Below are 57,671 nucleotides of genomic sequence, written 5' to 3' on the forward strand. Positions count from 1 at the left end.
GTGACTCATGAAGCGATTCGTTGAAGGCGATGACCGCAAGCAGGTCGCACTACTTCCCGAATGCGTCGATGATTACATTGGCCAGGACAACCCGGTAAGGGTGATGGATGCCTTCGTCGACGAACTGAACCTGGCCGAACTCGGCTTCAACGGTACCACGCCGGCGCTCACAGGTCGCCCGTCCTATCATCCGGGCGTGCGCTCTGCGAGCGTCAATGCCTGTGGCGCACGATGCCTTTGCGGCGGCTGGATGCCACCGTTCTCCGATAGTATTCGCTGAATCGAAGAATGGCCCCGATCAAACAGTTTGGCAATCTGATGAATCGTATCGCCCTTGCGCCATCGGTCCCACATCAGCGCTTTCTGGGTCTCGGAGTAATAGATTCTCGGTCGCTGTTTCACTTGCAACACCTCCGCTGCTCACGCAGATTCTAGGTGTTGCATCGACCGGTTGAATCCGCCGTTCTATTATGGCCAGCTGGTGGAACAAGCATCGACAGGCCGAAGTGGGTCGGGAGTGTGAGTTCATTGATTGAGAAAACGGTCAGGCTGCCAGACCGGACCACCGACTGCAGTAGACCACATTGCTGACGTAGCAGCCGGCCCGTCCCAATGTCGGCAAAGGCCGACCAGCGGTCCTTTGCATTTTCATTTTCCATGGCCTGCATGGTTGTCAGATCGCACCATCGACGCTTAACGCCCCTTGTTCCACAGAACCTCGTCGAAGTTTGCTGTTATAACGCGGTATACCCCACCACTGGTCGCACACCGTCCACGCCAAACCCAAGCTTTCTCCTAGAAGATCAATTCCGACTCAGCGACCCCTGCTTTGCTGGGTCGACCCTCACGTAGCAGGCAGTTCTGCAACGAGGAACCCACCTTCGGCGGCTACGCCTCTGGCAGCATCAATCCCGAGCGAGATAGTAGCTACACAGCCCTTCATCCTCGCTCATTCCTATCATTTGACGTGCCAAAAGCCTGACGCCGCAGTCGTGCCTTTTCGAAAGAAGCCGGGCAAAAAATAAAGCGCTGGCGGCGACCCAGTTTTAGGATTTGTCCTGATGGCAATGACGAATCAATCTCGATGTGACCGCAGCCATCGAGACGCAGGCGACTAGCTCCATGGCAGGAAAGCACGTCACGTGAACCGAAACGGGTCGTCGGCAAGCATTATCAACGTATAGATGTTCAGTCGCATCGCAGATAACTCAGAGGAGTCACGGAATATGCGTAAGCAGGATTCGATCGACGACGCTTTGAACAGTTGCGCCGAAGCATGTGAGATATGTGCATCGGCCTGCATCGCAGAAGGCATGTTACCGGAAATGGAAAGGTGCATTCGAGTGGATCTGGACTGCGCTGCGATCTGTCGCCTCACTTCGACGGCCTTGTCACGGAGTAGCCCTTTCACGCCCGAATTCCGCGATTTATGTGCGCGCCTTTGCGATGCATGCGCGGATGAATGTAGTCGACATTCGGCACAGCATTGCCAGGTGTGCGGTGAAGCTTGTCGCGCCTGTGCTGAAGCTTGTCGCGCGGATTGGCTATGCAATGTCTTATAGCAACTTCGCAAAGTTTGAAGAAACAGCGCCGGACTTTGCGGACGAACGTGAACATACCCCGAAACCAGATTTCGTCAGCCATACCGGCTGTCGGGTCCAACGAAGGAGAGCACTGCAATGAATACAGTTACAACAAAAGATGGAGTTGATATTTTTTATAAAGACTGGGGTCCCAAGGACGCTCAGCCAATCTTCTTCCATCATGGCTGGCCCTTGAGTTCGGACGACTGGGACACGCAGATGCTCTACTTCCTGAGCAAAGGCTTTCGGGTAATCGCCAGTGACCGTCGCGGTCACGGACGCTCAAGCCAGGTGAGCGACGGTCACGATATGGATCACTACGCTGCCGACGCATCGGCAGTTGTCGAGCACCTCGACCTGAAAAATGTGATTCACATCGGCCACTCCACTGGCGGCGGTCAGGTCGCGCGTTACGTCGCGAAATATGGCCAACCGCAGGGCCGGGTAGCTAAAGCCGTGTTGGTCAGTTCGGTTCCGCCACTGATGCTCAAGACCGAGAGCAATCCGCAGGGCACGCCAATGGAAGTTTTCGACAACTTCCGCAGCGCCCTCGCCGCCAATCGCGCGCAGTTTTATGTCGATGTGGCGAGCGGCCCATTCTACGGTTTCAACCGTCCCGGCGCGAAGATCTCACAGGGAGTAATCGATAACTGGTGGCGTCAAGGCATGATGGGGAGCGCCAAGGCGCATTACGAAGGTATCAAGGCGTTTTCCGAAACCGACCAGACCGAAGATCTGAAGTCCATCACTGTCTCCACTCTGGTAATTCAGGGCGACGACGATCAGGTCGTTCCTTATGCGGATGCCAGTCTTCTCCAGGTAAAACTGTTGCAGAACGGGACTCTGAAGATTTACGAGGGTTATCCGCATGGCATGCTCACGACTCATGCCGACGTGATCAACCCTGACCTGCTCGCCTTCATCCAAGGCTGACGGACAGATCGCTCCCGCAGACCATGTAGCGCGTTTGTCACACGCGACGCTCCAAATACACAGTATTTGTCCAGCGGCTGCGTGGCCTGCGCATCGACTCGAACACCAGCTTGAGTGAAGATAGGCCGACTGGAAAATCGTCGGCCTTCAAAATTTCTTACATCTGGAATTTGTGGCCAAGATGGGCGATCGCGGCAAACGCCCCCATCGACTCATAGAATATAAAAAGCTGGACATTTGTCTGTCTGAAACGTCCCCCGACCTACATGGGCTCAGATGCTCGCCGAGCGTCGAGACGACGTTGCGCGCGGGCATCACGTCAATTGCTGACCGCGCCATCGAGCCAGTCGAACCGGGCAAGATATCTTTACGACCTACACTGCGCATCGTCGAATAGCTGGACGATCCGTACGCGTACCACAAACCAGTCCTAGCCGCCTTTCTGCCCGATGGCCAGTTCGATCGAATCAAGCAACAGTTCTTCTTCGAAGGGTTTGCGGAGAAAACCAACCGCGCCATGTTGCATAGCACGTTCGACTGTATCTTCGTCCCCGTGTGCCGACATGAATACGACGGGGATATTCTTGTGTTCCGCGTTGAGTTGACGCTGCACCTCAAGCCCCTGCATCCCTTGCATCCTGACATCGAGCAATACGCATAGCGCCTCGTCGACCACCGGGGACGCAAGAAACTCCTCTCCTGACGAAAACGACACAGTCGTATATCCCACCGCCTTCAGCAGGTTTCCAACGCCACTTCGTACCGAGGCGTCATCGTCGACGATGCAAACAAAGCTCATAGCTGCCAATACTCCAATTGCGCCGACGTAGTAACAGAGAAAAATATCCGGCGCGATATTTACCGCTTCAGAATGCTCATCGCGTCCGACGTATCACTTCCCACATCTGGGCAAGATCGATAAGTGTCTTCGCCCCCATCTTGCTCATCACCCGCCCTTTGTGAACTTTGACCGTCACGTCCTGCGTGCCTAGTTCATGCGCCATGTGTTTGATCATCCTGCCTTTCGCCGCGAGTTCGAAAACATCCATTTCTCGTGGCGTGAGCGACGCGGCCCGCTGCAACACATCGGCATTGAACGCGCGCTCGGTGAGGTTTGCCTCGTCCTGAGCCAACGCTCGCCGGACGGCCTCGATCAGATCCTCGTCGTCTACCGGCTTGGTCAGAAATTCATGAGCCCCAGCCTTGATTGCACGCACCGACATCGGGATCGAGCCGTAGCCGGTCAGGAAAACTACCGGCACCTCGACGCCTTTTTGCGCGAGCTGACTTTGTACGTCGAAGCCGTTCGTGGTTTTCAGGTTCATGTCCAGCAAAATGCACATCGGTACATTCGGCCAGTCTTGCGACCACACCTCCGCAGGCGACGCAAAACTTCTGGCGTTGAAGCCCGCTGAGCGCAACAGCCGGACTAGCGCATGACGCACCATTTCCTCGTCGTCAATTACATACACCAACGGTTCGAGTTCCGAAGGAACAGGCATTACAGATTCCAGAAAAGATTGGGTTTTGAGTGCCACTATCGTACCTGAGACCCAATGCCGGAAGCACCTCTCCAGACTACGAACGCCGATTTCAGCGCGACGCGGCGGATTCCATTGAATATTTCCCAACAGGTGTGTCGGCGCCGAAAATCCGACCATAGGGCTGCTCGTAAGCGGGCGCCATATAGTTCGCTTTTCTCGCCAGAACTTCGTCTGCTTCGTCCGATCCGTACAGCTTGAGCAACGCGTATTCCCGCATTGACTCCAATAAGAAATATTCCTTGGTCCGACTATCGAAAGTTGTCATCAGAAAACACTTTGAGGCGAGGCCGACGATCGCCTCCGTAATATCGTTGTGCGTCATCCGTCCGCACGCGGCAATTTCACAGGCTGCGTCGAGTGAGAACCGGGCCTGAAACACGCCGAGCCGGTGAAGCACTACCCGCTCCGTGTCGCTCAGAAGCCGATAGCTCCAGTCGAGTGCCGCCTCAAGCGTTTGCTGCCGCGGCGGCGCCGTTCGGCGACCGCCCGTCAGTGACTGGAAACGATCGTCGAGTTCGGCAACCAGTTTGCGAATGCCGAAAATCGCCGCGCGGGAAGCAGCCAGTTCAAGCGCAAGCGGCAGACCATCCAACCGCCGGCAGATCGTGGCGACCATCTCGAGACTACCCCGGTCGTTCTGGACCGGAGTGTTGAGTGCATTCATCTGGGCAACGAACATACGAACCGAGCCGCAGGCAAGTATCGCCTGCGAGCTTGCGCCTTCATCGGGCGTTTCTAGCGGTGTCACCCAGTAGAACCTTTCGTCGTACGTCCGCAGTGGCTCGCGGCTTGTCGCCAAAATTCGAAGTTCAGCACTGGCTTGCACGAGCAATTCGCAAATGGTAGCGGCCGATTCGATCACATGCTCGCAATTGTCCAGCAGCACCAGCAGCTTACGGCCGCGAACCGCATCGAATAGGCAATCCAGTGGAACGACGCTGCCGGTATGCGAAACCCCCAGCGCCTGCGCGACGGTTTCGACGACGCTCTGCGCGTCATTCACGGAGGCCAGCGTGATAAAACATACCTCCCAGTCTGAAGCCGCTGCAATCGACTTCGCCACCGCAATACCGAGTTGCGTTTTGCCGATCCCGCCTGGGCCGAGCAAGGTGACAATCGGTGTGGCTTTCAGCGCCCCGCTGAGGTCGGCGATCGCATCGTCACGACCAATCAGCGGCGTGTAACACAGCGGCAAACCACTTGACCGCGACGGACGCGCACGCGCTGTCGTGGCCATGTCCCGCGCGCCGACGGAGTCGTCTACTTCGACCACCGGCATCATCAAACGGTAGCCGCGGCCGGAAATCGTACGGATCACCTGGCTGCCGGCGCCGAAAATCCTTCTCAGCGCCGATAGCTGCACGTGAATATTATTTTCCTCCACTACCGAGTTTGGCCAGACGTGCCGAAGAATCTCATCCTTCGTAACCGTTTTTCCCGCTGCACGAATCAGCAGTTCAAGGATATCGAACGCGCGCGAGCCAAGCTGAAGCAGTTGGCCCTCCAGATACACCTCGCGCATTTCCAGCGACACTAAGATTCGACCGATCTTGATCATGCTGCACTCACGCCTGGTTGATTCTCGGGACGGGCAGGTTCTGGTGCTTAACCCGTTGCGCCGACGAAGCCTAAGCGTGGCTTGCGTCGTGAGAACCATAGTAATTGGGAAAATCCTCCGGAACCATTATCCATTGGGATACGATCGGCGCCGCCACTGCGCATCTTGCGTCCCTCTCGAATCAAGCGCGGCCGCGCTGGTAGCCGCTTCCAGTGCTTACCAGACGGCAAGTGCGCAGGTTCGCATCACACCAAAGTATGACTCCGTCATGCGCGCGGCCTGGCCGCCTACCCCAACGCGATTCCGGTTCGCCGGAGCGAGATTGCGGCGAGTTCGCCAGTCACGTGCAAATCGACAAGCGATCGTGCCGCAGTGAAAGATTCGTCCCGCTCAGACCACGATACTGGCTTCGTCAACCCTCCCCATCAGTCTAGTTGCGCAACCCTTCGCGGTCCGCGTCCGGAGAACACAACATGTGCACCGTGAAAGCCCACTGGTACCGACCCGCCTATGGTTATGCCGCTGCCGCATTCTGCGCGGCGATCACGGCGTGGGGAGCAGCGAGTGCCCCGCCCACTCTCGGCATCATGCAGGCGCTCTCCCAGACCGACCGCGACACGCAATTGCCACTCGAGCGGTTTGCGATCGACGCCGACCATATGGGTGCCTCATCGTCGTTAGCGCAGGTTTCCAGGCCGCCGCGCCCGGCGATCTCGCGTCAGTCGTTGCAGCCACTGCCACGGCAGGCCGCGCAACCGTCGGCACCGAGTCGGCGCATCAGTTCCTATCCGCAGAGTTTGGCTGCACAGCCGGACCACGACACTGTCAGATCAATCACCTCTCACCGCAACCGCGGATCACATGGCTATTTCCATAAAATCGACGACTGGAAGTACTGGACGTAGCGCCTCTTCTTCCTGATCCAGCCGATAAAAAACGAATCATCGGAGGTAACTCATGACCGACACATCGCATCAATTTGCCGCGATCGAAAAAGTCACGCCCGCAATAGCGCTCGCGGACGCCAGGATCTCGCGCTGGTCGGCCGGTCTGATGGCCGAGCGGCGGCTCGTCTGCGAATTCGACGGGACACAATGGGTGATCGCCGTGGACAAAAGGTACGTTGCCCGCGAGTCCACGTTCGAAGCCGCCCTCCACAGCGCCTATGCGATGACGCGAGCGTTGCGGGCGCTGGACCAAGTTCGGGCCGCCTGAACCGCCCGGGACGGCATCCGGGAAGAAAGGGGGAAGCGGAGAACGGCACTCAGCGCCGCCAGGGCGCCCCTCCCGGGTTCATTCCTCGGCGGGATACACGCCGGCCGACACGAGGCAAACAAAGGCGGTAGCCTTCAACATGCACTCCACCGAAGACAGAACGAATCCCAGCGGAAACACCCGATACTCGAGCGGCAGGCTGAAGGCCACCGCCATCAGACCGATCGTGCAGAGAAATGCGTATGCGACCCGCGCCACGCGGCTGCCGGCCAGCACAAAGCCGACCAGCGCAACCCACAACAGCTTCGCCGCAACGCAGGTGATCGCGTCTCGCGTGGACGTGCTAATCCACATTTCGAACGGTAACTCGAATACTGACCAGACTGCAGTTGCGATGACGATCCGGCGCGTCCAGCGACCGAGCGATCCCGCACCGATCAGCTCGGCCGGTTGGTCCAGCAGCGCCGTCCGAGGCGGCCGATCGACTGCGTCGGTTTGCCCAATGACCTGCACGGGACGCGCATTACCGGCGTCGATGTCGTGGTGCGATTGGTCCAGATATCCCATGATGATGCTCCGGTCGTGCTCAATTGACGGTGTGCGGTGACTTGCGAGAAACACGGCTCGGCGGCGCTAACTTCGCGTGGCGTCGCCAGCTGAAAGCCATTATTCGTCGAGGGATTGCACCGTTCTTTTCAGAACGCCTGCAGGGTTTCAAAAATGCACTGAGTGAGTTGCTGTGCCGCAACCCGAACGTCAGAGGGTGACATCCAGCGTGCGAATCTGAAATCGACGGGCATTTGGACAAGCGCCGTACGCGACATCAGTTCACTCTTCGGCCATGGGTTCCTCAACGAGACACCAGGATACGGTCATGGCTGACGAGAAGACGATACGCATCTACAGCGAGCCAGCCGGCGGCTGGGGCGCACTGAAAGCGACCGGAGACGCACTCGCGATACAGGGCGTGGCCGTTTCGGGGGCGAAGACACTACTGCGGATGAATCAGCCGGAGGGCTTCGACTGCCCAGGTTGCGCCTGGCCCGATGCAAAACACACCTCGTCGTTCGAGTTCTGCGAAAACGGTGCCAAAGCCGTGGCATGGGAAGCAACCGCTTTCCGCTGTACGCCCGATTTCTTCGCGACGCACAGCGTTTCCGAACTGACTGCCTGGGATGACTACGATCTTGAAATGGCCGGTCGCCTGACTCATCCGATGGCCTATGACCAGGCCACCGATCGCTATTTGCCGATCGAGTGGGACGATGCCTTCGCCCTGATCGCAAGACATCTGAAAGGGCTTGATAGCCCGAACCAGGCGGACTTCTATACCTCCGGACGCGCCTCCAACGAGGCTGCGTTTCTCTACCAGATCTTCGTGCGCGAATTCGGTTCGAACAACTTTCCCGATTGCTCGAACATGTGTCACGAAGCGACCAGCGTCGGCCTGCCCGAATCGATCGGTGTTGGCAAAGGCACCGTGTTACTGGAAGATTTCGAAGAAGCCGATGCGCTTTTCATCTTCGGCCAGAATCCGGGCACAAACAGTCCGCGCATGATGAGCGATCTGCATAGCGCTTCGCGACGTGGCGCGAAGATCGTGTCATTCAACCCGTTCCGCGAACGCGCACTGGAACGCTTCGCGTCTCCGCAGAATCCGCTGGAAATGGCCACGCTGGGCTTCACGAAGATCAGTACGTTTTTCTACCAGGTCCGCGTGGGCGGCGACGTCGCGGTTCTCAAAGGCATGATGAAAGCGGTGATCGAAGCCGACGACGCGGCCCTGAGCGCAGATCAACCCCGCGTGCTCGACATCGAGTTTATCGACGGACACACGCACGGGATCGATGACCTGCTTGCCGATTTGCGCGCCACCAGTTGGGATGCAATCGTGCAGCAAAGTGGCCTGTCGCGCGACGACATCCAGAACGCCGCCAACATCTACATGAACGCCAGGAACGTGATACTCGTGTACGGCATGGGACTGACTCAACACCATCGCGGCACCGAGACTGTCCAGCAGGTCGCCAATCTGGCACTGTTGCGCGGCAACATCGGCCGTCCCGGCGCGGGCGTGTGCCCGGTACGCGGACATTCGAACGTGCAAGGCAACCGCACGGTCGGCATCACGGAAAAGCCATCGCCGGCATTGCTCGACGGGATCGAGCGCGCCTTCGGATTCCGGGCGCCCGCAGAGCACGGTCACGACGTGATCGCCGCAATCGATTCCATGATGAACGGCCACGCCAAAGTGTTTGTCGCGTTGGGAGGTAATTTCGCCGCTGCGGTGCCGGATTGGGTCCGCGTGCAGGCGGCGATGCGTCAGCTCGAGCTGACCGTCCACATTGCCACCAAACTTAATCGCAGCCACCTGGTGCACGGGAAGGAGGCGCTAATTCTGCCGTGTCTCGGTCGCACCGAAATCGACATCCAGGCAGACGGACCGCAGTCGATCACCGTCGAGGATTCGATGTCGATGGTGCATGCTTCGGGCGGTCGCAACGAGCCCGCCTCGCCACATCTGAAGAGCGAACCGGCAATTGTCGCGGGGATAGCTCGTGCGACGCTGGGCTCCGGGTCGCACGTCGAGTGGGAGCATCTGGTCGCGAGCTACGACCGCATACGCGACAAGATCGAAATGGTCTACCCGATTTTCCAGGCGTACAACGAACGCATTCGTGTGCCGGGCGGATTCCACCTGGCCTCGAGCGCGCGGGAACGTGTGTGGGCCACGAAAACGGGCCGCGCCAATTTCCTCGTTTTCAAAGGGCTCGACGAAGATCCCGTTCAAAGCGATCCTCAGGCACTCTGGCTCACGACTATGCGCAGCCACGATCAATACAACACGACGCTCTACTCCCATTCGGATCGCTACCGCGGCGTGTTCGGCCAACGTGACGTCATCTTTCTGAATTCGCATGAATTGCAGAAGCGGAACTTGCATGCGGGCGATCGCGTGGACGTGTATGCGTTGTCGACCGACGGCATCGAACGGGTGATTCGCAATTTCAAGCTAATCGAATATGTGCTGCCGGACGGTTGCTGTGGCGCGTATTACCCGGAAGTGAATCCGCTCGTTCCGCTCTATGCGTTCGATCAAAAAAGTCGTACACCCTCCTACAAATCCGTGCCGGTCAAGATTGTGTCTGCTGCGTCGGCGGGCGACGAGTCGAGTCACCAGGCTGCTATTGCCGCGACATCTGGAGCACAGCATGCATCTCAGTGACATCCTGGATCTATCTCGTGCACAGTTCGCGATGACGGCCATCTTTCACATCATGTGGCCGATTCTGACCATCAGTCTGTCCGCGTTTCTTGTGCTGATCGAAGTACTGTGGCTGCGAACCGGCAATGTCGGCTATTACCGGCACGCGCGTTTCTGGAGCAGGCTACTGGTCCTGAATTTTGCCGTGGGCGTGGTCAGCGGCATTCCCATGGAGTTTCAGTTCGGCACCAACTGGGCCGGCTTTTCGCGCTACAGCGGACAGTTCTTCGGCAACATTCTTGGCTTCGAAGGCGCGATGGCCTTCATGCTCGAAGCAGGCTTTATCGGTATCATGGTTCTCGGCTGGGGTCGCGTGCCGCGCGGCGTGCATCTGTTTGCGACCTCAATGGTCGCGTTGGGTTCGAGCATCTCCGCATTCTGGATCATGGTCGCCAATTCATGGATGCAAACCCCGGCTGGGGTGACGGTGAAGAACGGCCGGATCGTAGTGACAGACTATGTTGCGGCGATCTTCAACCCGGACATGGTATGGGGCGTCACGCACATGTGGGTAGCGGCGATCGAGACCGGTATGTTCGTGATCGCCGGCATTTCCGCATGGAATCTGTTCCGGCGACGCAACCCGGAATTCTTCGTACAGTCATTCAAGATTGCATTCGTGGTGCTTGCCTTCGCCGCTCCGATTCAGATCTGGCTAGGCGATTCGAGCGGCGGCAGCGTGTTCGCGATGCAGCCCGCCAAAGGCGCCGCGATCGAAGGACATTGGACCACCAATAAGCCGGGCACCGCCGCCTCGTGGTCGCTGCTCGCGTGGCCGAACCAGAAGGAACAGCGCAACGACTGGTCGCTTGAAGTGCCTGGCATGTTGAGCATTCTCGCCACCCATACGCTCGACGGCGAAGTGAAAGGCCTCAAGGATTTCGCCCCCGCCGACCAACCTCCCGCACTGCCCGTGCTCTATTACGCGTTCCGCCTGATGGCAGGCATTGGATTAGCATTCGTGGCGTTGGTCATCTGGACCGCTTACGTCCTGCGCAAAACTCGAGGCAAACTCGACCGACTGCTCGCGCAACGCAAGCTGCTTGTTGCATGGGTGCTGTGTATTCCGCTGCCCTATGTGGCGGTCGAAGCTGGCTGGATTGTTCGCGAGGTGGGGCGTCAGCCGTGGGTAGTTTACGGCCTGCTGCGCACGAAAGACGCGGTGTCGGCCGTGGACGCTTCATCGGTCACGCTGAGCATGGCGATGTTCTTCTGCTTCTATCTTGTGCTGTTGGGCACCTTCTTCGTACTTGCGCGTAACTGGCTACGCGCCGGGCCCGACCTCACGTTGAATCCGCCCACGGCCGTTGCGGCAGAAGCCAACACCAAAGTCACCAACTATTGAATTGTCCCCGATGGAGGGAACGCTCATGGACAACTCCACTCACACGATGCTCGCCATTACCTGGTTCGGCCTGATTGGCCTGATGCTGGTGTTCTACGTGGTCACCGACGGTTTCGATCTCGGCATCGGCATACTCAGCCTGTTGCGCAAACGGCGCGAAGATCACGACGTCATGGTGCAGACAATCGGGCACGTCTGGGACGCCAACGAAACCTGGCTCGTCGTACTCGGCGGCGCTTTATTTGGGGCTTTCCCTGCCGCCTACGCGATGCTTCTGGAGGATCTGTATTTACCGGTCATGTTATTAATTGCCGGGTTGATCATGCGTGGCGCCTCCATTGAATTCCGTCATAGCGCGTCGCGTGGCCCTCTGTGGGACAAAGTGTTCGGCATCGGTAGCCTCGTCGCCGCCGGTGCTCAGGGTGTGATACTCGGCAAGGTGATCACGGGTTTGATTCCCGGCGCTCTCAGCGGTGTGTTCATTGCAGTTTCCGCAGTCGGTGTCGTGGCGGGCTATTCGCTGCTCGGTTCGACCTATCTCGTCAAGAAGACGGTCGGAACAATCGAACAATGGGCACGGCGGCTTGCCCTGCTGAGCGGTTTTGTCACTGTGGCCGCGGCCGTGGCGCTGACTGCAGCGACATGGTTCATCAGCGAGGTCGGGCATGATCGCTGGACGCAACCGGGTGTGTTTCACCTATTGATCGCTCTCGGCCTTGCTGCTGCCTCAGCGTTTGCCTACATCATGGCGTCGCTGTATCTGGGAAGCTCGAATGGCCCGTTTCGCGCGTCAGTTGCCTTGTTCGTGCTGTCGTTCGTGGGACTGGCTGTCAGCCTCTTCCCGGACTTCGTGCCTGGCAAACTTGGCATCGTCGAGGCCGCTTCGGACACATCGACACTGGTGTTCATGTTGATCGGAATCGGGTTGCTTTTTCCGGTGATGATTGGGTATAACTTGTACCAGTACTATATTTTTCGCGGCAAGGTGGTGGGTCATTCCCATGCGGGAGAGTGAGCACTGAGCGCGCCTGCTCTGTTCTCCCGGGCATTCCGCTTACGCTGCTCCTCTATGGGGCAGCGTTTTTGCTTGTTGCAGGGTTCTTCGGCGCACATCGCTGGTAGTGAACTGATGGCGAGAAGCAGTGAGCCTCTCGCCAACCAGATGAACCGCAAAGCACAAGCCAACGCCGGTGAACCTGATGGGCTACGTCCCGATGCTTTTCGATCAGCAGCGACTTGGCGTTTCCTGAAGGCGATAGTTGGAGGGCGATTTAGAGGTTGATCCAGTGGCCGTCCTGCGTGGGAATACACAATCCTGCTCTGGGTACCCAAGCGGAAATCCTTATTTGTTATTTGCCAGCCAGGCGATGAAGGTATTGGCTCCCAAACCTGAACGGGTTAGCCGGCAATAAATGGAAAAGGCGCAACGAGAATTGCGCCTTTTTAAAGGTTCGCGCCGTTGTTTGCGTTTTCTCGAACAACAGCGGTATCGAACTTGGCACCCGCTCCGGCTGTACGGCGAGTATCCGTTCCTCTCAAACCGAAATGGCCTCATTCACCACGTTTCGCAAGATCATCGCCCCAGCATTGAGCGGTGCAGGCCGACAGGGTCTCGGCCGGTAGATGGCGTCACCCGGCCAGATAGCATGGCCGCTCATCGCACACACTCCCGCCGCGCGTGCGCGGGTAGCGTGCCAAACCTGATCCCCATAGGAGCAATGCGTCGAATCTCGCCACACCACCGTGGCAGTCGACTGTGTCGGCCGGTCAATCACATGTACCTGAACATCAAAGCGTTCACCCATCACAGGCAAGTGCGTGTTTTTGCGACGAGCGCGCGCTGCCAACTCGGCGGCGTCGACCGCACCGGAATCCACGTCGCCCGAGAGGACGGACAACGACCCAAGGGTCTGCAGCCACGGATCAGTAATATTCGCTCTCGTCAGCATGATTGCACTCCTGTATCAGATCAGTACATTGGAAACAAACACGGGCTAGCCCGAAACTTTCCGACGCCGTTGCGTCTTCCTTCCACCCATTCGCGCTCAGATCGCGTCCTGCCGGTTCGCCGGCATCACGACGCCGTCTTCAACACCATTTCCGCTACTCGCTGAGAAGGTGACCCCGCCAAATGCCAGCAGCGTACCCATCGCCAACATCTGCGTGGCGGGTGCCCCGCTTGCTGCTCCGACCAACGGCCATCCGTCGTTCATCACCTCGGCAACGGACTGCCGAAAAAACAATTCGCTGACTTCCAGAAATACTTGAATCTGCTTACCGATCGACATTTTCTTTCATCCTCCAGCAATAGGGTGTGTCGCCGACGATGCGCTTGAACACCGTCGTAAAGTGAGCCTGTGAACGGAAGCCACAACTCAGCGCGACATCTAGCACGTTATGTTTCGACTCGCGCAACAGATGTTGTGCATGCTCGATCCGGCGACGCAGCAGGTATTCATGAGGGCGCATGCCCGTCGCACGACGAAACTGCGAAGCGAAATGCATGCGCGTGAGCCCCGCACTGTTAGCGATATCCGCGAGTCCGATCGATTTGGACAAGTGCTCGTCGACGAACTCGATCACGCGGCTGAGGCGCCACGGCTGCAGTGCGCTCGCCTCACGCGTCTGGCGTCCGGTCACGGTGAAATGCCGGGCAATCACGCGCGAAACGATGGCAAGACTCACGCTGTCGGTGAAAACCTTGCCGAGCGCCGCGTCGTCGGATTGAGCAACGGCTAGAGCCTGTCCGAGACGCTCGAGCGCAGGATCGCGCACCAGCTTCGGATCATCGAGACGAATCTCCCCTGCGTGCGGCCGGCCGAACATGTCTTCGAAACATTCGCCCAAAACCTGCTGCGAAGCGAACAGGTGCAATACATCGGCCGGCGATTCGAACACGGCGCTGCAGGCGACGCCCGGCGCGGTGATCTGCACCGCGCCCGCTGTCAGCCTGCCGCGCACAATCGTGTTGCCGCCGTGGGAGAACGTTAGCGAAGTGCACTTGAGATTCATTGCAATGCAGTGATGTGCAGCACTGCCCGAGTTGACGACCTCCAGTGGTTTGGAATCGTTGCGATTCCAGCGCGTCACGAGAATATTGCCGCGCTCGCGCGCCTGACTGTTTTTATCGCTGGGACAACGCCATTGATGTTCCATGCCGATCCGGCTCACCCGACTCTTGCGGACAACATCCATTGCGGGTTCGGCAAACGTCGACGAGCTGATCATGATCCGGTCATCCCATTAAGTGGTGAGAGAGTGGCGGTAAAAGTGCCGCTGCATTGACTCCAAGGTATCGCACGACAGTGCGTCGAACCAGACCTACATACGGTTGCCTGAAACGTCCAATGGTTGAGCCGTTTCATATTCAGGTTTAATCGCTAGAAAACCGCGCGCGCAACGCTACGCGGTGCCCTGCGGAGAGGGGCACCGGAGCGAATCGGAATGGTGAGGAACTGCAGTACTTCTGGAAGCAGAAGCGGTGAACTTTCTATACCCGCGTATGAGTCTATAGCCGCGAGGGGTTCAATCGCGCGCCTGAGCCATGGCCTGACGTGTGATCAGCTGCGCGTGCCACGTGGCGGATTAGGCACGCCTTGTGGCGCATTGATACCGAGCGCTTCTGCCTTGAGCACGAAGTCGGCGAGCGATCGTGCGCCCATTTTGCGCATAGCCTGACCCCGATGAATCTTGACGGTGATTTCGCTCAAATTCAGTTCGCCCGCAATCTGTTTGTTCATCAGACCAGCAGCGACAAAGGCCATGACTTCACGTTCGCGCGCCGTCAGCGATTCATAGCAACGGCGGAGGTCTGCGACGGAGCGGCTGGTCAAAAGGCGCTCCTCGTCACTCGCCAATGCATGCTCGACAGCATCCAGCATGTCCTGATCGCGAAACGGTTTGGCGAGAAAGTCCTTGGCGCCGGCCTTCATTGCCTTGACCGACATCGCGATATCGCCGTGCGCGGTCATGAACACGATGGGTAGTCCCAGTTGGCTCGCCAGCATCTGCTCCTGTACCGCGAGCCCGCTTTGTCCTTTGAGGCGGACGTCCAGGATCAGACAGCTCGGCACTTCCGGCATGTCGAACGCCAGGAATTCCTGCGCCGAACCGAAAGTTTCGACACTGAGGCCCACCGAGCGCAGCAGGTTGCTGACGGCGACGCGCATAGACTCATCGTCGTCCACCACATACACCATCGCGCCGCTCGCGTCCGTGTTCGCCTCGTCGTGCGATTGACTACTCATGACAATTCCCTTCATCGACAGGTAGGACGAACTGCAGTACCGCGCCGCCGGTTGGCGGCGACTCGGCCCAGATACGGCCGCCGTGCGCTTCGACAATCGAGCGGCAGATCGACAATCCCATTCCCATGCCATCAGCCTTCGTGGTGAAGAACGTGTTGAACAAACGTTCCGCGTTTTCTTTGCTGATGCCCGTGCCCGAATCCTGCACGATCACCAGAGCTTGCCCTTCGTCGGAGCGGCGCGTAGCAATCCGCAACTTGCGTGGCCCGGTGACATCCGTCATGGCCTGGACGCTGTTCATGACAAGGTTGACCAGAACCTGCTGCAGTTGAACCCGATCGCAGCATGCCGTCAGCGGTGGCACCGCGAAGTCCAGTTGCAACTCGATGCGATGACGCTCGAGTTCACGCCGCACCAGTTCCACCGACTCTCTGACTATGCCATTCAGGTCCACGATGACCGGCAGACGTTCACGCTTTTTTGCCATCGAACGGATGCGCTGGATCACTTCGTCGGCGCGTTTCGCATCACGAATCATCTGCGCGACCGACTGCACCGCTTCGTCGATGGCCGGCGTGGGCCGGTTCAGCCAACGCAAGGCCGCGCCGCCGCACGTGACGATCGCCGCGATCGGCTGTGTCACTTCGTGCGCGATGGATGCGGCCAACTCGCCGAGCAAGGTGATCCGCGTGACGTGAGCGAGTTCGTCACTCGACCGCGCAAGCGCCTCCTGAGCTCGCCTTGTCTCTGTAATATCCATCAGTGCGCCGACATACTCGGTGCTCCCGGAGTCTGTTGATGCGAGACGGGCGACGAAGTGCACATGTTTCACCTTGCCATCGGGCATGACAAGCCGGTGCTCGATATCGAGTAGCAATTTGCCGCCAGCCGCCTGTTCAAAGACGCCACGCACGCGCGCGAGATCGTCCGGGTGGGTGCGTGAAAAAATGGCTTCGGCGGACGGCAAGCTATCGCGCGAATATTCGAAAATGCGGTAAACCTCGTCGGACCACCACATCTCCACGTCGGGAAAGCGCACGGCTACACTACCCGTGCAACTCAGACGTTCGGCATCGCGCAGGAAGGCTTCGCTGCGTTCAAGCGCCTGCTCGGCCTGCTTGCGTCCGGTAATGTCGTTGTTGGTTGCGAGCACGGCACGCGGAATGCCCTTGGCATCGCGCCACAGCGCGGCACGGCTGGAAATCACGACGACGCTGCCGTCCCGTCGCACGCGACGCAACTCGCCATGCCAGCTACCAGAGTGCAAAAGCTCGGCGCGAACCTGTTCGTACGGAACCGGAAAAGACGTTTGCGTCATCTGTTGCAGCGACTGTCCGATCGCCTGCTGCGCCGTCCAGCCGTACAGCGCCTGGGCCGCATGATTCCAGAAAGTGATGCGGTCGTCCATGTCGTGGACGACGATCGCGTCGTGGGCGAGATTGAGCAGTTCCACCTGCTCCTGCAACGTCGCAGTTATGCCCAAATTTCTCAAAGCGAGCATCGAGGTGGTGGCGATCGCCAACAGGCTTACCGCGCAGCGCGCAATCGCACCACTCGAATAGGCTTCGTCATGCGACATCACAAAGCCAAGGAGCGTGAGCACGACGCAGCCCCAGGTGGCCTTCACCGTCGAAGGACGATTGCCGGTCGAGGCAACCATCAGTACGACCACGACATAGAACACCGCTACGGCAATATCAAGGGGCGTCAGCGCGTCGATCGCGAACACGACAAGCGCGATAACGGAAGCGAGTATCGACGCAAAGCTGACGTCGCCCGGCGTCCAGGAGAAAGCGCGGCGGTAGGCTTTCATAACGGCCGGTTCAATGAGCCGCCGTTCGGCATTGGAGCGCGACAGAACATGGAAGCATGGACATGACGTTCGACACGGGCGTTCGTTGACGAATACCGGTAGCCTGCCCGTCAACCCGACAACCAACGAGGCTGTCAAGGTGGATGACATTCAGACCTACCGGCGACCGATAGCTTGCTATCTGAATGGCATCATGCGCGAGTCCGTGTCCAGGGCGGTACTTATTTTTCCTTAAACATTCCAAATTTTCGCAGACGGCGACCCTACCGGGCCGCCGTTTCATGCTCATCGATCAGTGGTGGCCGTAGTCCTGACGGGCGATCGGGACCGTGCGAACTTTCGAATACTGGAACACGGGCAGCGCCTTGACAACATCTCGTGTAGCGCCCGCCCATACGAGCTTGCCATCGACATAATCCAGCTGCGACATCGGGATCGCCACGTCGTGCTGCGACACGCCGAGGAACTGGTGAGCCGCAACGATCCCGAACGAGACAGCGTTGTCCGGCGCGATGATGATGTCATGCAGGACGCCGACCTTGTCACCGCTGTCGTTATAAATGTTCTTCCCGATCAGGCTCTTCTTGACACTCCAGCCTTCAATAACAAGTTGCGCCTGCTCCACACTGATGCCGATCGGCTGCGCACCAGCAACTTGTGCGTTGGCCGGCTGGCACACTGCGCAAAACGCCGACGCCGTCAAGAGTGCAAATATCCACTTGGCGTTCATGATGATCTTCTCCAGAAGATGGGTTGATTAAAGTTTTTTGGTGGCACGGCACCCGCTTGCGTGCGGCTGCCGCCAGCGTCACGCTGACCAATACTGTGTCGCCATCGCACCCAGGATTCTTTTAAATTCGCACGATTGCGAGCGGGTTCGGCGCGTCGTGCGGCAAGTGTGAGCCACGCGTCTGACTCAAGTGCCGGAGCGCGGCCGAAGTGTGACCGTGCAGGTCATACCCATCGCGAGCCTGATGCCCACGGGAATCTCGTCGAGGTGAATTCGCACCGGCACTCGCTGGGCAAGCCGCACCCATGTAAAAATCGGGTTGACGTCCGCTAGCAGATCGCCACTGCTCGTGGGGTTGTCACGGTCGGCGATCCCGCTGGCCAGACTGTCGACATGCCCCTGGATGTCCTTACCGCCTGACATCAGGCGCACGACAGCATGATCGCCTAAATGCACATTGGGCAGTTTCGTTTCTTCGAAGTAGCCGTAGACCCAGAACGAATGCGAGTCGATCAATGCCATGCGCGCGGTGCCGGCCGACGCGAAATCGCCGGCATACAAGTTCAGGTTGGTGATGAAGCCGTCAGACGGTGCGCGCACTTCGCTGCGGCTCAGATTCAGCACCGCGGTCTGCTGCGCCACCACGGCGGCTTTGACCGCGGCTTGGGCCGCGCCGTAAGCGGCCGCGTCGGCGGAGTAGTCGGATGCAGACTGTTTGGCGACCGACGCCGAATCCAGCCGCGTTTCGTCAGAGATCACGTCGCCGGCCAGGTTGGCTCGTCGCGCCGCCTGAGCGCGCTTCATCGCCAAACTGGATTCGCTCGCCGCCATCCGGGCCTTGGCCTGAGCCATTTGCGCCTGCGCGCGCAGTAGATCGGCGTCGGCCTGTGCAACCGCGTAGTGAAAGCGCGCCGGGTCGAGCACGAACAGAACGTCGCCTTTGCGCACTAACTGGTTATCCTTGACCCGTACCTCGCTGACCAGCCCCGACACGTCGGTGGCGACCTGTACGACCTGTGCGCGGACCCGGCCGTCGCGCGTCCATGGCGAGAACATATAGTCGAGCCACAGCATCCGGACCAGAATGACCGACACGGCGAGAAGCGTAAGCGTAAAAGCTGCGCGCAGGATAGATTGCGTTTTCATCGTGATGGCCTGGCGTAATCGGGAACGGTCAGTAGGTTCATGGAAACAAGTGGCCGGCGCAGTTCATTTCCACAGCAGCAGCGAAACACCGCTGAACAGTGCGGCAAAAAGTGCGACCCGGAACAGACTCGGGTGCCATGTGTAGCGATAGAAGCCAAGCCTCGCGAGCACGAGATCGAGGACAACGAAAAAGAGCACGGAACCCGCCAGAATCGGCAATAAACCGGGCACGAGCAATGAAAAGAGGTCAATTTCTCCCGGCATCGGCCACTCCTTCCGGCGCAGGGCCGGGCGGCGTCGCGTCGAACCCGCCGCCCAGCTCTTTCATCAGCAGCGCCCACGCGTCGAGCCGTCTGGCCTGAACCGTCGCAAGGCTTTCTTGCTGCTGCAACTGCTCGTTCTGTGCCGCCAGCACGTTCAGGAATTCCGTGATGCCGCTGCGATAACCGGTATCGGCGAGCTGGAATGATTTGCGCGCCGAATCGAGCGTGCTCTGCACCGACTGCTGCTGCTGTTCGAGCGATCGCAGCGACACGACCTGCACAGCAACGCCCTGCACCGCGTTCACCACACTCTGGTTGTAGGCATCCACCGCGGCGTCCCGCGACGCCACCGCGACGCCATAGTGGCCGCGCCGCCGTCCGCCATCGAAGATCGGCAGCGAGATCGCCGCGCCCACGCCATGGCCCATGCCGTCGCTATTAATAAAATTGAAGAAGCCGCCGAGGGTGGCCGCCGAACCCAGCGATGCAGTCGCGAGCAGATTGATGTCCGGATAGAAATCGGCGTGGGCGGCGTCGATGCCTTTGTCCGCCTCGAGCACGCGCCAGCGGTCCGCCACCACGTCTGCCCGATGTCCGATCAGTTCGGCCGGCAGCGACGCCGGCAAGGTCACTGGAACGTTCAGGGCGAGGCTGGGGCGGCGTAGCGTGTCGCCAAAGCCCGGCCCCTTGCCTGTGAGACCGGCAAGACTGATGCGCGCCAGCGCAAGCTGCTGCTGCGCCTGCTGCACTCGTGTCGCACTTATTTCGAGCTGAGTCTGCGCCTGGCTGACCTCCAGCCGGCTGCCGACTCCCGCGCGCCAGCGGCGCGTCGCGATGTCCAGAGTGCGCTGCTGTTCCGTTTGGACCGCACGATAAACGTCGAGTAGAGCGTACTGGAGCGACAGCAGAACGTAGCTGCGGACCACGGCGGTCTGCAATTCGACCTGCGCGAAACGGGCATCTGCGGCCACCGCCCGCACATTGGCCAACGCACCCTCGCGTATTGCGCGCGCCTTGCCCCACAGATCGAGGTCATAGGAAAGGTCCGCCTGGATGCTGTTGCTCCAGACCGTCGTGCCGCCCGGCGGCGCCGGAGTCGTGTAGCGAGCGTAGCGACGACGCTCGAAGCTGCCGCCTGCGTCGAGTTGCGGCAACTCGGCCGCACCGGCGACCTGTGCCTGAAAACGCGCCGCGTCAATCCGCTTCTCGACCGCGCGCAGACCCGGGCTTCCTGCCGTGGCGTCCTCCACGAGCGCGTCAAGTTGTGGATCGTTCCATTGACGCCACCAGCCGCCCGCCGGCCACTTCGCATCGACTTGCGTGGCGCGCAGCGCCGCACCCGGATCGAGCGACCCCGGATCGATCATCGATTCTTGCGTGTGAATCCCTCCGCCGGTAATGCAGGCGGAGAGCAGCAACGCACAGGCCAGCGCGGCAGCCGGCGACAGGCAAGCCGACCTCATGAGCGTGCCTCCGCAGTCTGCCAGAGCACCCAGGTATCATCCCGCAGCGTCAGTTCGGTGAAATGCAGCAGCGCCCGCATCCGGTAACGCGAAAGTGTCATGGCGTCCACCGCAATGTTTTCGCCTAGCGGAAGAAAGTCCAGGGCGCGTCGCGTCGCTGCCAGTGCATCTTCGGCGGCCTGCGGTGTAGCGGCTGCGAAGACTTGTGCGAGCGCGGCCAGCCAGGCGTCCTGCTCTGCCGGCCAGTCAGTCGGCAGGGCCGCGCCGAGCGCCTCGGTGTCCATGCGCGTCTGAATCATCGACCGGCCGATCTCCAGCGCGGCGAAGGCCCAGCCGATCAGATGATCGCGATTCACGCTCGCATCGACGGGTGCCGACGCCACCTGCAGAATGAAATCCCGCAGGCTCAATTCAAATGTGTAGAGCAGATCGTCAAGCTCGCCGTCACGGGCATCGTGCGTGATCAGTCCGCGAATCTGTTTCATGTACTGTGCCGAGATCCATTCGCCCGCGCGAGGCGCCAGAACCGAGAACGCGATTGCCGCCACTGCGATCCCGCACAGCAACGCAAAGCCCGTGTCCAGATAGGCATCGGGGTTGTAGACCGTTGGATTCGTGATACTGACAATGAAGCAGAAATAGATGCTGAAGCCGAGGCCGAGGATCGCCGTCTGCGCGAACGTGTTCAGATAGCTGCCCACCATCACGGCGATCGCAATCGTCGCGGCCAGCAATTCGAAGGTACCGATACGCGGCAAAATAAAGAAATTGAACGCGAAACCGACTACCCAGCCGCTCAGACAGCCGGCGAAAATCTGCCAGCTTGCGACCGCGGGATTTGGTGCGAGCGCGAATAGCGCACTCGTAATCGCCACCGCTACGATCGCGGTGGCGCCACCGACCCAACCCGACGCAATCCACGCAGCGCCGACGACGAGGACGGCCGCCGCCGCTCGCGCGCCGGCAATCGTCGCGGCCATCCGGTTGGCCGTGGCCCGCGTTCTGCCGATCCGGCTGATCGCCTGAAGCACCGACTGCGGCCACGGCAACCGCCCTACCGTGCGCGCCTCGAGGTAGCTGCGGCACACGAGTCGCAGATCGGTGATTGAAAAGAACAGCGCCGCACCTGTCGTAGTGACGAACTGTCGCTGATGTGCCGAAAGGTCCGTTAGCGACTGCAACAGGCGCCCCAGATGCGCCGGCAACGCCTGCTCGAGATCGTCCAGACGATGCAGCAGAGTTTCGACCTGTTCTACCGAGACCAGCTTCGATTGCTCTTCGTGCGGCACGATAGCAAGCAGGTCACCGAACAATTCATCGGCGGCGGCCAGCGCACGTGGATCGGCCTCGGTGGCGATTCGCGCCTTCAGCTGATGCAGCGCATGAATCCACGTGACGGTGTCGAGAAAGCTGCGGTCGAGATCGAGGTAGACATGATTGTGCAAACGTATCGACGGGTCTTCGAACACCGCTCCACTGCGGAGACTTTCCACACCCACGCGTTCCCGGATCAAAGCGAGAAAAGTGTCGAAGTCCGCTACGCCGGCGGTACGATCAAGCATTGCGTGCATTGCGTTCAGCAGGTTCGTGAAGTTCTTGCGGCTCGATGCATACAACTCGGGCGCGACGGATCGCGGGAACACCACCGCACTGATCACACAGGCACACACAACACCGATCACCACCTCGCTGACGGTGTACACGACATTGTCGTAGACGCCATACGGATTGGACCAGGCTGGAATCGCAGTGATCGCCGTGGCGTAGCCGGTCAGCACAAAACCGTATGACTGGAAGTTTCGGTAGTACGAGGCGCCGAACACACACACCCCGATCCACCCCGCCAAGGCGACTAGAAAGAGCAACGGCTGTTGGGGGAAAAAGGTGATCAGCAACAGTCCGGCGAAACTGCCGCACACCATGCCGAGTCCGCGATAGAAGCCGCGCGCGATCACCATGCCGCTTTGCTGGTGCATCATCACGATTACGCAGGAGACCATTGCTATCGCCGGCGTGCGCAGCTCGAGGCGCATGCACAGGCCCATCGCGAGCGTCACCGCGATCGCGACCTTGGCGATGTGCCGAAAACGCGGGCCATCGTCCGCCCAGTAAGTTTTCAGCTCAATGCGCCATCGAGGCAAGGCGGTGCTGGTGGCGTCCGCGTGCTGGGTCATAGGGTTCTCATCATCCGCTCAACGTGCAACGAGGTGCGGGCGCGCAGCCTTCCAGACCATGCGAACGCCTCCATAGAAAGAATGGTTAGTCTGCGACATGTGGGATGACGGGTTTTGCAGATACGCACGTTGTTGCTCATGCACCTGCTAGTCGATGCGATGGCTGCACCGTGTGCGAACAGCGCCCGAAAGTGTCCGCAGCTTGCCTTCGAGCGCCTCGACAGTCCGTCTTCATCCGTGAGCGGCTCAGCGTAAGTTGGTGCGCGCCAGTTCGACGATCTCGTCGCCGCGACCGTTGAGAATTGCGCGCATCATGTAAAGGCTGAAGCCCTTCGCCTGGGCGAGTTCAACAGCAGGAGGCATCGCAAGTTCGTGCTTCGACACGACGACGTCGACTAGCGCCGGGCCGGGATGGTCGAACGCCTGCTTAAGCGCGGCGGCTACGTCTTCCGACTCTTCGACGCGGATGCTGAAGATGCCAGCCCCCTTCGCGATCGCTGCGAAATCGGTTCTGGCGAGGTCGACATTCGTATCGAGGTAGCCCCCCGCCTTTAATTCCATCGAGACAAAACCGAGCAGACTGTTGTTGAACACCACGACCTTGATCGGCAGGTCGAGTTGACGAGCCGTGAGCAGATCGCCCAGCAGCATCGAAAGTCCGCCGTCACCCGATAGCGAAACGACTTGCCGTCCTGGATGTGCGCCCTGAGCACCCAGAGCCTGCGGCATCGCGTTGGCCATGGATCCATGATTGAACGAGCCGTGCAACTGGCGCTTGCCATTCATCGTCAGATAGCGTGCCGACCAGATGGTCGGCGTACCGACATCCGCGGTGAAAATAGCGTCGTCACTGGCAGCCTCGTCGATCATCCTTGCCAGATACTGCGGATAGATTGGGCGGCCCGGAGCGGCCGGCGTTGCCAGATCGTCCAAGCCCTTGCGAGCCGACAGATAGTGCTTGCGTGCATTGTCGATGAACCCACGGTCCGTCTTGCGCTGCAGTTTCGGCAGCGTCGCGGCAACCGTCTCCTTCACGGTGCCCACCAGTCCGAGCGCAAGTGGCGCGCGGTGGCCGAGTTGCGAACCCTTCCAGTCGACCTGAATGATCTTCGCATCTGCCGGATAGAACGGCCGGTACGGAAAGTCGCAGCCAAGCAGCAATAAGGTGTCGCACGACGTCATCGCGTGATAGCCCGAGCTGAAGCCGATCAGCCCCGTCATGCCGACGTCGTATGGATTGTCGTACTCGATGAACTGCTTGCCGCGCAACGCGTGGACTATAGGTGCACCGAGGGTGTCGGCAAGCGCCACCACTTCGTCGTGAGCACCCTGAACGCCACTGCCGCACATGATCGTGACCGCGTCGGATACGTTCAGCATATGCGCGAGACGATCGAGGTCCGCTTCAGCGGGTAGGATTCCCGGCGGTGCGCTTTGCGTCCACGAAACTGCTTCTGCCGGCCCGTCGCTCAACGCAACGTCGCCCGGCAACACGATCACCGCGACGCCGCGCTCCTCTATCGCGGTGCGCATCGCCCGCGCCAGCACTCGTGGCAGCTGGGCCGCGGACGACACTAGCTCGACATAGTGACTGCATTCTTTAAAGAGCTCCTGCGGATGCGTTTCCTGAAAATAACCGAGCCCAATTTCCGAGGACGGAATGTGCGCCGCGATGGCCAGCACCGGCTGGTGACTGCGGTGGCAGTCGAACAAACCGTTTATCAGATGCAGGTTGCCTGGACCGCAACTTCCCGCGCACACCGCGAGCTGGCCAGTCGACGCAGCATCGGCGCCTGCGGCGAAAGCGGCGGCTTCTTCGTGGCGGGTATGCATCCAGCGAATCGAGCCGATCTGGTCGAGGCTGTAGGCGAGTCCGTTCAGACTGTCGCCAGTCACACCCCAGATCCGTTCGACGCCCGCCGCAGCGAGAGTGGCTGCGAGGTAATCGGCAATCGTATTGCTGGCCATGCTTGACTCCTTCACGGTAAACGAAGATCGGCCGGGCGCTGAAGAATCCCGGCAGCGTCCTTGAAAAACTGAAAAACCGTTGACGGGAAGCGATCCCAACGCGGGTATGCCGATCCTCTAACGTTATGGCAGCGACGACAGAATGTCCTGAATAAAGCCTGAAAACAACTTAAGGGAGCTGGCTCGGAGCCAGTGGAACCTGGCTCGAAACGACTAAATCGTGGATGCTCGCCTTAATCTGCGACCTGGTCGCGAAGCCAATCGGCTCACTGCGCCATGTGTTCGTGGCGGCGCCAGGCCATCCGCTCGCTTCCGTGCCAGGTCCGTTGACACTCGACCAGGTCGCGCCCTATCGCGCAGTGGCGATAGGCGATACGTCGCGCAAACTCGCGCCGCGTGCAATCGCACTCGAAGCCAAGCAGGAAGTGTTGATAGTTCCGACGCTTGAAGCGAAGCTCGCCGCCCAGATCAAAGGATTCGGCGTCGGCACGATTCCAGAATGTCTCGCCGCGGAGCCGTTATGCCGTGGCGAACTGGTGCAAAAGGAGGTGGTCGGCATGCGTGACGTCACGCATTTTTTCCTCGCGTGGCGCGGCAATGAAACCGAGAAGGCATTGCGTTGGTGGGTCGAGCAGCTAGACCGGCCCGACCTGATCGACACCGTCACGCAACAGAGAATGTTGCACCTGTGACTATCGCCTAGCTGCGTGTCTTGAGCTTGCGTAGCGGCGAAAAGTCGGCCAATTCGACCAAAGGCATTGTCCCTCCGGTTGAACGCAGCTCGCCGGGACCGTTCTGTTCGCTTGAATCGATAATGCCCCGCAGCAGATCGGTAGCCGCCCGGTAGTCTTCGAATTCGATGCCCTCACTGATTCCCGCGCAAGCGGATCGCAATAGTTGCACAGCTTCCGTGCTTCGGCCATGCGCGTGCCAAAGACCACCGAGGCTCGTCGCCGCGCGCAGTTGAAACGAACGGCAACCCTGCACTAGCGAGTCGTCGAGTGCCGCGATCAGACAGGCTTCTGCGTCCCGTACCAGCGTGTCGGCAACTGGCACGCCCGCTTGCCCCATCAACAGCAACTGCCCGTGGATGCGCCTGAGTTCTGCGACATACCAGTGATCACCTGTTTCGTCGCACCGCACCAACGCAGCCATGACCGTGGCAATGCTCTCTTCTCGCCGCCCCTCGCGGCCGAGCGCCAGGCTGTATTGGCCGATCAGCATCGCGCGTGGAGCGCCGAATTCCAATGCCTCCAACTCATCCAGCGCGGCGCGAAAAGCCGGCAGGCGTCCGGCATTCGAATCATGCATTGACTGCAGATATTCGTCGAAGCACCTGCAACACGCCTGCGAAACACTTAGGCCGCCGCGCTCGGACACCTCGCGCAACAACGCGATCGCCTGCGCCGCACGTTCGGCCTTACCCGACAGCAACAGCAACGGAACGAGCGCCTCGACCAGCACATAGCACGTGACGATAGCCTGCTGCTGATCGCGCGCGGCAATCAGGCTGCGTTCCGCCAGTTCGAGCGCCTGATCGCGTGCACCTTGAAGCCAAAGCACGCGCGCAAGGGTTGCATGGCCGACAACACGCTGATCGACCGACTGACCGAGCGGCAGCCCGTGCTGCAGGTCCGCGACGTGCAGCAACAATTTTTCGAGCGACGCACGCGCCTGCTGTTGCGCGCCGGTGTAGTGGAAGGCGATTCCCTGCAGCCGATAGGCGAGGATCGTCCCGCTCGTGTCGCCCACCTCGGATGCGAGCAGAGCAAAGCGGCGCGCGAACGCCAACGCAGTGCTCGCAGCGCCCGAAGACTGACTCGCGTTCCACATGCCCCACAAAGCACGCGCTTCGAATGCATGGTCGCCCAGTGCGATCGCAGAGGCCAGAATCTCCGACCAGATGCCGAGCGTTTCCCGATTGGGTCCGTTGACGTAGACGAGCGCCGCTGCGAGCCCCGCCTGCAATTGCATCCGCACCCGCAAATGGCGGGTTGATCGCGAGCCATGATGCGTAGTGGCGACGGTGTCGAGCGCGCGTCGCGCCCATGTGCAACATTCGTCGACGAGCGACAACTCATACAGCAGAAAGACGACCTTCACGGCCAGCGTCTCGCCGAGCGCGTCGTCGCCCTTGGGCGCCAGGGCCCAACCTAACGCGGCGCGCAAGTCATCAAGGAGGGCATGCATACGGTGGTACCAGCCGTCCGCGAGCGCGATGGAGGAGTCCGCGCGGCGCGGCGCGTCGTGCTCCAGCACACTCAGGCAGTAGCGCGCGTGCCGGAGCCTGACGGAGTGCCGCTCACCGTTGTCGTCGAGCTTCTGCATCGCGTAGACGCGTGTCGTCTCCAGCAGCATGTAGCTTGCACCGTCGCGCTTCATACGCGTGACGATCATTGATTTCTCGACGAGCCCCGAAACAGCCGCGACCACGTCGAGTTTTCGCAGCGCGCCGTCGGCAGCGACGGCGATTGCGGCTTCCATCGTGAAGCTGCCGACGAAAATGCCGAGCCTGCGCAACGTAGCACGCTCGGCGTCGTCGAGCAACGCGTAGCTCCAGTCAAGCGTTGCCTTCAATGTCTGGTGGCGCGGCAACGCCGTCCGGTTGCCCCCCGTCAGCATGTTGAAGCGATCGTCCAGATGGCCGGCGAGAGTCTCGATGCCGAGAATGGCTGCTCGCGCCGCCGCGAGCTCAATGGCGAGCGGTATGCCATCAAGACGCCGGCACACCATTCCGGTCAAGTGGATGCTTCGTTCATCGGATGAAAAGCGTGCGTCGATCGCGCTGGCACGAGAGAGAAACAATTCAACGGCGCTGCACTGCAGGACATCCTGGCTTTGGTCGGCCTGCCCTGGCACTTGCAACGAAGCTACCCGATACCGATGCTCGTTCATGATGCGCAGCGGCTCGCGGCTAGTCGCAAGCACATGGACCGCAGGTCCAACGCCCAGCAACGTTTCCGCAAGTTCGGCTGCGGGGCCGAGCACCTGCTCGCAGTTGTCGAGCACGAATAGCACACGCTGCTGGCTCAACTCCTTGCTGACCCGGGCAAACGTAAGCGGGCCGATGCCTGGATTTACACCGACACTCGCCGCGAACGCCGCCAGCACACTGGCAGCGTCAGAAGTGGACGCGAGCTGAACCAGATAGACGCCATCGGGGAACGTCCCGAGCAAACCTCGTGCAATCTCTACGGCCAGGCGTGTTTTGCCGATGCCGCCGGAACCAACCAGCGTGACTTGCCGGGATGCAGCGAGCACCGCCGTGACATCGTCTATTGCCTTGTCGCGGCCGATCAGTGCGGAAAAATGCGCCGGCAGATTGTGCAGGACCTCGCGGCCTCGCGCGACGTCCATCCGTTGTTCCGACTCGTTGAGTTCCGGCGCATCCGTCTCGCCGGCGGTCGGATTGCTTCGTATCAACCGGTAACCCCGTCCGGAGACGGTTTGTATGAGTCTGCGGCTTTCGCCGAGCATCTTGCGAAGTGCGGACATATGCACCTGCAGATTGTTATCTTCGACGATCGCATTCGGCCAGACCTGTCTAAGCATCTCATTTTTCGATACGAGCTTGCCATTGGCCGCTATCAGTACGGCAAGCATATCGAACGCGCGACCGCCAAGATGTACGGGCTCACCTTCGAGAAATACTTCTCGACGCTCGGTGTCCACCTGGAGCGGGCCGATGCAAATCATGCGAAATATCCAGACCGCAGCGGTGAAAAGAATGTGAGCAGGCGTCGAAGATTGAAGCCCGAAGCGCTCGGCGTTGAGTCCCCAAAGTCTAAAACAACGAGGAACCAGAATGCACGAAAAAAAATGAACCTATTGTTCGAATTTTTTGTACTGAGCGCATACTCCCCGAATCCTGCCAAAGTACAGTGTGCGACTTGTTCAGGGTATCCGGCCTCGCGCTTCACGCATATTACCTGCGCCGGCAATGCCGCCGCGTCACCTAGCCAGGGCAGATCAATCTTTGTATTATGCGTGCCAACACACTGGGTAGCGAACAAGCCATGCCGAGAAAAGTAGTGACGGTCGAGACAGCATCGCAAGGAAAATTGCATGAGCCCGATAAGCTCGTCACCCGCCGGCTTGCGCCTGAAATACGGGAGCGCCAGATCGTGCAGAAAGCCGTCGACCATTTCGCCACCCATGGCTTTTCCGGAAGCACCCGCGAACTTGCCCGCCAGCTCGGCGTAACCCAGCCGCTTCTGTACCGCTACTTTCCGAGTAAGGAAGCATTGATCGACCGCGTCTACGAAGAGGTTTATCAGTGGGACACGAGTTGGGAGCATCTGATAAAGGACCGGTCTATTCCAATCCAGCAACGTATGGTCCAGTTCTACTCGTTGTATTCCAAGGTGATCTTGCGGCGCGAGTGGATCAGAATCTTTATCTTTGCAGGTTTGACGCGCGAGGGCATCAACTCGAAGTATCTGGCTCGGCTGCGTGAGCGCGTCTTTTTGCCGGTCATGGCGGAAATACGTTCGGCCTACGATCTGCCCGCCCCCACGGGGGCAAGACAACGCGAAATCGATCTGGAATTGATCTGGAGTTTGCACGCGAGCATCTTCTATCTCGGCGTGCGCAAATGGATCTACGGTTTGCCCGTCAAAGAGGACGTCGACGATCATATTGCCCGCCAGATCGACGCATTCCTCAACGGCGTGCCGGACGCACTCAAGCACGCCTCGAAAGAAGCTGTTCGCGCGAAATCGGCTCCCAGGGCCTGACTCCGGATCGCCAGAGGGCACGCCGCACGGCCCTCGATCCACCCCGCACATCGGCTGACAATACGTCACGCGGTCATGGCGGCCGCCACTTTTCTCTCGCATCCCACTTCTCCCAACGTCTGCCCAATTCAGGGTAAACACCTGCGATACGCTGCTTTCTCCTGCTCATGCATTCAAATACAATTTATCCATCGATCACTTATCGATCGATAAATAGATTAGCAGGAGGTGAAGATGCCCGTGTCAAAACTTGCCCACTACTCGATTCGCACTGCCGACCTCGAGCAATCCTGCCGCTTCTACGAGCGGGTCCTTGGCTTCACGAAAGGCTATCGACCGCCGTTCGACTTTCCTGGGGCGTGGCTCTACAAAGGCGGCGATGAAGCCGAGTTCGGTACTGTCCACCTTATCGGCCTCGATCCAGATAACCCTGCCGGGCTTTCCGCGTACCTCGGCGACAAAGCTTTGCCCACAAGCGGAACCGGCACGGTCGACCACATCGCATTTCTCGCTACCGGAGTTGAGGCACTGTGGGAAACGTTGAAAGCCGAAGGCCTCTCGTGGCGAGATCGAACGGTGCCGAGCCTTGGCTTGCATCAGGTGTTCGTAGAAGATCCCTCCGGCGTTACCATCGAACTGAACTTCCCCGCCGAAGAAATCCGACGCCTTACAGAAGCACAAGCGGCTTCGACGCAACCCTCCATCAGCACAGGAGAATAACCATGAACCAGACTGCTTCACGCTTGCGGGCAATCATCGTCGGAGGCTCGCTGGGTGGCCTGTTCGCGGCCAATCTGCTGGTGCGCAACGGCTGGGATGTGGACGTGTTCGAACGCGTTCCAGACGAACTGGCAGGACGCGGAGCCGGTATCGTTACGCATCCCGAACTATTTGAAGCACTAGTAGCAGCCGGGATCGAATACGACGACGCAATCGGGGTAAAGGTGCAATCACGGATCACCTTCGCGCAAAACGGCGACGTGCTGTCTGAACGCGATTTGCCGCAAACGCTCACGGCATGGGGCAAGATGTACCACGTGCTGCGTGCCGCACTGCCCAATTTTCACCACCATGCTGGCGGGATAGTGGCGTCCGTGCAAGACGGCCCAGACCAGGCGGTCGTCACGCTCGGCGACGGCACGGTGCTACATGCGGATCTGGTGATTGCCGCCGACGGCTTCAAGTCGTCGGTCCGCGAAAAATTTCTGCCCGACGTCAAGCTCCAGTACGCAGGTTATGTCGCATGGCGAGGTCTGGTCGACGAAGCTCAGTTGACGCACGCAACCCGCGAAGCATTGTTCGACAAGTTCGCATTTTGCCTTCCTCCGCGCGAGCAGATTCTCGGCTATCCCGTTGCAGGCCGAGGCAACAGTACGATTCCGGGCGAACGCCGCTATAACTTCGTCTGGTATCGCGCGACCAGTGAAGACATCCAGTTGCCCGATTTGCTGACCGACGCGGCAGGCAAACGTTGGGTGGGCGGCATCCCACCTACGTTAATCCGTCAGGACGTGCTCGCCGATATGGAGGACGCGGCACTCACTCTGCTCGCGCCGCAATTCGGTGAAGTCGTGACCAAGGCTAGCCAACCGCTTTTCCAACCTATCTTCGATCTCGAAGTACCGCAGATGACATTCGGCCGGGTCGCGTTGCTGGGAGATGCGGCGTTCGTCGCACGTCCGCACTGTGGCATGGGCGTGACGAAGGCGGCCGGCGACGCCATGGCACTCGTCAAAGCGCTCAGCGGGCATGCCAGCGTGCAGGATGCACTCGAGGACTATAGCCGCGAACGCACCCAGGTCGGCGCGGCAATCGTCCAGCATGCCCGTCATCTCGGCGCATACATGCAGGCGCAGCTTAAAAACGACGTGGATCGTGAAATGGCTGAGCGCTATCGCACGCCCGACGCCGTCATGCGCGAAACTGCAGTGCCCGCACGCTTCTGATCGCCGCGCCGACTGCGCGTCAAGGCAGCTGGTGCGGCATCGGAGGAAATTCGTTTTGAAAGGAGACAACGTGGAACATGGCGCCCCAACCTATTCGATGAGCGCGCAGTACGCCGCCACCGACCCGCCGCCGCTCGCAACGAATCCGCTACTCGACGATCTTCGTTTTCGCGCTCTCGTGCGCAAGCGGCGAACCTTCTCGTGGGCTCTCACGATCCTGATGCTGGCCGTGTACTTCGCCTTCATCTTCACGCTTGCGTTCGCCCCGGCGCTCCTCGGCCGCCCGATCACCGAAGGCTATCCCGCAACATGGGGCATTGCCGTCGGTTTCGGCATGTTTGTCTTCACGTTCGCGATCGTCGCGGTCTACGTGGCGCGAGCCAATACGCTCCACGACCGCGCGGTCAATGAAATCCGGCAAGGAGTACGGCAATGAAACGTTTCGCTCTCTGGACCGGTCCGCGCGTCGGCGCAGTACCGGTTGCCGCTTTCAGCGCGCTTGCCGCCCTGCCTGCCGCCGCTGCGCAAACCGCCGCGCCGCCTCGTTCGCATAACGCGATTGCGATCGGGATGTTTCTGTTATTTGTCGCATCGACGCTGTTCATCACGCGCTGGGCGGCGAAAAAGAACCACAGCGTGTCCGACCATTACGCGGCAGGCGGAAAAATCACGGCCTTCCAGAACGGCTGGGCAATCGCGGGCGACTACATGTCCGCCGCGTCTCTACTCGGCATTTCCGCGCTCGTCTTTACGAGCGGCTACGACGGCCTGATCTATTCGATCGGCTTCCTCGCAAGCTGGCCGATCATCCTCTTCCTGATTGCTGAACCGCTGCGCAATCTGGGCCGCTACACGCTTGCCGACGTGGTTTCGTACCGTCTGCAACAACGGCCGATCCGCGCCTTCGCCGCGTCGAGCTCGATTGTAATTGTGCTGCTCTATCTCGTCTCGCAGATGGTCGGCGCCGGCAAACTCGTTGAATTGCTGTTCGGCTTCAATTACACCGCCGCGGTCGTGTTGGTCGGCGTATTGATGGTGGTTTATGTGTTCTTTGGCGGCATGCTCGCCACCACGTGGATTCAGATCATCAAGGCAGCTTTATTGCTGGCGGGTGCCGCGTTCATGGCATTCATGGTGATGAGTCGCTTCGGCTTCAGCATGAACGCGCTCTTTTCGCAGGCGATTCTCGCCCACCCGAAGCACGCTGCAATAATGAGTCCGGGCGGTCTCGTGTCGGATCCGGTTTCCGCCGTATCGCTTGGACTTGCGTTGATCTTCGGCACAGCGGGACTGCCACACATCCTGATGCGTTTTTTCACGGTTGGCGACGCCAAAGCGGCTCGCAAGAGCATTCTGTATGCGACAGGGATTGTCGGTATCGGCTACGCGCTGATCATCATCATCGGCTTCGGCACGATTGCACTGGTGGCGACCGACCCGCAATATCACACCGCCTCGGGCACCGTAATTGGCGGCGTGAATATGGTGGCAATTCATCTCGCGCACGCAGTGGGCGGCAACGTCTTTCTCGGCTTTATCTGCGCGGTCGCGTTCTCGACGATTCTCGCGGTGGTTGCCGGTCTGACGCTCGCCGGTTCTTCAGCGGTTTCGCACGACCTGTATGCAAATGTCATGCGTCGCGGGGCGGCGACGGACCGCGAAGAAATGCATGTCTCGCGGATCACCACGCTCGTGCTCGGTGTGCTCGCGATTATGCTGGGTATTGCATTCGAAAAGCAGAACATCGCGTTCATCGTGAGTCTCACTTTCTCCATCGCAGCAAGTTCGAACTTTCCCGTCCTGCTTCTCTCGATCTACTGGCGCGGGCTGACCACGCGCGGTGCCGTGATCGGCGGCACGCTCGGCCTTATCTCGGCGGTGACCTTGACCGTCCTCAGCCCGACCGTCTGGGTGCAGGTGCTTGGTCATACCCATGCGATCTATCCGTACGAATATCCCGCCTTGTTCTCAATGCTGGTCGCCTTCGCAGGCGTAGTGCTTTTTTCAATCACTGATACGTCGGCACGCGCCGTTCGCGAGCGTGCACTCTACGGCAATCAACTCATCGACTGCGAACTGGGTCTGGTCAAGCACGGCTGACACTCGGTACTAGACCACTACAACGGAGACACACATGGATTGCAGTTGTTGTATTTCACCGAAACGTCGACGCTTGCTTGGCACAATGGCCGCGCTTGCCGGCGGTCTCGCCCCGGTTGCGCCAGTCGCGGCTGCCGCCGCTCCCGCCCCGGGCGTTGCCGGCAAAACCAGCCATGTGGCTAGAGGCCGATCGATCGACATTCACGCGCACTACTACCCCGAGAGTTATTGCGACCTGGTGGGCGGCGAAGGCGCGAAATTCGGCGGCAAATTTACTTGCGACTCCACCAGTTTCAGCTTCCAGACTCCAGCCGGCGGTCTTGGACCACTGCCGCTCAAGTTCATCAGGATTGACGAGCGACTCGCCGACATGGACGCGTCCGGCGTCGACATGCAGGCGCTATCGTTGAGCGTGCCGATGGCCTACTGGGCCGAGCGCAACTTCAATGCGAAGCTCGCGAAAACGTGGAACGCAGCAGCGTCCGCGATTCACGTGCAGTATCCAGACCGCTTCGTGGTACTTGCCACTCTGCCAATGCTAAACACGTCAGACGCGATCGACGAGCTCGAAAGGGCATCGGAATTACCTGGCGTACGCGGCATTTATATAGGAACCAACATCAACAACCAGGACCTCGACGACCCGCTATTCGAACCGGTGTTCGCACATATCGAGCAGATCGGGCTCCCGGTATTTCTGCATCCGCAGCAAACGGTAGGCGGCGCACGGCTCGGGGATTACTACCTCAGCAACCTGCTGGGCAATCCGTTCGATACCGCTATAGCGGGCTCGCATCTGATCCTTGGCGGCGTGATGGACCGGCACCCCCAATTGAACGTTACGTTGCCCCACGCCGGTGGCGCATTGCCTATGCTCATGGGTAGAATCGATGCCGGCTGGACAGCGCGCCCCGAAACGCGACTGCTCGCGCAGAAGCCGAGCAGTTACCTGCGGCGTTTCAACTACGATACGGTCTCGCACTCCGGCCCCGTCCTCGACTTCCTGATTCAGAACGTCGGCGTAGATCGGCTAGTGCTGGGCAGCGACTACTGCTTCGACATGGGCTATGAGCAGCCAGTCACATTCCTCGATCGCCTCAACCTGTCAACTGAGCACAGGAACCTGATTCTCGGCGGAAATGCTGCTCAACTGCTGAAAATCTAACGCAGAACGCCCGCCCTGTGATCGCGGGGCATGTGGTCGATTGCGAAGGCAAGAATCATGGCGCTGGCATTTGCCGGCGTTGAGCTTCGTATCCTCGCCATATCAATCAGATCGTCACGGATTTCTGCCTCCATCAAGACGCAGATGTCATTCAGTCGGACGTGCAAACCCATCCAGACCTGATCTTTATATAACTAATCACATCCGCTGCCGGTCACGGTTACGATACTTTAGCTAGAGCGGTTTGCGGCTGCATATCGCCGCAAACACATTAAAACTCGCAACCGTACGCCAATCTGCAAAAAGCACCCTGCACAGAGTCTGTTTCACAGTTTGCTACCGTTCCTCCGACGCCAATAGAAAAGCATAGAACAGTCCTTAAAAAAAGTGGCCAAATTTTTCTTAAAAATCCTGAGGCAAGATTGAATGGCGTGATGCGCCTGTTCACCGAGTGCCGCTGCTCACCGAACTATACGTGCGGATAAGTGGCGTGAATGCATGGGTGAATGCACAAGCCGCATGTAGGGATGGCGCGCGAGCACCGCCAATCGTATTGTTCCCACATCAACAAGTCATGTGCAGGAATCAATCGATCAAGAGGTCACAGCGGCTATGGACAAAATCTTCAGCATGCGCGTGTTTTCGCGGGTCGCGGAAACCGGTAACTTCAGCGCAGTCGCAAAACACATGGAATGCAGCGCCGGCAATATTTCGCGCGCCGTCGTGTCGCTCGAGGAGCATCTTCACACCCGGCTATTGCAACGCACTACACGTAGCGTATCGCTCACCGAATGTGGCGAGAGATACTATCAGCGTTGCAAGAAAATCCTTGCCGATATCGACGACGCCGACGCCGAGGCGAGCGACGCGCATACGCTTCCTCGCGGTAAGTTGCGCGTTCACGCCGCGCCGGACATCGGCCTGAAGCAACTGACATCCACCATTGTCGAATATCGCCACGCGTTTCCGACCGTCTCAGTCGATCTCAAACTGTTGCCCGAAATGGCCAATCTGATCGAAGAAGAATTCGACGTATCGATCGTGTCCGCCTCGTCATTGCCGGATTCTCGCAACGTGAGCAGGTTGATCGGCCGGTGCGAACGCATCCTGGTCGCGGCGCCGGACTATCTCACCCGGCACCCCATCCGGACCATCGCGGAGTTGCCTGAGCACACGCTCATGCACACCAGCTCGTCCTTCGATTCACCCTCGGAGTGGCCTTCCGCGCCGACCGGACACAGCGTGGGCGAGATGGATCAGACGGGGAATTTCGTCGTCAACAACATGCAGGCCTTGCGGGTCGCGTTGCTGGCTGGCGCTGGCGTGGGCGCGGTGCCCACGTATTCGATCGTGGATGAACTTAAAGAAGGCAAATTGGTTCAGCTCTTTCCGGACTACCGACTTCAAACAATCAATGTATTTGTGATTTATCCCTCACGCCAATTCGTCGACGCAAAAATAAAGACGTTTGTTGAATTTGTGATAGTAGCGCTCAAGCAGAAGCTTGATTTACGAACCGCAGATCTGCTCCCACTTAAGACTCCTCAACCTATCCAATCGGCGGTCCTCGCGTGACGGATGGGCGATTGAACTCAGGCCAAAGCCACCGTGCGAATCAGAAAGAAAATCTGCGTGGCCTTTGCGAAACTCGATTGCGCGAGCGCGACTTGATTCGCGCACCGCATTCCAACCAGCGAATTTATCGTGACGACTACCGGAGAGGTAAGCAAATGAGTCAGGACAACACCATCATTTCCGCATTTTCCAGTCACCAGGCCGCTGACGAAGCCGTCAAGGAACTGAGCCAGAACGGTTTCGACATGACCAGGCTGTCAATCGTCGGCAAGGGCTACCACTCCGAAGAACACCCAGTGGGTTTTTACACCGTGGGTGACCGCATTAAGTCGTGGGGCGCAACAGGCGCATTCTGGGGCGGCATCTGGGGCCTGCTTATATCGCCGGCGCTGTTTCTCGTGCCCGGGCTGGGACTAATAGGCCTGGCTGGGCCAATCGTCGCCTCGGTCGTGTCGGCGCTCGAGGGCGCCGTGATTGGCGCAGGCGTGACAGCGATTGGGGCCGCACTGGCAGAACTGGGGGTCCCGAAAAATGATGTCGTGAAATACGAAACGACGCTGAAGGCCAATGGCTTCCTGCTAATCATTCACGGTACGACTGAACAGCTCGAACAGGCTCGCAGCATTCTCAGCAAACTCGGACTTTTTACTGAAGCCGGCAGCGAAACCGCGTCCTGAGCACGCGGCTTTACGAAGGTCGGTGACGACAGGCGCGGTCCACGAGGCAACGTCTGTCGTTTTCCTTTCTCTGATCCTCCCCAGCAGGATCGTCCCCACTCAATCCGGTATCCGCTTAGAAAAGGACGGCCGACATGCCTCAAACCCTGTGTGACATTTGCGGTGCACGTCCCGCTTCGGTACGCGTCACCGTCCTGCAGGACGGCGAACAGCGTGACCTCGACGTTTGCGATTTTCACTATATTCAATTGACTCGCCACCAGCGTTATATTTCGCCGCTCGAATCGCTGTTCGGCAGCGGGCTGTTCGATCAACCGACGACCGCCAACCCGCCGCCGCATCGCGGGCGGCTATCGTCAACGCACGATCGCAACCGCATCGAGCAGCATTTCAGCGACCAGTCCAAAGAAATTCTGCTGCGCTCGGCCGAGCGTGCGGTGCTGTTCGGAAGCCGCGAAGTCGACACCGAACATCTTCTGTACGAATTGCCCGAAAGCGACGTCGTGCAGACTTTGCTAAAACAGCACCATATTTCAACGGACGATATCCGGAACTATATCGACACGAATGCCCCGCGCCGGGAAAGTGCTCCAACGACTGGCCATGTGCAACTCGGCGTGTCGCCCCGCGTGAAGAGCGCGCTTGAACGCGCGTTCGTTCTCTCGCGTGAAATGGGACATAGCTATGTTGGGCCGGAGCATATCCTGCTCGGACTCGCCGACGTACCCGACAGCTTAGCCGGCGTGTTGCTCGCCAAGTTCGGTCTCACCTCGCAGTCGCTGCTGCAACACTCGCTGCGGGTAGTCGGAAAGGGCGCTGAGCCGGGCCGTGTCGAGCGTGCTTCAACGACGCCCAAACTCGACGAGCACGGCCGCGACTTGACGCAACTAGCGCAAGAAGGCCGCCTCGATCCGGTCATCGGCCGGTCGCGTGAAATCGAAACGACCATCGAAGTGCTCGCGCGTCGCAAGAAGAATAACCCCGTGCTGATCGGTGAGCCCGGAGTAGGCAAAACCGCAATTCTCGAAGGACTTGCCCAGCGCATCGTCAACGGCGACGTTCCCGAGGTCCTGCGCGGAAAACGACTGATCGAACTGAACGTCAACTCGCTAGTCGCCGGCGCGAAGTATCGCGGCGAATTCGAGGAGCGGGTCAAGCAGATCATGGAAGAGATTCTCGCCAACCGGCACGAGATCGTCATTTTTATTGACGAAGTGCACACAATCGTCGGCGCGGGTCAGGGTGGCGGCGAAGGCGGCCTCGACATCGCGAACACATTCAAGCCGGCAATGGCGCGCGGCGAATTGAATCTGATCGGTGCAACCACACTCTCCGAATACCAGAAATACATCGAGAAAGACGCAGCTCTCGAACGGCGGTTCCAGCCAGTCATGGTGGCCGAGCCGTCTGTCGAGCAGACGATCAATATTCTGCGCGGGCTACGCGATCGGCTCGAAGCACACCACAAAGTGACGATTCAGGACGAGGCGCTGGTGAGCGCCGCCGAGCTTTCCGAGCGTTATATCTCAGGCCGATTCCTGCCGGACAAAGCGATCGATCTGATCGACCAGGCTGCCGCGCGCGTTCATCTTTCGCAAACTTCCCGCCCGCTCGAGATTCAGGAAAGCGAGGCGGAAATCGCGCAACTCAAACGCGAGCAGAGCTACGCGACCAGCCGTAAGCAATACGATCGGGCGAAGGAGCTCGAAGCGGCGATCGACACTCACCAGACCTCGTTGCACAAGGCCACTGAAGGCTGGAAGCGGAAGATCGGTTCGAACACGGCGGAAGTGAGCGCTCATCACGTTGCCGAAATCGTATCGAAACTGAGCGGCGTTCCGGTTACGCAGCTCACAGAAACGGAAAAAGCCAAGCTACTGGAACTCGAAGAGCGTCTACATCAGCGCGTGATTGGCCAGGAAGAGGCGGTCAAAGCCGTTAGCGACGCGGTGCGGCTGTCCCGCTCGGGTTTGCAGCAGGCCCACCGGCCGATCGCCAACTTCCTGTTCCTCGGACCGTCCGGCGTCGGCAAAACAGAACTGGCCAAGGCACTTGCCGAACAGGTCTTTGGGGACGAAAACGCGATTGTCCGAATCGACATGAGCGAGTACATGGAGCGCCACTCCGTCTCACGCCTGATCGGCGCGCCACCCGGATATGTCGGCCACGATGAAGCTGGCCAGTTGACCGAACGCGTGCGCCGTCAGGCCTATAGCGTGGTATTGTTCGACGAGATCGAAAAAGCACATCCCGACGTCTACAACATCCTGCTGCAAGTGCTTGACGATGGGCGCCTGACGGACAGCAAGGGACGTACCGTCGATTTCAGCAATACGCTGATTATCGCAACCAGCAATCTCGCCAGCGACATCATTCTGGGCGCGACCAAATCGCCGCCCGGCTTCTCCAGCACGCAAACCGTCGACGCTGAACGCGGCGAGAAGCGCGAAGCGGTGATGAGCGTTCTGCAGCAGCACTTCCGGCCGGAATTCCTGAACCGTCTTGACGAAATCATCATCTTCGAATCGCTCGCGCCCGACCAGATTCGCGAGATCGTCCGTCAGCAACTCGAGCGCGTGTCGCGCGCGGCACATGGTCAGGACGTCAGTCTGTCTTTCGACGAAAGCCTGGTCGATCATCTCGCGTCCAAAGGCTACAACCCGCGATACGGCGCGCGCGAGTTGAAGCGCGAGATCCGCCAGAACCTCGAAACCAAACTGGCGAAGCAGATGCTCGCGGGTACGATCAAGGAAGGAGACGACGTGCGTGGCGAGTATGATGCAACGACCAACAGCGTGACGCTCGCCGTGGTCTCATCAGCAAAAGATCGGGAGCAGGATGCACGTCTCGACGAAGCGCTTGTCGAGTCGTTCCCGGCGAGCGACGTTCCGGCTGTGTGATCAATGAAACGAACGATTCGGCCCACAATGCGTGGGCCGTCTCGTTCACTCCTTGCACTCAAGCGTTTATTTTTGCGCGGTGCCCGGCATGGGACCAACCACCGTCTCAGGCGCGGGCAAAACACGCCGCGCACATTCCGCAGCGAGAACTGAACCTGCCACCGCTATCAGCATGGGAATCAGAAACTCCTGCGATGGCTGCGTGAACTCGAGAATCAATGCCAGCGCCGTCAACGGTACTCGCATCGACGCAGCCAGAAACGCCGTCGCGCCAATCATCGCAAACGCGCCGACCGGCGTGCCGGGCCACAACATCGACCAGACACCGCCCAGCACAATCCCCAGCAAAGCGCCGTTGCACAGGCCAGGAGTCAACAGGCCGCCGGCGGCCCCTGCCCGAAGACTGGTCCACGTGATCAGAATGCGCAACACCAACAGAATCGCCGCGAGTTGCAAGCCAATTGATCCGTCGAATCCGACCTGCGCCGGCCCCTTGCCGTTGCCGAGCAGGATCGGAAACTGCGTTGCCAGCAAGCCGATAAAAACGAAGTTCAGTAGACACAGGACCGGCAATGCTACGCCATGCGGTGCCTGAGCACGCGCAGAACTCGTGAGCCGTGTAAATAGAACCGCTGCCAGCCCGAATAGTGGTCCTGCGATCGCAGACCAGACCACCAGCGAAGGCGTGGCCGCGTAGTGCGGCACGTTGTACTGAGGCAAATTGCCGAGGCCGATTCTTGCAATAAGTGCGGCCACTACGGACGTAAGAATAGCGGGGACCAGCGCCCGCCAGCTAAAACTCAATAGCAATCCCTCGAGCACGTACAGCGCGCCCGCCAGCGGGACGTTATACACCGCGGCCAGTCCGGCACCGGCGTCGCACGCGACCAGAATTTTTGTTTCATCAGCGGGCAGTCGTGCATATGAACACAGTCGCGCCGCAAGCATCGCTGCCACTTCACGGGGTGCGACTTCCCGGCCAAGCGGCGAACCCAGCGCCACTGTGACGATCTGCAACAGCGCGTGGCACACGGTGGCGACAACGGGCATGCGCGGTTCCGGGCCATTCACCGCCCGGGAGATGCTCACGAGCGGCTTGCACCAGCGAAATACGGCCCACCAGCCGATGCCGGCAAGCAGACCGCAGACCGTCAGCACACCCACTCTGCGCGCAGCACTTGCCGCTTTCACGCCATCCAGAAAACTCTCGCCATTGAAGAGCGTCTCGGGGTCGTAACCGTAGGCGAGATGCTGGATGGCGTGCAGCAAGGCTGCGAGCCCAAGCCCGCTTAATCCGCCCGCGACCCCGATCAGCGCGACAACCGTCGCCAAACGTAAGGCATGACTGGGGGAGCCGAACGGCTCGGCGCGGGTCGGCATGATGTCGTGCCTTTACTTCGCCAGCGCCTGATTCAGCATGCTGCCTGCCAGAGCCGTCGCACCGAGCGCAGCGGGCGTGTTGCGCAGCGGGTTCAGCATCATGAAGTCATGCATCGTGCCGAGAAAGCGAACCGCCGTCACGGTGACCCCGGCCTGCGCAAGCTTATGTGCGTAGGCTTCGCCTTCATGCCGCAGCACGTCATTTTCGTCGGTGATGACGAGCGCGGGCGGCAAGCCTTTCAATGCGTCGAGCGACGCACGCAGAGGCGAGACATGCGGATCATTGGCCTGCGCTTCGGTGGCATTGGGCAGATACGCGTTCCAGAACCATTTCATCGCCGGCTTGGTGAGCCACGGTCCGTTGGGGAACGCGTCATAGGTCGAATCGTCCAGCGTATAGTCGGTCACCGGATAGAACATTGCCTGGAAGCGGATCGCAGGACCGTGACGCTCCTTCGCCAATTGCGCGACAACTGCCACCATGTTGCCGCCCACACTATCGCCGGCAATCGCCAAGCGGCTCGCGTCGACATCGAACTCCTTCGGATGCTCAGCGACGTATTGGGTCGCGGCGTAATCCTGTTCGATCGCGATCGGAAAATGCGCCTCCGGCGACGGTTCATATTCCACGAAGACGACGGTGGCATGGGCGCGATTCGCCAGGTCACGCACCAGGCGATCATGTGTCGCAGCGTTGCCGAGAATCCAGCCGCCGCCATGGAAATACATGATGACCGGCGTCATGCCCTTGACGTCCGCTGGACGGATCACGCGAACCTTCGTCGAACCGGTCGGACCGACTGGCAACGTCACTTCCTTTTCTTCAGCGGGTGCGAGGTTGCCATTCGGATCGGCCTGAATGTCGTCGAGTACTTTGCGCGCGGCCTGCGGCGTCATCGTGTAGAGCGGCGGTCCACCGGCGGCTGCCAGTTTGTCGATAAACGCTTGCGTGGCAGGTTCGAGTTGCGCAACGGTTTCCGCTGATGCAGCACTCGAAACCAACCCGGCAAGGAGAGCCGAACCCAAAACCATCAACGATACAAGCTTCTTCATCTGTCATTCTCCGTAGTACCGGCATTGCACCGGAAAATTAAAAAAACCGCACCCGCCACGCCGTATTCACTCGTTGCAACCGATTTAACGAGCGCCGGCAAACCACGCTTGAACCTTATCGGAACGGTATCGGCGCAACTATCCCTACGTCCGTTTGGCGGACGCAGCAGATGGTTTGGAGAACTCATATCGACGTGTTAAACGCGGCATGGAACGAGCACCGCTGGAGCAGTCGAATCGCGTCCGCTGAAGATGCGGGCGCGGTTCGCCGAAGGGGCTATACCAAGGTTTGAATTTGCGCGTTGCGTCCACGCGTATTCGCGCGAATACGCGCAACGGCAAAGCTATCTGGCAGGAGGCAGGCTGAACACGAAGACCGTGCCGCGCGGGTTGACCGGTGCGACCTTCAGCGTCCCGCCATGCGCTTCGATGATGGATCGGCAGATCGCGAGCCCCATCCCCATGCCGGTCGACTTGGTCGTGAAGAAAGCATCGAAAATGCGCGGCGCAATGTCCTCATTGATACCACCACCGTTATCTTCCACGGACACGACGACCAGGCCGCCCTCATCGACGCGCGAGGTCACAGTCAGCAAGCGCTCCCGGGCATCGAGATGAGCCATGGCGTCTGCGGCATTCATGACGAGGTTGAACAAAACCTGCTGCAACTGCACCCTGTCGGCAATCACAGAACGGCTAGCGGCGGCCAGATCGAATCGCACAACCAGACCGCGTTGCTCGATCTCCGCGGAAGCCAGTTCGAACACCTCCCGCACAACGTCGTCGACATAAGTCGGCATCATGCTCGGCTTGGCTTCCTTCGCGAGAGACTGCAGCGCGCGGATGATGTCCCCCGCCCGCTTGCCGTCCTTCACGATATCACGCATGCCATTGATTGCTTCTGGAATGGCCGGCTGAGACCGGTTGAGCCAACGCATACTCGCGCTCGCGTTCGACATGATCGAAGCCAGCGGTTGATTGATCTCATGCGCGATCGACGCGGCGAGTTCGCCCATCGTCGTCGCACGGGAGGCTTTCGCCAATTCGAGCTTGGCGTTCTGCAATGCCAACTCGGTCGTATGCCGGTCGGTCACATCCGTTACAACGCCGACGAAGCTGCTCTCGCCTGATGGCTCGCCCAGCACCTCGAGATACTTGAGCGCACCGTCTCGCGCAACGATGCGGAACTTCTGCCGGAACGCCCTGCGATCCCGCGCTGCGCGCTCGACCGTCTTCTGATAAAGCGCAACGTCTTCTGGATGAATCCGCGCCTGAATGGTCCGCGTGCCGGGGCTACCGGATTCCATCGGCAGTTCAAACACGCTATAGAGTTCCTTGGACCAGTAGCGCTCCCCCGTCAGCGTGTTCCAGATGTAACTGCCCGAGCGGCTGATTCTCTGCCCGAGTGCGAGCGCCTCTTCGCTGAGGCGCAAGGCTATTTCCGTTTCCTGACGGCGTTTGTTTTCCTCCACCAGTTCAGCGTAGAGGCGAGCGGTTTCGAGCGAAATCGCGGCTTGCGATGCCAGCAATTCGAGCACCGACGTGCGGCTTTCCGTGAACACGCCCGCAGTCAGGTTATTCTCCAGATACAGCGCGCCGATGGCATTGCCTTGCTTGACAAGCGGCAAGCAGCACACCGATCGAACAGCCCGGTTTGCAAATGCTACGTCGAATGAAAAACGGGGATCGCGTTGAGCGTCGTCCACCACGACAGGTTTGCGTGTACGCAACGCCGTATAAAACACCGAGGCCGGCAGATCCTGACGCGTGAGCTTGTCCCCACCCAGCGTCACCTGAACGCCGTGCCGCGCATCATGGCCACTTGCTTCGACCACCGGTACATTGCCCTTTAGCAGAATTAGCATCCCACTTTGCGCGCCCGCATGCATGATCGCCAACGTGACAAGCGTACGTATCAGTTTCTCCAGCACGATCTCCTCGGAGATCGCCTGCGACGATTTCAACGTAGCGACGAGGTCGAGTCGCTGTTGTGCATCGACGATCTCGACCGACGGGCGCGACGCGGCGGCCTGCTCAACCGACAACTGTGCCGGACGGCCGCCGCGTTCGAGTTGCTCGACTTTAGCCAGCGCTCCCCAACGCGTATAGCCGTCAATTGCGCGCCGGCGGTGATGGCGCGCCGCGCTTAAAAGTCCGTTTGCCTCGCAGCACACCGACGCCAGTTCGTGAGCGAGCGCGTTGCTGTGATTGAATCCGCCTGCGGAGGCGGCCACAGCGGCTTGCTCGTACAGCGCCATTGCCGCGAGCGGCTTGCCGTTCAAGCGGGCCACCTCGGCTTCGACGAGCAACAGCTTGTCCTGGAACGTCGCCGGATTGAGCTGAGCCCACTGTTTGAGTTTCGCCAGATGTGGCTCGATGCGCGCAATCGCATGGGCCGCCTCGTCTTCATCGGAACAGATCTTCGCGAGATTGAGTGCCGAGTAGAAATGGTAATCCAGCAGATGAATATGCGCGGGGGTTGACCACCTCAGCTCGCCGGCTTCGGCAAGGCAAAACAGGGCGTCCTGATAGTGCCCGTTAAAGTAGCAGGAAACACCTTTGAGCAACCAGATCCAGAAACGCAGTGTCGTCATCTGCGTGTCTAGCAGGTCGGCGTCGAACGTCATGCGTCCATCTTCCACGAAACCGAAATTGCCGGGCAGGTCTGCTCCGCCCGTCAAACTGTGGACATAGCGCTTTTGCAGTTCGAGGATGTCTTCCACGTCCTTGAAGCGCACCTGTCTCGCGAATGAAAGACCGAGATCGATTTCCTTGTCCACCTGTTCCAGCGGAGCGCCGATGATCAGCAGATCGGAAACGACGTGGTTGCACGCGTAGCAACTCATGGTCAGATCACCGCTCGGTCGCGCCGACTCGAAAGCGTCGCGCGCGCATTTCAGTACATACGGCAGCGGCTGGGTCCAGACAGCGATGGTATCGAGGGCGACGAGTGTGCTCGTGGCAACCGAGTTATAGCCCCGCGTTTCGACCAGCTTGCGCGCCAACTGCGAGAATTCGAAGCCTTCATCGTAACGTCCGAAAAATTCCCCCACGTATACGCCGAACCACGAAAGACAATGTGCAGATGCCGCCGTGATGCCGTGATCGATCGTGAGCTGCACCATATGACACAGATGCAGAAAGCCAAGCCGCTCGTTCACGAACGATGCCGGCGCATAGACGCTGGCCAGAAGATTCATTTCCGATTCGATCTTCTCGTCCCGCAATGCCGGCAAATCCGCGAGCGAGGCGATCGTACGCGATTCAAGAGACTTATTGAGTTGGCTGTACGCTTGTTCAACATCGGCGGCCTCTGGATAGCGCGGGAGGTGCGTACCGAACAGCTTGACGCCTTCAAGCGCAGTTTCCACTGCTGCTTCATAGTTCGACAAAAGCTGCATCATGTCGACTTTCAGCTTGTAGACCGATGCACGTGCGAGAACCGAAAGATCCTGGCCGAGCAGCCTCGCGATCTCCGTGCCCGCAGCCTCGAAATTCGCGTTCAGAATGTAGCACTGGACCCGCAGCACACCGATCTCGTAACCAAGCGAACGCGTATAGTCTTCTTCGCTGGAATCGAGCAGATTCTCCGCGACGTCGAGGTAACTCAGCGCGGACTGCATCGCAATCGCTTCTTTCGCGTGACGCGCTGCGTGCAGACAGACCCTGGAAAACGCGATCGTCTCGTCAAGATCAAGCTCGCGTAGCGCACCTGCGGCCTGAGCCCGTTCGATGTGATGTGCGATGTCGAAGGCCGACTTCTGCACGGCGTGCAGATCGAAATCTTCCATCAGGATGCGGGCGATACGCGCATGCTCGGCACCACGCTCATCCGCTGGAGTCAACGCATAGGCGGCCTCCTGAACCCGGTCGTGTGCAAAGGCGAAGCCCGCCCGGTCTGACGCGATCAGACCCGGCTCGATAGCAGGATGCAGACGTCGCTCCAGCTGCAGGCCGCCAGCAGGGTCAATACGTACCAGTGTCGATCTGTCGAGTCGACGCCCCATGAACGCGAGCATCTTGAGCATGTCTTGAGCACCCGCGGGCAGTCGTGACATACGCGCCACCATCAGGTCGACCACATTGTCGGTCGATTCATATTCCTCGATGCGATCGATATCCCACTTCCAGCGCGCGGAGATGCCGTCATAAGCGATCAACTGGTGATCGGCCAGCGTCAGCAGGAGTTGCTTGATGAAGAAAGGATTGCCTCCGGTTTTTTTCTGGACGACCACCGCCAGCGGATAAACATGAGCGGCGTCGCAATGCAACGCGTCGGCGAGCAATGCCGTCACATTCGCGGTATCGAGAGGTCCGACGGCAACCGTGCTGACGCGTGCGCTGGCACTCGTCATCGACTCGAGGAAGGCCTTGAACCTCGGCGATCGTTCGACTTCGTTGTTGCGGTAGGCACAGATCAACAGCACGTGCCGGATATCTACGGTCGCGACGAAGTTTGCGATGAAGTTCAAGGTGGCATCGTCGAACCAGTGCACGTCATCGAAAAAAAGAACCAATGGGTGCGGCTGCGTGGCGAAAACGGATAGCAGGCCCGTGATGAGCGTCTGAAACCGTAGTTGCGCTTCTACAGGCGGGAGGTCCGGAACGTCCGGTTGAGCGCCGAGTACCAGCTCCAGTTCAGGAATGAAGCTAATGATCAGCTTGCCTTGCAGCCCAATGGCCTGGCGCAGCAGTTGCCGCCAATGGTCCAGTTCGCGATCGCTCTCGCCCAGAATGCGCTGGAATAGCGAGCGTATCGCCTGCATCAACGGTGCGTAAGGCGCATTGTGTCCATATTGTTCGAGCTTGCCGGAAGCAAACAGCGTAGGCGTCTGCACAGTGGCGCGGTGCACGCTGCGCACCAGTTCGGATTTGCCCGCCCCTGAGTAGCCGGACACGAAGATCAGTTCCGGCGCGCCCTGCTGCGCATTGCGCTCGAACGCGGCAAGCAGCGCGTCGTATTCTACGGTGCGACCGAACAGACGATGCGTGACCGCCAGATTCTTGACGTTGTCTTCCGCGGCAGGCTCGAATGGCACGATATGCTGCAACTCGTTCCAGTCAGCCAAACAACGGCGCAGATCGGCCTCGAGACTTGAGGCGCTTTGATAGCGCTCTACAGGACTCTTCGCCAACAGCCTGAGGACGATTGAACCCAGAACCTCGGGCAAGGAATCGCGATATCGATGCAGATCTGTAGGCTGACGGGCCACGTGGCTATAAACCCATTCACCCGCATCGGCTGCCTCGAACGGCAATTTGCCGGTCAGCAGTTCATACAAGGTGACGCCGAGCGAATAAAGATCACTGCGCTCGTCTGCCTGAATACCGGCTCGCCGGGCTTGCTCCGGCGACATGTAGGCCAGTGTGCCGTAAAGCGTATCCGATGATTCCGTCGCCGGATCGGCAGCCGGGTTGAATACGTCGCGAAAACCGAGTAGACGGATCGTGCCGTCGAAGTTTTCTAGCAGGTTCGACGGTTTGATGTCGCGGTGCAGGACACCGCGAATGTGCGCGAGCCACAGTGAGTGCGCAGCGCCCACTGCGATACGCAGGAAGCGGCTGAGCGTGATCGTGCCGTCGGCGGGCGGCAAAATGAGCGTGCCGCCGTTGTCTTCGTAAACGAGGACGGGGCCACACGCGAGCCGCACCAGCGCAAGGGGCCGCACCGCCCACTCCGGATCGAGCCTGTCGGCGAGCGTGAACTCCTGTTGCAAGCGCCGAAATGCGGCTTCAGAGGGCGAATCGGCCGGGATGGCAATCAGCCAGGACTGTGCGCTTTCGCGTGCTCTCGCGCGATAACGCACGATGTTGCCGTCCACCAGCAGTGCATCGAGCACAAGCTGATCGAACCAGTCCTGATCGAACTGCACAGTGGCTTCGGAGTCAGACGTCGCGCCGCGAAATTCTTCGATGAATGCCTCTGTGCTCAACTCGCTTCTCCACGTCGTTTAATGGCAGGCAGAATGGAATCGCGCAATACGTTTTCGGAAAGTGGCATGCGCAGAAAAACCGCCCACTGCAGAAAGTTGACCTGACAACGCAGTACCCGCGCGTGTTCGTCAACGATACAAATAAAAGCTGATGCTACGAAGATCCTCATTCGCCAGCTTGATGCCTAACTCGATTTCTGAGGCAAATTCCTCTTATCAGAAACGCAGTCGTTCGACGCAGGGTCCGCGCGCCTGCGCGTTCCGGCTCAGGCAGAAACACGATCGGTATCTTCCGCATGTTAAGTGCGGCAGGCGGCATCACACCATCACACTTAGGTATAACGCCGTCATGCGTCACGGCGGTCCGTTGAACCGCAGGTAGGATGGTCTGTCAGCGCCATATCTTTTACTGTGATGTCGTGAAGCCTGCGTCAACAACGGCACCGTCATGACGGCGACGCGACAACCGTTGCACCGAAGCGGGGCGAGAAGAACGCGCGCCGTCAAAACGTTTCATGAGATGCGAACCGCGCTTGCAGCGCGGATAAACTGCTCTGACGTGCCACCACTTATCCGCTGTATCCAACGATTGACGGGATAAACATGTCGGACGGAATCAAGTACCCAGCTTCCGGGGCAAACCCTCAGGCTCCCGACCACCTGCGCTTTCAAGCTGCGCATCAACACCTGTCGAGAGTTTTCGGCAACGACTGGTTCGCGCTGAAAGCCGAGGCCTTCGCGAGATTTTTCGGCACGCCCACCTTTCTCATCGTGCAGACGTTGCTGGTGAGTGGCTGGATCGCGGCGAATCTGCTGCACTTACTGCACTTCGATCCCTATCCGTTCATTTTGCTCAACCTCGCGTTCAGTCTGCAGGCTGCCTATGCAGCGCCACTGATCCTGCTCGCTCAAACGCGTCAGGCGGATCGCGATAAGGCGTTGGCCGAAGCCGATGCACATCATCGGGAAGAACTCGCCTTCGCCTGCCAGCAACGTGAAACGGAACTTGCCCATCAGAATGAGCAGATGACTGCGTTACTTCGGCAAAACACCGAGCTTACCGAATTGACTCGCCAGTTGGCCGAGCGCATCGAAGGGCTTACGCGCGACCTGCACGAGAACCTGGCTCACATCAGATCGTCGTAGGCGGAGGCTTCCGCGAGTTCACGTTGATACGCGTGAATCTGAGTCGTGGCCGCCGAGCGCACGTCGCCGACTGCGAACATGCTCCGGGCCGCCACATCTAACGCGCTCACGGCCAATCTCAACGCCCTTTCTTCTCGCGTCCGGAAACGCCTGTCAATTCGGCCACTCCGATCCCAGTATCAGTCCGCAAAAATTCAAACGGCGATAGTTCGGATCGTACCGATCCAGCACATCGGCATTCACGGTCCCGAAGGTTGTCTCGGGGCGATGCACCATGCCACGCGCGTAGGCTTCGATCAGCTTCTTCTTGAAGCCCGATTCGCGCGGATAGGCTTGCACGATTTCATCGCGCTGATGCGCCGTGAAATCGTCATAGCGTTCGCCCCGCACGTCCATTTGCACGCCAGCGCTGATGAGCGACACCAGCGCCGACAGGTGCTCTGAAATCCCAGGGGTGGTATGTAACGCGATCCCGACCCACACCTCCGCGATCTTCCCCTCGTCAACGCCGTGCTGGCGCAAAAAATCCCGAGCGGCGTTGGCGCCGTCCACTTCGAACCGGAAGGGCGAGCGCTGATACTTGGCATTCAGGCCCACGTTGTGAAACATCGAACTGATGTAAAGCAATTGCGTATCGAATGTCAGGTTGTCACGGCGCGCCGCGAGCGCACCGAACAAAAATGCTCTCAATGCGTGATGAAACATCAACTCGGACTCCGTACTGCGGATCAGGTCGGTCGCGGCCTGGGCCATGGCGTCGTCAGGGATCTCAACGCCCGCAATGATCTTCTTCATCTCTATTCTCCGTGTCAGTCCTCTCCGGGCACGCCCTGCCCTGAACACCGGCCAGATACCACGATTGGCGACGTATTGAGCCGACGGAACACCAGGAGATTTTCCTTCTAAGCATAGCGAATTAAATCTGTAAAGACTTTGACCGATCCTTAAAAACACTTAAGGACTGCGCGCTGCCTCTATGCGATGTCACTCCATACATTTCTGCGCGCGCGCCGCGTCGGAGTCCACACGCATCGTGCCGCCTCAGAACGTTTCAGATTTTCAGCAGGACTTTATTTGCGAATCCTTCTTACACTGCATTCATTCTTGAAGTGCACGTGTGCCAGTGAGGCTGATTCGCAGAACGGGATTCGTGATGAACGAAGCAGCTGACATTCCGGTGAGCATCCCTGTTCAACCTTCGGACGACGTCTGCAGTCGCGCCTGGAGAAACTGGACCAATGCGCGCACTTTGCTGGACTGCCGGCGATTCGGCAGGTAGGCCGCGTAGACGAGTGCGTCCCCCGGATGAGGACTCGCTTCGAACTGGTCGAACAGGCGCATCAGGCGTCCCGCGCGAATTTCCGCTGCGACCTGCCATGCAGGCAGCAAGGCGACGCCGCGTCCCGCCAACACTGTCTCGAGCAGGATATCAAGGCTGTTCGACAGCAGATGACCGCGCACGTCGACGCGTTGCTGCTCGCCCTCGCGCTGGAACGTCCAGATCTGGTGCATCCGGTAGCCCCCGCCATAGGCGAAGCGAAGGCACTCGTGGCCGGCGAGATCCTGTGGACTGGACGGCCTGCCGCTGAGTTCAAGGTAAGCGTGGCTTGCCACCACATAGCGCGGATTGTCCGCGAGCTTTTTGACAATCAGACTCGGGTCGCGGTCGATGTGGCCAATGCGGATCGCAACGTCGATCCGCTCCAGCGAAAGATCGACGAAATGGTCGGCGACCACGACGTCGAGAAGCACACGAGGGTGGCTCGAAAGGAACGCAGCGAGATGCGGGGCGAGACACAAACGGCTGTAGGCGGAAGGGGCCGAGATTCTCAACACACCGACTGGTGACGCGCCGCTATCGAACACGCTCTCGTCCGCTTCGGCCAGGTCGTCGAGTACTTTTGCAACCTGTTCGGCGTAGGCGATGCCGGCATCTGTGAGGCTGACCTTTCTTGGTGTACGGGTCAGCAGCGCGGAGCCAAGGGATGCCTCCAGCGAGTCCATCGATCGCGTGACCGAAGAGGTCGCCACGCCGAGTCGTTGGGCTGCCTTCGAAAAGCCACCTGCATCAGCGACCTCCAGCAAGGTTTTGATGGCGAGGAGTTTGTCCATTTTGTTCTCACGCTCATTTTTGGTTGCGAATAACGCAACGTTAGCTTGCATTTTGTCCATATTCAATACGAACAACGCAACCGATAAGCTGCATCCGTTACCTAAATCAGGGGTGCAACATGCAAGCGATTCAGATTGAGGTCTATTACGACTTTATTTGCCCGTGGTGCTGGATAGGCCAGCGGAACCTCGCGGCGGCGCTCGCGGAAAGAGACCCGCACGAACCGGTATCGATCCGCTATATCCCCTTTGAGTTGAACCCGACCATGCCAATCGAAGGGATGGACCGGCGCATGTACCGCAGCCAGAAGTTCGGTAGCTGGGCACGTTCGCAGGGCATGGACGCGCAGGTCACCGGCGCGGGGCTGGCTGCCGGCGCCCTGTTCAATTACGACAAGGTGATGCGCACGCCGAACACGCGGCTCGCGCATCGGCTGATGCAATTTGCGCAACAGCACGGCGAACCACAAGAAAGCGCCGCTCTTTATCAGGCCATTTACACCGCTTATTTCAACGAAGGCCGCGACATCGGTTCGCTCGACACGCTCGTCGAGATCGCGGCGCAATGCGCGTTCGACACGAGCGAGGTGCGCGCGTATCTGCTGTCCGCAGCCGGCCTTCAGGACATCGACGCAGCGCGCGAGCGGGCCGGCCGGCTCGGCGTTCAGGCCGTGCCGACCATTCGGATCGATGGTGATGTGATCAGCGGCGCACAACCTTCCGTCGTGTTCAGCAACGCGCTGCTCTTGGCGGCGCAAAGGAAAGCATCATGAAATCCCTGGTAAAACCACGTGCCGTCGTGATCGGCGGGTCATTAGGCGGCCTGTTGACGGCAAATACGTTGCGAGCGGCCGGTTGGGAAGCCGATGTGTTCGAGACCTCGTCGAAGCAACTCGAAAGCCGTGGCGGCGGCGTCGTCCTTCAACCGGACGTGCTGGACGCGCTCGCCTACGCCAACGTCGAATTGCCTGACCCGCCTGGCGTAATGTCAGGCGATCGTATCTATCTGGATCGCGATGACCGCGTGGTCGAACAGTTGTACATGCCGCAAATGCAAACTTCGTGGAGTCTGCTTTACCGCGCCATGAAAAATGCGCTGCCCGCGAGTGCCTTGCACGCTGGCGAGACCTTCGTCGATTTCCAGATGGACGGCGAGCAGATCATCACCCAGTTTGAAAGCGGCCGCAGCGAACGGGCAGATCTGCTGATCGGTGCCGACGGTATTCGCTCGACACTCCGGCAACGCCTGCTGCCCGAAGTCGTCCCGGTCTATGCCGGTTACGTGGCATGGCGCGGACTCGTCGAAGAGTCCGACTTGCCGCGCGTCGCCGCCGACGTGTTGCGCAACCGCTTCGCCTTCCAGCAGGGCGACGGCTATTCGGGACTGTGTTACCTGATTCCTGGCGAGAACGATTCGACTGTATTCGGCGAGCGTCGCTGGAACTGGGTGTGGTACCGCAAATACACCGCCGAAAGACTGGCCGAGTTGCTGGTGGACCGCAACGGGGTGAAGCGTGCGTTTTCTCTCCCGCCCGGTTCGACCAAGCGTGCGGACATCGCCCATCTCCGGGAGGATGCGCCGAAGTGGCTCGGACCGACGTTTCGCGCGCTGGTTGACGCGACCGACGATCCGTTCATGCAGCCGATCGTCGACCTGCGCTCATCGAAGATGGTGTTCGGGCGGGCAGTGTTGCTCGGCGACGCCGCATCGGTGCCGCGCCCACATACGGCGGGCAGTACGGCGAAGGCCGCAGCGAACGCTCATGCTCTGGCGCTTGCGTTGTCGTCTACGTGGCAAAGCGACGTGACGATCGACTCAGCTCTCACGCGTTGGGAGAACCAGCAGTTGCAACGTGGCAGGTTGATGACCGATATGGGCATTTCGCTTGGCGATCGCCTCATGCAAATCGCACGCTGAATCCACAATTTTCGTTTTTCCAATTCAGGGAGTTGTCATGTCAACCCAAGTATCCACCGGAACAGGCGATAGCTGCCCAGTCAAACTGACCCGCAGTCTGATCGCGCTATTTGCATTCTGCTGCGGCGCCATCGTCGCGAACCTGTATTACGCGCAGCCGATCACCGAGCTGATTGCACCGGACATTCACATGTCCGGAGGCGCCGCCAGCCTGATCGTTTCGCTCACGCAAATCGGTTACGCATTCGGCCTGTTCTTTCTCGTGCCGCTCGGCGACCTGCTGGAAAACCGCAAACTGATGATCACCACGGCGCTCGTGTCGATCGTAAGTCTTGCGGCCGCTGCATTCGCACATCAAGCGTCAGTGTTTCTCGGCATCTCGCTGCTAGTCGGTTTCAGTTCGGTCGCCGTGCAGATACTGATTCCGCTCGCCGCGCATCTCGCGCCCGACGAAACGCGCGGTAAGGTGGTTGGCACCATCATGAGCGGCCTGTTGCTCGGTATTCTGCTGTCGCGGCCGATCTCCAGCGTGGTGGCCGGGCACTTCGGCTGGCGCGCGGTGTTCGGCGGTGCAGCAGCGCTTATGGCGATCGTGACGAGCGTGCTCGCCTTGACCATTCCTCGCCGCCAGCCCGATCACAAGGCAACCTACTTCCAACTGATCGGATCGCTCTGGCACCTGGTGCGCACGATGCCGGTGCTGCGTCACCGCTCGTTCTACCAGGGGTTGATGTTCGCTTCCTTCAGCCTGTTCTGGACCGCGATCCCCGTCGAATTGACCCGTCAATTCGGACTCTCCCAAACTGAGATCGGCATTTTCGCGCTGGTCGGTGCGATCGGCGCGACCTCGGCACCGGTCGCCGGTCGCCTCGCTGACGGAGGTCATTCGGTACGCGCGACACTCATCGCGCTGGTGGTCGGCGCGCTCGCATACACCCCCGTGCTGATTCATCCTGCCTGGGGCGTGCTCGGCCTCGTCGCGACCGGCATCGTGCTCGATTTCGCCGTGCAGATGAATATGGTACTGGGCCAGCGCGAGATCTACGCACTGCACGCGGCGAGCCGCAATCGTCTGAATGCGCTGTATATGACGAACATCTTCGTCGGCGGTGCGTTCGGCTCGGCGCTCGCGAGTCCACTCTACGAACACGGCGGCTGGCCGATGGTCGGCGCGGTCGCTACAGCTTTCCCCGTTATCGCGCTGATTCATTACCTGCTGATTGGTCGTCCGCATGCCGCTCGCCATGCCTGAGTGACACGCGTCGGCTACGGACCGGATGGTTCGCTGTCCGGCTTAACAACAATTCAGCATGACTTCAGGAATTTTCGCGGGCTTAGCGATACGCTGACCAGCACAGTGACTTATCTGAACGAAACACGCACGCCTGGAAAGGAATCGCCATGTTGTCACTTTCATCCCTTCTCTTCGGAGACCACGTGTTCTTCGGCACGCCGAGTGTCAACGGCGGCATTTCCGTCGAGCCGGCTGAAGCTTTGAGCCGCGAAGGTCACGCTGACACGCCTGGAGTTTGCACGTGCTTACATCGCCAACCGCGACTCCGTGGAACGGATCGCGGCGGGCTATGTCGAGTATCCGTCCGCACAGGAGTCTGAATGACTCGCAAATCCAGACTGCTGACGGCCGGCAGCGTGATCGTGCTGGTCGCGCTGATGGTCGCTTTGCTGCTGATGTGGCGTCCCGCCATCGCGCCGGTTAGCACACCGCCAGCGACGTCGTTCGACGCGCAGACGCGCGTTGCCGGGGCGCGGGTCGTCGCGTTGGGCGACTGCATCGTGTGTCACACGGCAAAGGGCGGCAGGCCGTTCGCGGGGGGCTTGCCTCTCGCTACGCCGTTCGGCACGATCTACGCGACCAACATTACGCCGGACCCCGAAACGGGCATCGGCAACTGGTCACTCACGGCTTTCAAGCGAGCGCTCCGCGACGGCGTGTCGCGAGACGGACATCTGCTCTATCCGGCGTTTCCGTACATCCACTTCACCCGCATCTCCGATAGCGACATCGCGGCGGCCTACGCGTATCTAATGACGCGCGAGCCTGTCAACGCCACCACGCCCGCCAATGACCTCGTGTTCCCGCTGAACTTTCGCCCGCCGCTTGCGCTCTGGAATCTCCAGTTCCTTCACGCCGGTCCCCGGCCGCCCGACACATCGAAGGACGCTCGCTGGAACCGCGGCAAGTTGCTGGTGGACGGGCTCGGCCACTGCGCATCGTGTCATTCACCACTCAATCTCATCGGTGGCGAAAAAGCGGGCCATGGGTTCGACGGTGGTGTGGTCGACGGATGGGAAGCGCCTGCGCTCAATGCGCTCAGCGCAGCCCCGAAACCGTGGACTCAGGATCAACTCGTGATGTATCTGCGCAGCGGGCGAGCGAGCGAACACGGTGCCGCCGCCGGCCCGATGCTGCCGGTCACACGCGATCTCGCAACCGTGCCCGATGAAGACGTCCAGGCTATCGCCGCGTACATCCTGTCGATCCAGAAACCGACGTCGTCCGACGCCGACATTCCGCTTGATGCAAAACTCGCCAACCTGGCCGCGACGCAACCCGGTGCGGCGTTGTTCGCCGCCTCCTGCGCGCAATGCCACGGCCCTGCCGCGCCGATGCAGTCAATCGGAGAGCGGCCCTCGCTCGCCTTCAGCACGGCCGTGAATGCGGCAACGCCACGTAATGCCATCCAGATGATGTTGAGCGGCAACGGCTGGCACGGTGAAGACCGCGAGAACTACATGCCCGCCTTCAGCCAGATCTACGATGACCACCAGATCGCAGAGTTGGCGTCCTACATTCGCGCGACGTATTCGCAGCGCGGCCCGTGGCAGGACGTCGCGACGATGGCGGCCAGAATCAGACAGGAGAACCACGCGCGATGATCAACCTAACCGTGAATGGCGTACAGCACACGCTCGATATCGATCCGTCGACACCGCTGCTTTACGTATTGCGCAATGACTTGCAACTGCATGGCGCAAAGTTCGGCTGCGGCCTGGGACAGTGCGGAGCATGCACCGTCATCGTGGATGGCGAGGCCGCCTTCTCCTGCCTGATCCCGGTCGCATCGATCGGAAAGCGCCCCGTACGGACGATCGAAAGTCTCGGCACGGTCGAGCATCCCGGGCCGCTGCAAAAGGCGTTCATCGATCATCAGGCGGCGCAGTGCGGCTACTGCATCGCGGGCATGATCATGCGCGCGCAAGCACTGCTCGAGCGCACCGCGCGCCCAACGGAGCGCGAACTGATCGATCACATGGAACCGAATCTTTGTCGCTGCGGCACGCATCAGCGGATCCTGGCCGCGATCCGCGAAGTCGCACATCTGCCGCCGCCCGCAGGTACACCGGCGGCCTTGATGCACGCGGCAAATCGCGGAGTGTCGCCATGAGCGTCGAGACAGAAGAAATCAATGAAGGACGCCGTCGCTTCATGCTGTCCGGTGCGCTCGTGGTCGGCTTCAGCATGGTGCCCGGCGTCAGCGCGATGGCCCAGGAAGTCATCGCCGACGAAGGGGCCGCGGTTCATATCGGCAAGGCCACACAGGCGCTCCCAGGCAGCCTGAAAACCAATCCATATCTCGACTCGTGGATCAGGATCGATCGCGCCAGTAAGGTGACCGTGTACACCGGCAAGGTGGAACTCGGCACGGGCGTGCGCACTGCGCTGCTGCAAATTGCCGCCGAAGAGCTCGACATGGCGCCCTCGCTAATCACGTTTCTCACCGCCGATACCGGCGCGTCGCCGGACGAAGGGCTCACTGCCGG

At 59.7% G+C, this 57,671-nt stretch carries 45 protein-coding genes and 4 pseudogenes (1 of these 49 running past the window's edge); 25 read left to right on the forward strand and 24 right to left on the reverse strand.

What is annotated here, in order from left to right; translation table 11 throughout:
* Positions 1–7: 7 nt before the first annotated feature.
* A pseudogene (locus ABH945_RS34140) lies at positions 8–199 on the forward strand (IS5/IS1182 family transposase); the annotation flags it as partial.
* On the opposite strand, the pseudogene ABH945_RS34145 reads toward ABH945_RS34140, so the two are convergent.
* Positions 199–402: pseudogene (locus ABH945_RS34145) on the reverse strand (IS30 family transposase); the annotation flags it as partial. The pseudogenes ABH945_RS34140 and ABH945_RS34145 sit on opposite strands and share 1 nt — an antisense overlap.
* 923 nt (positions 403–1,325) lie before the next feature.
* On the opposite strand from ABH945_RS34145, the gene ABH945_RS34150 reads away from it, so the two are divergent.
* Positions 1,326–1,562: a four-helix bundle copper-binding protein gene (locus tag ABH945_RS34150; RefSeq protein ID WP_429253661.1), complete on the forward strand. Its 237-nt coding sequence runs from the start codon at positions 1,326–1,328 to the stop codon at positions 1,560–1,562.
* 117 nt (positions 1,563–1,679) lie between these two features.
* Positions 1,680–2,516, forward strand: a complete 837-nt coding sequence (locus ABH945_RS34155; protein ID WP_429253566.1) for an alpha/beta fold hydrolase — start codon at positions 1,680–1,682, stop codon at positions 2,514–2,516.
* A gap of 430 nt (positions 2,517–2,946) precedes the next feature.
* On the opposite strand, the gene ABH945_RS34160 is transcribed toward ABH945_RS34155, so the two are convergent.
* From ABH945_RS34160 to ABH945_RS34170, 3 genes are all read right to left on the reverse strand, one after another.
* Positions 2,947–3,315, reverse strand: coding sequence for a response regulator transcription factor (locus ABH945_RS34160; RefSeq protein ID WP_429253567.1), 369 nt, complete (start codon positions 3,313–3,315; stop codon positions 2,947–2,949).
* A gap of 76 nt (positions 3,316–3,391) precedes the next feature.
* On the reverse strand, positions 3,392–4,177 hold the full coding sequence (locus ABH945_RS34165; protein WP_429253568.1) for a response regulator transcription factor: 786 nt from the start codon (positions 4,175–4,177) through the stop codon (positions 3,392–3,394).
* Positions 4,110–5,618: an ATP-binding protein gene (locus tag ABH945_RS34170; protein WP_429253569.1), complete on the reverse strand. Its 1,509-nt coding sequence runs from the start codon at positions 5,616–5,618 to the stop codon at positions 4,110–4,112. Before ABH945_RS34170 ends, ABH945_RS34165 begins: the two co-directional genes overlap by 68 nt.
* A 473-nt stretch (positions 5,619–6,091) precedes the next feature.
* Here ABH945_RS34170 and ABH945_RS34175 point away from each other — a divergent pair, with 473 nt between their 5' ends.
* Together ABH945_RS34175 and ABH945_RS34180 are read left to right on the forward strand one after the other, a co-directional pair.
* Complete coding sequence (locus tag ABH945_RS34175; protein WP_429253570.1) at positions 6,092–6,523, forward strand: hypothetical protein; 432 nt, start codon at positions 6,092–6,094, stop codon at positions 6,521–6,523.
* 52 nt (positions 6,524–6,575) lie between these two features.
* On the forward strand, positions 6,576–6,833 hold the full coding sequence (locus tag ABH945_RS34180) for a hypothetical protein (RefSeq protein WP_429253571.1): 258 nt from the start codon (positions 6,576–6,578) through the stop codon (positions 6,831–6,833).
* Positions 6,834–6,911: 78 nt separating this feature from the next.
* On the opposite strand, the gene ABH945_RS34185 is transcribed toward ABH945_RS34180, so the two are convergent.
* Positions 6,912–7,400, reverse strand: coding sequence for a hypothetical protein (locus tag ABH945_RS34185; RefSeq protein WP_429253572.1), 489 nt, complete (start codon positions 7,398–7,400; stop codon positions 6,912–6,914).
* A 307-nt stretch (positions 7,401–7,707) separates the two neighbouring features.
* Here ABH945_RS34185 and ABH945_RS34190 point away from each other — a divergent pair, with 307 nt between their 5' ends.
* Genes ABH945_RS34190 through ABH945_RS34200 form a run of 3 tightly spaced genes read left to right on the forward strand, consistent with a single transcriptional unit; the run spans position 7,708 to position 12,458 of the window.
* Positions 7,708–10,059 (forward strand): FdhF/YdeP family oxidoreductase, encoded by a 2,352-nt coding sequence (locus ABH945_RS34190; RefSeq protein WP_429253573.1) that lies wholly within the window; start codon positions 7,708–7,710, stop codon positions 10,057–10,059.
* Positions 10,046–11,443 (forward strand): cytochrome ubiquinol oxidase subunit I, encoded by a 1,398-nt coding sequence (locus tag ABH945_RS34195; protein ID WP_429253574.1) that lies wholly within the window; start codon positions 10,046–10,048, stop codon positions 11,441–11,443. Before ABH945_RS34190 ends, ABH945_RS34195 begins: the two co-directional genes overlap by 14 nt.
* Before the next feature lie 25 nt (positions 11,444–11,468).
* The gene (locus tag ABH945_RS34200) at positions 11,469–12,458 is read left to right on the forward strand and encodes a cytochrome d ubiquinol oxidase subunit II (RefSeq protein WP_429253575.1); all 990 of its coding nucleotides are present in this window, start codon (positions 11,469–11,471) and stop codon (positions 12,456–12,458) included.
* Between the two features lie 520 nt (positions 12,459–12,978).
* On the opposite strand, the gene ABH945_RS34205 is transcribed toward ABH945_RS34200, so the two are convergent.
* The 11 genes from ABH945_RS34205 to poxB form a co-directional block, all read right to left on the reverse strand.
* On the reverse strand, positions 12,979–13,392 hold the full coding sequence (locus ABH945_RS34205; RefSeq protein WP_429253576.1) for a DUF3331 domain-containing protein: 414 nt from the start codon (positions 13,390–13,392) through the stop codon (positions 12,979–12,981).
* 96 nt (positions 13,393–13,488) lie between these two features.
* Entirely contained in the window at positions 13,489–13,731 is a 243-nt protein-coding gene (locus ABH945_RS34210) for a hypothetical protein (protein ID WP_429253577.1), read from the reverse strand.
* On the reverse strand, positions 13,718–14,671 hold the full coding sequence (locus ABH945_RS34215; RefSeq protein WP_429253578.1) for a helix-turn-helix domain-containing protein: 954 nt from the start codon (positions 14,669–14,671) through the stop codon (positions 13,718–13,720). Before ABH945_RS34215 ends, ABH945_RS34210 begins: the two co-directional genes overlap by 14 nt.
* 332 nt (positions 14,672–15,003) lie before the next feature.
* Entirely contained in the window at positions 15,004–15,690 is a 687-nt protein-coding gene (locus tag ABH945_RS34220; protein WP_429253579.1) for a response regulator transcription factor, read from the reverse strand.
* Complete coding sequence (locus tag ABH945_RS34225; RefSeq protein ID WP_429253580.1) at positions 15,683–17,503, reverse strand: PAS domain-containing sensor histidine kinase; 1,821 nt, start codon at positions 17,501–17,503, stop codon at positions 15,683–15,685. Before ABH945_RS34225 ends, ABH945_RS34220 begins: the two co-directional genes overlap by 8 nt.
* A 292-nt stretch (positions 17,504–17,795) precedes the next feature.
* Complete coding sequence (locus tag ABH945_RS34230) at positions 17,796–18,233, reverse strand: PRC-barrel domain-containing protein (RefSeq protein WP_429253581.1); 438 nt, start codon at positions 18,231–18,233, stop codon at positions 17,796–17,798.
* 186 nt (positions 18,234–18,419) lie between these two features.
* On the reverse strand, positions 18,420–19,379 hold the full coding sequence (locus ABH945_RS34235; RefSeq protein ID WP_429253582.1) for a biotin/lipoyl-binding protein: 960 nt from the start codon (positions 19,377–19,379) through the stop codon (positions 18,420–18,422).
* Between the two features lie 63 nt (positions 19,380–19,442).
* Complete coding sequence (locus ABH945_RS34240) at positions 19,443–19,643, reverse strand: DUF1656 domain-containing protein (RefSeq protein WP_429253583.1); 201 nt, start codon at positions 19,641–19,643, stop codon at positions 19,443–19,445.
* Positions 19,627–21,105, reverse strand: a complete 1,479-nt coding sequence (locus ABH945_RS34245; RefSeq protein WP_429253584.1) for an efflux transporter outer membrane subunit — start codon at positions 21,103–21,105, stop codon at positions 19,627–19,629. The genes ABH945_RS34240 and ABH945_RS34245 overlap by 17 nt, the downstream gene beginning before the upstream one ends.
* Positions 21,102–23,279: an FUSC family protein gene (locus tag ABH945_RS34250; RefSeq protein ID WP_429253585.1), complete on the reverse strand. Its 2,178-nt coding sequence runs from the start codon at positions 23,277–23,279 to the stop codon at positions 21,102–21,104. The genes ABH945_RS34245 and ABH945_RS34250 overlap by 4 nt, the downstream gene beginning before the upstream one ends.
* A 246-nt stretch (positions 23,280–23,525) precedes the next feature.
* Positions 23,526–25,247 (reverse strand): ubiquinone-dependent pyruvate dehydrogenase, encoded by a 1,722-nt coding sequence (gene poxB, locus ABH945_RS34255; protein ID WP_429253586.1) that lies wholly within the window; start codon positions 25,245–25,247, stop codon positions 23,526–23,528.
* Positions 25,248–25,483: 236 nt separating this feature from the next.
* Here poxB and ABH945_RS34260 point away from each other — a divergent pair.
* A pseudogene (locus ABH945_RS34260) lies at positions 25,484–25,939 on the forward strand (LysR substrate-binding domain-containing protein); the annotation flags it as partial.
* Positions 25,940–25,946: 7 nt separating this feature from the next.
* Here ABH945_RS34260 and ABH945_RS34265 read toward each other — a convergent pair.
* Positions 25,947–28,943, reverse strand: coding sequence for a winged helix-turn-helix domain-containing protein (locus ABH945_RS34265; protein WP_429253587.1), 2,997 nt, complete (start codon positions 28,941–28,943; stop codon positions 25,947–25,949).
* A gap of 320 nt (positions 28,944–29,263) precedes the next feature.
* Here ABH945_RS34265 and ABH945_RS34270 point away from each other — a divergent pair, with 320 nt between their 5' ends.
* The 6 genes from ABH945_RS34270 to ABH945_RS34295 all read left to right on the forward strand — a co-directional run bounded on the left by ABH945_RS34270 (position 29,264) and on the right by ABH945_RS34295 (position 35,194).
* Complete coding sequence (locus ABH945_RS34270) at positions 29,264–29,983, forward strand: TetR/AcrR family transcriptional regulator (protein WP_429253588.1); 720 nt, start codon at positions 29,264–29,266, stop codon at positions 29,981–29,983.
* Positions 29,984–30,217: 234 nt separating this feature from the next.
* Complete coding sequence (locus tag ABH945_RS34275) at positions 30,218–30,703, forward strand: VOC family protein (protein ID WP_429253589.1); 486 nt, start codon at positions 30,218–30,220, stop codon at positions 30,701–30,703.
* Between the two features lie 2 nt (positions 30,704–30,705).
* Positions 30,706–31,929 carry an FAD binding domain-containing protein gene (locus tag ABH945_RS34280; RefSeq protein WP_429253590.1) on the forward strand — a complete coding sequence of 408 codons (1,224 nt, stop codon included), beginning with the start codon at positions 30,706–30,708 and terminating at the stop codon, positions 31,927–31,929.
* Between the two features lie 70 nt (positions 31,930–31,999).
* Positions 32,000–32,365: a DUF485 domain-containing protein gene (locus tag ABH945_RS34285; protein ID WP_429253591.1), complete on the forward strand. Its 366-nt coding sequence runs from the start codon at positions 32,000–32,002 to the stop codon at positions 32,363–32,365.
* On the forward strand, positions 32,362–34,029 hold the full coding sequence (actP, locus tag ABH945_RS34290) for a cation/acetate symporter ActP (protein WP_429253592.1): 1,668 nt from the start codon (positions 32,362–32,364) through the stop codon (positions 34,027–34,029). Before ABH945_RS34285 ends, actP begins: the two co-directional genes overlap by 4 nt.
* An 85-nt stretch (positions 34,030–34,114) precedes the next feature.
* The gene (locus ABH945_RS34295) at positions 34,115–35,194 is read left to right on the forward strand and encodes an amidohydrolase family protein (protein WP_429253593.1); all 1,080 of its coding nucleotides are present in this window, start codon (positions 34,115–34,117) and stop codon (positions 35,192–35,194) included.
* Here the strand turns inward: ABH945_RS34295 and ABH945_RS34300 are convergent.
* Positions 35,191–35,373 (reverse strand): annotated as a pseudogene (locus tag ABH945_RS34300) (DUF3331 domain-containing protein); the annotation flags it as partial. The gene ABH945_RS34295 and the pseudogene ABH945_RS34300 sit on opposite strands and share 4 nt — an antisense overlap.
* A gap of 433 nt (positions 35,374–35,806) precedes the next feature.
* On the opposite strand from ABH945_RS34300, the gene ABH945_RS34305 reads away from it, so the two are divergent.
* The 3 genes from ABH945_RS34305 (at position 35,807) to ABH945_RS34315 (ending at position 40,346) form a co-directional block, all read left to right on the forward strand.
* Positions 35,807–36,769, forward strand: a complete 963-nt coding sequence (locus ABH945_RS34305; protein WP_429253594.1) for a LysR family transcriptional regulator — start codon at positions 35,807–35,809, stop codon at positions 36,767–36,769.
* Positions 36,770–36,780: 11 nt separating this feature from the next.
* Positions 36,781–37,446 carry a general stress protein gene (locus ABH945_RS34310; RefSeq protein ID WP_429253595.1) on the forward strand — a complete coding sequence of 222 codons (666 nt, stop codon included), beginning with the start codon at positions 36,781–36,783 and terminating at the stop codon, positions 37,444–37,446.
* Between the two features lie 134 nt (positions 37,447–37,580).
* Positions 37,581–40,346, forward strand: a complete 2,766-nt coding sequence (locus ABH945_RS34315; RefSeq protein ID WP_429253596.1) for an AAA family ATPase — start codon at positions 37,581–37,583, stop codon at positions 40,344–40,346.
* A gap of 66 nt (positions 40,347–40,412) precedes the next feature.
* Here ABH945_RS34315 and ABH945_RS34320 read toward each other — a convergent pair whose 3' ends face one another.
* The 3 genes from ABH945_RS34320 to ABH945_RS34330 form a co-directional block, all read right to left on the reverse strand.
* The gene (locus ABH945_RS34320; protein WP_429253597.1) at positions 40,413–41,726 is read right to left on the reverse strand and encodes a chloride channel protein; all 1,314 of its coding nucleotides are present in this window, start codon (positions 41,724–41,726) and stop codon (positions 40,413–40,415) included.
* A 12-nt stretch (positions 41,727–41,738) separates the two neighbouring features.
* Positions 41,739–42,779 carry an alpha/beta hydrolase gene (locus ABH945_RS34325; protein ID WP_429253598.1) on the reverse strand — a complete coding sequence of 347 codons (1,041 nt, stop codon included), beginning with the start codon at positions 42,777–42,779 and terminating at the stop codon, positions 41,739–41,741.
* A gap of 344 nt (positions 42,780–43,123) precedes the next feature.
* Positions 43,124–48,712 carry a trifunctional serine/threonine-protein kinase/ATP-binding protein/sensor histidine kinase gene (locus tag ABH945_RS34330; RefSeq protein WP_429253599.1) on the reverse strand — a complete coding sequence of 1,863 codons (5,589 nt, stop codon included), beginning with the start codon at positions 48,710–48,712 and terminating at the stop codon, positions 43,124–43,126.
* Between the two features lie 603 nt (positions 48,713–49,315).
* Here ABH945_RS34330 and ABH945_RS34335 point away from each other — a divergent pair.
* Positions 49,316–49,858, forward strand: coding sequence for a DUF1003 domain-containing protein (locus ABH945_RS34335; protein WP_429253600.1), 543 nt, complete (start codon positions 49,316–49,318; stop codon positions 49,856–49,858).
* On the opposite strand, the gene ABH945_RS34340 is transcribed toward ABH945_RS34335, so the two are convergent.
* The 3 genes from ABH945_RS34340 to ABH945_RS34350 all read right to left on the reverse strand — a co-directional run bounded on the left by ABH945_RS34340 (position 49,840) and on the right by ABH945_RS34350 (position 51,970).
* The gene (locus tag ABH945_RS34340) at positions 49,840–49,968 is read right to left on the reverse strand and encodes a hypothetical protein (protein WP_429253601.1); all 129 of its coding nucleotides are present in this window, start codon (positions 49,966–49,968) and stop codon (positions 49,840–49,842) included. The two genes, ABH945_RS34335 and ABH945_RS34340, sit on opposite strands and share 19 nt — an antisense overlap.
* Positions 49,969–50,011: 43 nt before the next feature.
* Positions 50,012–50,653, reverse strand: coding sequence for a phosphohydrolase (locus ABH945_RS34345; protein ID WP_429253602.1), 642 nt, complete (start codon positions 50,651–50,653; stop codon positions 50,012–50,014).
* 396 nt (positions 50,654–51,049) lie between these two features.
* Positions 51,050–51,970 (reverse strand): LysR family transcriptional regulator, encoded by a 921-nt coding sequence (locus ABH945_RS34350; protein ID WP_429253603.1) that lies wholly within the window; start codon positions 51,968–51,970, stop codon positions 51,050–51,052.
* Positions 51,971–52,089: 119 nt separating this feature from the next.
* On the opposite strand from ABH945_RS34350, the gene ABH945_RS34355 reads away from it, so the two are divergent.
* From ABH945_RS34355 to ABH945_RS34380, 6 genes are all read left to right on the forward strand, one after another.
* Positions 52,090–52,743, forward strand: a complete 654-nt coding sequence (locus tag ABH945_RS34355; protein WP_429253604.1) for a DsbA family oxidoreductase — start codon at positions 52,090–52,092, stop codon at positions 52,741–52,743.
* Entirely contained in the window at positions 52,740–53,888 is a 1,149-nt protein-coding gene (locus ABH945_RS34360; protein ID WP_429253605.1) for an FAD binding domain-containing protein, read from the forward strand. Before ABH945_RS34355 ends, ABH945_RS34360 begins: the two co-directional genes overlap by 4 nt.
* 37 nt (positions 53,889–53,925) lie before the next feature.
* Positions 53,926–55,140: an MFS transporter gene (locus ABH945_RS34365; RefSeq protein ID WP_429253606.1), complete on the forward strand. Its 1,215-nt coding sequence runs from the start codon at positions 53,926–53,928 to the stop codon at positions 55,138–55,140.
* A gap of 362 nt (positions 55,141–55,502) precedes the next feature.
* Positions 55,503–56,786, forward strand: a complete 1,284-nt coding sequence (locus tag ABH945_RS34370; RefSeq protein WP_429253607.1) for a c-type cytochrome — start codon at positions 55,503–55,505, stop codon at positions 56,784–56,786.
* On the forward strand, positions 56,783–57,295 hold the full coding sequence (locus tag ABH945_RS34375) for a (2Fe-2S)-binding protein (RefSeq protein ID WP_429253608.1): 513 nt from the start codon (positions 56,783–56,785) through the stop codon (positions 57,293–57,295). The genes ABH945_RS34370 and ABH945_RS34375 overlap by 4 nt, the downstream gene beginning before the upstream one ends.
* A protein-coding gene (locus tag ABH945_RS34380; protein WP_429253609.1) for a molybdopterin cofactor-binding domain-containing protein crosses the window boundary here: on the forward strand, positions 57,292–57,671 show its 5' end (the start). It continues 1,885 nt past the right edge of the window; the window shows 380 of its 2,265 coding nt (coding positions 1–380); its start codon is at positions 57,292–57,294; its stop codon lies off the right edge, out of view. Before ABH945_RS34375 ends, ABH945_RS34380 begins: the two co-directional genes overlap by 4 nt.

The sequence above is a fragment of the Paraburkholderia sp. GAS333 genome (assembly GCF_050435665.1).
Lineage (GTDB): Bacteria > Pseudomonadota > Gammaproteobacteria > Burkholderiales > Burkholderiaceae > Paraburkholderia > Paraburkholderia fungorum_A.

What these genes read in the sequence shown, in the direction of transcription:
- ABH945_RS34150 (WP_429253661.1), top strand. Translation starts at nt 1,326, where the DNA reads ATGGAAAGGTGCATTCGAGTGGATCTGGACTGCGCTGCGATCTGTCGC.
- ABH945_RS34155 (WP_429253566.1), top strand. Translation starts at nt 1,680, where the DNA reads ATGAATACAGTTACAACAAAAGATGGAGTTGATATTTTTTATAAAGAC.
- ABH945_RS34160 (WP_429253567.1), bottom strand. Translation starts at nt 3,315, where the DNA reads ATGAGCTTTGTTTGCATCGTCGACGATGACGCCTCGGTACGAAGTGGC.
- ABH945_RS34165 (WP_429253568.1), bottom strand. Translation starts at nt 4,177, where the DNA reads ATGGTCGGATTTTCGGCGCCGACACACCTGTTGGGAAATATTCAATGG.
- ABH945_RS34170 (WP_429253569.1), bottom strand. Translation starts at nt 5,618, where the DNA reads ATGATCAAGATCGGTCGAATCTTAGTGTCGCTGGAAATGCGCGAGGTG.
- ABH945_RS34175 (WP_429253570.1), top strand. Translation starts at nt 6,092, where the DNA reads ATGTGCACCGTGAAAGCCCACTGGTACCGACCCGCCTATGGTTATGCC.
- ABH945_RS34180 (WP_429253571.1), top strand. Translation starts at nt 6,576, where the DNA reads ATGACCGACACATCGCATCAATTTGCCGCGATCGAAAAAGTCACGCCC.
- ABH945_RS34185 (WP_429253572.1), bottom strand. Translation starts at nt 7,400, where the DNA reads ATGGGATATCTGGACCAATCGCACCACGACATCGACGCCGGTAATGCG.
- ABH945_RS34190 (WP_429253573.1), top strand. Translation starts at nt 7,708, where the DNA reads ATGGCTGACGAGAAGACGATACGCATCTACAGCGAGCCAGCCGGCGGC.
- ABH945_RS34195 (WP_429253574.1), top strand. Translation starts at nt 10,046, where the DNA reads ATGCATCTCAGTGACATCCTGGATCTATCTCGTGCACAGTTCGCGATG.
- ABH945_RS34200 (WP_429253575.1), top strand. Translation starts at nt 11,469, where the DNA reads ATGGACAACTCCACTCACACGATGCTCGCCATTACCTGGTTCGGCCTG.
- ABH945_RS34205 (WP_429253576.1), bottom strand. Translation starts at nt 13,392, where the DNA reads ATGCTGACGAGAGCGAATATTACTGATCCGTGGCTGCAGACCCTTGGG.
- ABH945_RS34210 (WP_429253577.1), bottom strand. Translation starts at nt 13,731, where the DNA reads ATGTCGATCGGTAAGCAGATTCAAGTATTTCTGGAAGTCAGCGAATTG.
- ABH945_RS34215 (WP_429253578.1), bottom strand. Translation starts at nt 14,671, where the DNA reads ATGATCAGCTCGTCGACGTTTGCCGAACCCGCAATGGATGTTGTCCGC.
- ABH945_RS34220 (WP_429253579.1), bottom strand. Translation starts at nt 15,690, where the DNA reads ATGAGTAGTCAATCGCACGACGAGGCGAACACGGACGCGAGCGGCGCG.
- ABH945_RS34225 (WP_429253580.1), bottom strand. Translation starts at nt 17,503, where the DNA reads ATGAAAGCCTACCGCCGCGCTTTCTCCTGGACGCCGGGCGACGTCAGC.
- ABH945_RS34230 (WP_429253581.1), bottom strand. Translation starts at nt 18,233, where the DNA reads ATGAACGCCAAGTGGATATTTGCACTCTTGACGGCGTCGGCGTTTTGC.
- ABH945_RS34235 (WP_429253582.1), bottom strand. Translation starts at nt 19,379, where the DNA reads ATGAAAACGCAATCTATCCTGCGCGCAGCTTTTACGCTTACGCTTCTC.
- ABH945_RS34240 (WP_429253583.1), bottom strand. Translation starts at nt 19,643, where the DNA reads ATGCCGGGAGAAATTGACCTCTTTTCATTGCTCGTGCCCGGTTTATTG.
- ABH945_RS34245 (WP_429253584.1), bottom strand. Translation starts at nt 21,105, where the DNA reads ATGAGGTCGGCTTGCCTGTCGCCGGCTGCCGCGCTGGCCTGTGCGTTG.
- ABH945_RS34250 (WP_429253585.1), bottom strand. Translation starts at nt 23,279, where the DNA reads ATGACCCAGCACGCGGACGCCACCAGCACCGCCTTGCCTCGATGGCGC.
- poxB (WP_429253586.1), bottom strand. Translation starts at nt 25,247, where the DNA reads ATGGCCAGCAATACGATTGCCGATTACCTCGCAGCCACTCTCGCTGCG.
- ABH945_RS34265 (WP_429253587.1), bottom strand. Translation starts at nt 28,943, where the DNA reads ATGATTTGCATCGGCCCGCTCCAGGTGGACACCGAGCGTCGAGAAGTA.
- ABH945_RS34270 (WP_429253588.1), top strand. Translation starts at nt 29,264, where the DNA reads ATGCCGAGAAAAGTAGTGACGGTCGAGACAGCATCGCAAGGAAAATTG.
- ABH945_RS34275 (WP_429253589.1), top strand. Translation starts at nt 30,218, where the DNA reads ATGCCCGTGTCAAAACTTGCCCACTACTCGATTCGCACTGCCGACCTC.
- ABH945_RS34280 (WP_429253590.1), top strand. Translation starts at nt 30,706, where the DNA reads ATGAACCAGACTGCTTCACGCTTGCGGGCAATCATCGTCGGAGGCTCG.
- actP (WP_429253592.1), top strand. Translation starts at nt 32,362, where the DNA reads ATGAAACGTTTCGCTCTCTGGACCGGTCCGCGCGTCGGCGCAGTACCG.
- ABH945_RS34295 (WP_429253593.1), top strand. Translation starts at nt 34,115, where the DNA reads ATGGCCGCGCTTGCCGGCGGTCTCGCCCCGGTTGCGCCAGTCGCGGCT.
- ABH945_RS34305 (WP_429253594.1), top strand. Translation starts at nt 35,807, where the DNA reads ATGGACAAAATCTTCAGCATGCGCGTGTTTTCGCGGGTCGCGGAAACC.
- ABH945_RS34315 (WP_429253596.1), top strand. Translation starts at nt 37,581, where the DNA reads ATGCCTCAAACCCTGTGTGACATTTGCGGTGCACGTCCCGCTTCGGTA.
- ABH945_RS34320 (WP_429253597.1), bottom strand. Translation starts at nt 41,726, where the DNA reads ATGCCGACCCGCGCCGAGCCGTTCGGCTCCCCCAGTCATGCCTTACGT.
- ABH945_RS34325 (WP_429253598.1), bottom strand. Translation starts at nt 42,779, where the DNA reads ATGAAGAAGCTTGTATCGTTGATGGTTTTGGGTTCGGCTCTCCTTGCC.
- ABH945_RS34335 (WP_429253600.1), top strand. Translation starts at nt 49,316, where the DNA reads ATGTCGGACGGAATCAAGTACCCAGCTTCCGGGGCAAACCCTCAGGCT.
- ABH945_RS34345 (WP_429253602.1), bottom strand. Translation starts at nt 50,653, where the DNA reads ATGAAGAAGATCATTGCGGGCGTTGAGATCCCTGACGACGCCATGGCC.
- ABH945_RS34350 (WP_429253603.1), bottom strand. Translation starts at nt 51,970, where the DNA reads ATGGACAAACTCCTCGCCATCAAAACCTTGCTGGAGGTCGCTGATGCA.
- ABH945_RS34355 (WP_429253604.1), top strand. Translation starts at nt 52,090, where the DNA reads ATGCAAGCGATTCAGATTGAGGTCTATTACGACTTTATTTGCCCGTGG.
- ABH945_RS34360 (WP_429253605.1), top strand. Translation starts at nt 52,740, where the DNA reads ATGAAATCCCTGGTAAAACCACGTGCCGTCGTGATCGGCGGGTCATTA.
- ABH945_RS34365 (WP_429253606.1), top strand. Translation starts at nt 53,926, where the DNA reads ATGTCAACCCAAGTATCCACCGGAACAGGCGATAGCTGCCCAGTCAAA.
- ABH945_RS34370 (WP_429253607.1), top strand. Translation starts at nt 55,503, where the DNA reads ATGACTCGCAAATCCAGACTGCTGACGGCCGGCAGCGTGATCGTGCTG.
- ABH945_RS34375 (WP_429253608.1), top strand. Translation starts at nt 56,783, where the DNA reads ATGATCAACCTAACCGTGAATGGCGTACAGCACACGCTCGATATCGAT.